This window comes from Stanieria cyanosphaera PCC 7437, assembly GCF_000317575.1.
GTDB classification, from domain to species: Bacteria; Cyanobacteriota; Cyanobacteriia; order Cyanobacteriales; family Xenococcaceae; genus Stanieria; species Stanieria cyanosphaera.
Map to the genome: position 1 here is coordinate 2,562,501 of NC_019748.1, position 57,671 is coordinate 2,620,171.

Genomic DNA, 57,671 nt, shown 5'->3' on the forward strand with positions numbered 1-57,671 from the left:
TCTGTTTCCAATCTTTGAGATGTTGATTTAATTTCATCTCATGATAACTATACTATTTACTTCTCTTAATACTTTTACCTTATTTCTGAGCTTTTACTCCTCCCTTTGTAAAAAACCTACCCTTGTAAGCGCCGTTCACCGGGGCTTCAGTCGCTAGCTTCACCCTTACGAGCTGACCAACTTCCTTAACCTTCCGGCACTGGGCAGGCGTCAGCCCCTATACGTCCTCTTTCGAGTTGGCAGAGACCTATGTTTTTGGTAAACAGTCGCCTGGGCCTCTTCACTGCGACCAGCTCTCGCTGGCACCCCTTCTTCCAAAGTTACGGGGTAATTTTGCCGAGTTCCTTAGAGAGAGTTATCTCGCGCCCCTTAGTATACTCAACTTGCCCACCTGTGTCGGTTTCGGGTACGGGTACTTGGTTTTCATCACATCATCAGCTTTTCTTGGCACTGCTCTTAACCACGCGCCCTCCGTAGAGGACTCCCAATCCATTCAGGGTGTGGCTATCCCTCATGCGTCCCTAATGATGCTCCCACCTAGTAGTCAGGGATTATTAACCCTGTTTCCATCGACTACGCCTTTCGGCCTCGCCTTAGGTCCCGACTAACTCTCCGCGGACGAGCCTTCCGGAGAAACCCTTGGGCTTTCGGGGTTAGGGATTCTCACCCTAATTTTCGCTACTTAAGCCGACATTCTCACTTCTGTGCCGTCCACACCTGCTTGCCGCTAGTGCTTCACCCTACACAGAACGCTCCCCTACCACTTGCATTGCAAGTCCACAGCTTCGGTAGAACGCTTAGCCCCGTTCATTTTCGGCGCAGGAGCGCTTGACCAGTGAGCTATTACGCACTCTTTTAAGGATTGCTGCTTCTAGGCAAACCTCCTGGTTGTCTATGCACTCCCACCTCCTTTCTCACTTAGCGTCCATTTGGGGACCTTAGCTGGTGGTCTGGGCTGTTTCCCTCTTGACGATGAAGCTTATCCCCCACCGTCTTACTGGTTGTCGACTCCGAAGTATTCTGAGTTTGCCTCACTTTGGTACCGCTCTCGCAGCCCGCAGCGAAACAGTGCTTTACCCCTTCGGAGTATTTTTCAACCGCTGCGCCTCAACGCATTTCGGGGAGAACCAGCTAGCTCCGAGTTCGATTGGCATTTCACCCCTAACCACACCTCATCCGCCGACTTTTCAACGTCGGTCGGTTCGGACCTCCACTTGGTATTACCCAAGCTTCATCCTGGACATGGTTAGATCACCCGGGTTCGGGTCTACAAACTGTGACTAAAAACGCCCTTGTCAGACTCGCTTTCACTTTGGCTTCGGGTTTTCCCCCTTAACCAGCCACAGCCTGTAAGTCGCCGGCTCATTCTTCAACAGGCACACGGTCAGACGTTCAATCGTCCTCCCATTGCTTGTAGGCTAACGGTTTCATGTTCTATTTCACTCCCCTCGCCGGGGTTCTTTTCACCTTTCCCTCGCGGTACTGTTTCGCTATCGGTTACACAGTAGTATTTAGCCTTACCGAGTGGTCTCGGCTGATTCACACGGAATTCCACGGGCTCCGTGCTACTCGGGATTCAGCCTGGTTGCTTGAGCTTTCGACTACAGGACTTTCACCTTCTCTGGTGCAGTATTCAGCTGCTTCGTCTAGCTTCTGCCTTCCCGTTGTGGCTGTCCCACTACCCCAGCAGACATGTCCGCTGGTTTAGGCTTCTCCCTCTTCGCTCGCCGCTACTAAGGGAATCGCTTTTGCTTTCTTTTCCTCCAGCTACTAAGATGTTTCAGTTCACTGGGTTGGCTCGTTTCTACCTATGTGTTCAGTAGATCGTACTTGGGGTTGCCCCATTCGGAAACCTCCGGCTCAATGCTTGCTTCCAACTCCCCGGAGCGTATCGTCGGTCACCACGTCCTTCTTCGCCTCTGTGTACCTAGGTATCCACCGTTAGCCCTTTCTAGCTTGACCTGCTAGGAGCTTGTCTTGTTTTTCACGAAATAGTTTTTCTGTTTCTATTTCTACCTGCTGGTAATCTCTATGTTTTATGCAGTTTTCAAGGTGCTGTACTGGACTCAAAGCCCAGCATTCCTAGCTTATGATGCTTCAGATGCTGGATTTTTTGATTCCTGATTCGGTTTGACTCTGGTGGAGGTAAGCGGACTTGAACCGCTGACATCCTGCTTGCAAAGCAGGCGCTCTACCAACTGAGCTATACCCCCTCTTTTGATTCACCAGCTTACCATTCCACAATTTTTGGCTTTTAATTAACTTAATTGCCGATTACTGTTTCTTGTTGGCTGATAGGTGGGCCATCCTGGACTTGAACCAGGGACCTCACCCTTATCAGGGGTGCGCTCTAACCACCTGAGCTAATAGCCCATGTTCTTTCAACCGAACCAGTTACTAGTTTGAAGGCTTTAATTTTTTTCCCTAGTCCGACCTTGGGATTATTTGAATCTCTACTTATTTGTGTATCTTTCAGTAGACTTCAACAGGTCTCCCTAAAAAGGAGGTGATCCAGCCACACCTTCCGGTACGGCTACCTTGTTACGACTTCACCCCAGTCACTAGCCCTGCCTTCGGCATCCCCCTCCCTTACGGGTTAGGGTAACGACTTCGGGCGTGGCCAGCTTCCATGGTGTGACGGGCGGTGTGTACAAGGCCCGGGAACGGATTCACCGCAGTATGCTGACCTGCGATTACTAGCGATTCCTCCTTCATGCAGGCGAGTTGCAGCCTGCAATCTGAACTGAGGCAGGGTTTGCTGAGATTCGCTTACTCTTGCGAGCTTGCTGCCCTTTGTCCCTACCATTGTAGTACGTGTGTAGCCCAGGACGTAAGGGGCATGCTGACTTGACGTCATCCCCACCTTCCTCCGGTTTGTCACCGGCAGTCTTCCTAGAGTGCCCAGCCTAACTGCTGGCAACTAAGAACGAGGGTTGCGCTCGTTGCGGGACTTAACCCAACATCTCACGACACGAGCTGACGACAGCCATGCACCACCTGTGTTCGCGCTCCCGAAGGCACTCTCTAGTTTCCTAGTGATTCGCGACATGTCAAGTCCTGGTAAGGTTCTTCGCGTTGCATCGAATTAAACCACATACTCCACCGCTTGTGCGGGCCCCCGTCAATTCCTTTGAGTTTCACACTTGCGTGCGTACTCCCCAGGCGGGATACTTAACGCGTTAGCTGCGGCACTGCTCGGGTCGATACAAGCAACGCCTAGTATCCATCGTTTACAGCTAGGACTACAGGGGTATCTAATCCCTTTCGCTCCCCTAGCTTTCGTCCCTGAGCGTCAGTTACGGCCCAGTAGAGCGCCTTCGCCACTGGTGTTCTTCCCAATCTCTACGCATTTCACCGCTACACTGGGAATTCCCTCTACCCCTACCGTACTCTAGTTTCACAGTTTCCACCGCCTGCCCGGAGTTAAGCTCCAGTCTTTGACAGCAGACTTGTGAAACCGCCTGCGGACGCTTTACGCCCAATAATTCCGGATAACGCTTGCATCCTCCGTATTACCGCGGCTGCTGGCACGGAGTTAGCCGATGCTGATTCCTCAAGTACCGTCAGAACTTCTTCCTTGAGAAAAGAGGTTTACAACCCAAAGGCCTTCCTCCCTCACGCGGTATTGCTCCGTCAGGCTTTCGCCCATTGCGGAAAATTCCCCACTGCTGCCTCCCGTAGGAGTCTGGGCCGTGTCTCAGTCCCAGTGTGGCTGCTCATCCTCTCAGACCAGCTACCGATCGTCGCCTTGGTGCGCTCTTACCACACCAACTAGCTAATCGGACGCGAGCTCCTCTTCAGGCGAATTACTTTTACCTTTCGGCACATCGGGTATTAGCAGTCGTTTCCAACTGTTATCCCCGTCCTGAAGGCAGATTCTCACGCGTTACTCACCCGTCCGCCACTAGAATCCCGAAGGATTCCCGTTCGACTTGCATGTGTTAGGCATACCGCCAGCGTTCATCCTGAGCCAGGATCAAACTCTCCATGGTGAACATTTTTCTCATCGCTGAGTTTTTGATGTTCTTTCCAGATTAATTTGGTTCAACTGAACTTCCTTAACCTGACTCATTGTTTAATTTAAGTGTTTATTTTAAACTAGGGCTGGTTTAATTATTTAGCCTTCAAACTATTGATTTGTCTAGGTTCGGAGCGTTGTCTCGGGACGTTTCCCTCAACCGCGCATTTACCAATATATCCACCTTCTCTTTAAAAGTCAACCCCTTTTTGCGGAAATTTTGAACTTTTTTAGGTTGATTATGCTTAAGTTAATCTGGACAAGGGTTACAAAGATTTAAAAATTTGAAGAGACGGGTGCGCGACCATAGATATAAACTACATGTTTTAGATAATCAATTAAATCTTGGTTTAAATAGTCGGCAGGAAAACGCCACTCCCAGTTACCTTCTGCTTGAGAAGGAGTATTCATTTTGGCTTCTGCTCCTAATCCAAAAGTATCTTGTAGAGGAATAATGGCAAGATTTACTACTGAGGCTAAAGCTTGACGAATTAAAGCCCAATGAATTCCTTCTGGACACAGACACCCTAAATAATCGATTACTCTAGCTTGCTCTTCGGGAGAACGTTTGTTAAACCAACCTACTGTAGTATCGTTATCGTGAGTGCCAGTGTAAACAATGCAGTTGCGATTAACATAGTTATAGGGAAGAAATTGATTATCCCGATCGCTGTCAAAAGCAAACTGGAGAATTTTCATGCCGGGAAAATTAAATTTATCCCTCAATTCTTCAACTTCTGGTGTAATTACGCCTAAATCTTCTGCGATGATTGGTAGTTCTCCTAATTTTTCTTTAAGAATAGTAAAAAATTTTTCTCCAGGTGCTTTGAGCCATTTGCCATTCATTGCTGTAGGTTCGCCTTGTTTAACAGCCCAAAATGCTTCAAAACCACGAAAATGATCGATCCGAATTAAATCGACATATTCTAAAATTCCTTCTACTCTTCTGATCCACCACTGAAAATCTGTTTTTTCTAACTCTTTCCAGTTGTAAACAGGATTGCCCCACAACTGTCCAGTTGCACTAAAGTAATCTGGAGGTACACCAGCCATTAAAGCTGGCTCGCCTGTTTTTTCATCAAGACAAAAAATTTCTGGATGCGCCCAGACATCGACGCTATCATGAGCAACATAGATAGGAATATCACCAAAAATTTTGATGTTTTTCTGGTTGGCGTATTTTTTTAAGAGTTGCCACTGGCGGAAAAATTCATATTGAATAAATTTATGATAGTAAACATCATCTTTTAAGCAAGTTGCCCAATCAATCAGGGCTTCTGGTTGACGAGAAGCAATATTTGACTCCCATTGATTCCAACTAGCACCATGATTAGCTTCTTTTAAAGCCATAAATAAAGCATAATCATCTAGCCAATCTGCATGGCGATCGCAAAATTCCTGAAATTGTTGTTGCTGTTTTGCTGATGCTAGAGATTGAAACTTGGCACTTGCCTTTTTTAATAAAGGCATTTTTGTAGCAATTACTAAATTATAATCGACTCGCTCTACTGGATATTCAGGCAATCTATTTAAGTCTTCTTCAGTTAATAATCCGTCTTCTTGTAATTGTTTCGGACTAATTAAAAGAGGATTTCCTGCTAAAGCTGAATAGGATAAATATGGAGAGTTACCATATCCAGTCGGGCCAATTGGCAGAATCTGCCATACTTGTTGATAGCTTGCTGACAAAAAATCTACAAATTGATAAGCATTGACACCCAGATCCCCGATACCATAAGGACTAGGTAAAGATGTAGGATGAAGTAAAATACCGCTAGCTCTTGAGTCAAACATTCATTTTAATTTGAGCGACATAATTTTTTTTAGCATAAAAGTTCTGATGGAAGACTAAAGGATTTGTTATATTTTGTTGATAGGAGTTCGTGAAAATAAATAAAAAATATATCTTTTGATAGAAGCAAAATAAATCTAGATTTAGCAATTTATTTAAATTAAAAATAGTTGTTTTTTTTAAGGTTGAGCTTTAGGTTTCAATAAACAGATTCAATTTATTTTTTAAAACCATTTTTTTGAATCAAATTAATTATAGATTTTTTAAATCAATAAAAATATCAAGCGATTGTAAATTCAAAATTTAAGTCACATTGTAAATAATTACTATTAACAAATTTAAAAATTAGTGGATATAAATTTAATTACTGACTATTCAAAATTAAGTGGTACATAAAAATGTCTTTTGCGCGTCTACTTACACTTTTTGTAGGTCTTAGTTTAATTTTAGGATTAGGAATTTGGTTAATCACATCACTTTATCGATTGTATTTGCAAATTTCTTTTACCTCACCATTTTTAGCTAATTTTCTTTTATTATTTCTGGTTATTTTACTTGGACTATTAATTTTTGCATTTATTTACTATTTTAATTTTTACAATAATAAAAAATCGAGAACCAAAGTTCGTAGAAATCGTTTAGTTAAAAAAATACCTGAAGAAAAAACTCAAGCAGCAGCAGAAAATCTTAAAGCATTAAAGAAACAGGTAGGACAGATACAAGATCGTATTGCTCAAGAAGCTTTTTTAAAACGTTCTGAAGAAATAGAAGCTAATTTAGCACGAGGAGAAATCAAAATAGTAGTTTTTGGTACAGGTTCGGCAGGAAAAACTTCTTTAGTAAATTCTTTAATGGGAGAAATTGTTGGGGAAGTTAATCCGACTATGGGAACTACCAAAGAAGGAGAAACCTATAGCTTAAAACTTAAGGGAATAGCAAGAGAAATTTTAATTACCGACACTCCTGGTATTTTAGAAGCAGGAATAGCTGGAACAGAACGAGGAGAATTAGCTAGACAACTAGCGACAGAAGCAGATTTACTTTTATTTGTAGTTGATAACGATTTACTACAATCAGAATACGAACCGTTAAAAACTTTAGCTGAAATTGGTAAACGTTCTTTATTGGTTTTCAATAAAATTGATCTTTACGCTGATGAAGATCAAGAGGTAATTTTAAAACAGTTAAAAGAGAGAGTGACTAAATTAATTCCTGCTGCTGATGTTATAGCGATCGCAGCTAATCCTCAACCAGTTCAGTTAGCTAGTGGAGAGATTATTGAACCAGAACCAGAAATAATTCCTTTAATTAAAAGATTAGTAGCGGTATTGAGAGCAGAAGGTGAAGATTTAATTGCTGACAATATTTTGTTACAATCCCAAAGATTAGGAGATCAAGCTAGAAAAATTATTGATCGTCAAAGAAAACGACAAGCAGAACGAGTAATTGATCGCTATCAATGGATTGGTGCAGGAGTAATTGCAATGACTCCTTTACCTGTAGTCGATTTGTTAGCAACCGCAGCAGTTAATGCTCAAATGGTAGTAGAAATTGGTCGTATTTATGGTTGTGAATTAAATTCGGATAGAGGTAGAGATTTAGCTTTATCTTTAGGTAAAACTTTAGTAAGCTTGGGTGTGGTTAAAGGTGCAGTAGAAATTTTAGCCAAAGCTCTACAATTTCACGTTGCTACTTATATAGTAGGAAAAGTCATTCAGGCAGTTTCTGCTGCTTATTTAACTCGGATTGCTGGGAAAAGTTTTATAGAATATTTTCGTCATGATCAAGATTGGGGTGATGGAGGAATTACGGAAGTAGTGCAGCGACAGTTTCAGTTGAGTCGTCGAGATGAATTTGTTAAATCTTTTGTCAAAGATGCGATCGCAAAAGTGGTTCAACCTCTTACTGGTAATTGGGAAGAACAAGAACCAGAAACATTAGAGTTAGAAGCTAGACTGGAAGATGATTGGTAAGTCTATTTTAATTAAATCGAGGTCATCGATCAAAGTTGAAAACTAATCAAATGTACTTTATGTAACAAAATGAGTAGTGCTTAACTTAAATTAATTTTAGGGAGTGAAAATTATTTTAATTTAACCTCTAGGCATTAATTTTTGTAAAGTATCATTGCAAATAATTTATGATTGTAGCTAAATTAAATCATCACAATATTTTGTTAAATCTTATTCTCATCAATTTAAAGAGAGTAAAAACTGACAAGGCATTTTAGATTTGAAGTTAGGAATAGTAAATGTATCTACATAGTTTGTAGGTAATAGCGTAATTGTTGATTTTTTTTATCTTTCTGGAGGAAAATAAAAATGTTAGAAAAGCTATTTGGTGGTAAATCGAAAAAGCAAAATGGATTTTATTTAGAATTAAAAGAAGATTTAACTGATTCGGTTAATAATATTGTTCCAGCAGTTAAAGAAACTGTAGGAGAAAAAGTATCTGCAGTTAAAGAAACTGTAGGAGAAAAAGTATCTGCAGTTAAAGAAACTGTAGATGAAAAAGTATCTGCAGTTAAGGAAACTGTAGATGAAAAAGTATCTACGGTTAAAGAAACTGTAGAAGACAAAATAGCTGAAACTAAATCAACTTCTACAAAGGTTGTAGAAGAGAAGAAAAACAAAACCAAAAATAAAAAGAAAGCAGATAAAAAGACTTCGGTTAAGAGTAACGAAAAGCAATCTAAAGAAACTAATAATGGTCAAGTTACTCCAACTACTTCTAGTACATCATCTTCGGAACAGCCATTTTGGGTCAAAGCGATGTACAACAATAATAGCAACAAGAAAACTGAGTCAGAAACAACTTTTGCTACCGATTATTTAATGCCTCTTTCTAATAGATCTCGTCGTCGTCCCGGTCCTAGTTTAAATATGTTTAAAGATATGGCGCGTCAAACAAAAACGCCTAGAGGTTAATTCTCATCACTAAAATAATTTATACTTACTCAGTTGAATCCAGGCAATAAGTCCTGGTTTTTTTCTGACTTTTTAATTGTAGCAAGCGAACTGTGGTGCGCGGACATTGTAATCTTAAACCAAGGGAACAACAAACAGGGAATAGTCAACAGTAAGTGTCTTAATTTTTGCTTCGACTGCTAAAAAATATCAAAAACTTATTTTTAATTAAAATTTATAGCCTTTAACAATACTAAATTGTGAATTTTATGTGTTATTTATCATGTTAAAAAAATTAAACTAAATTTTTAATTAAATTTGAGCAATAAAAATATTTTTATTGACCAAGAATTTTGATGAACTTGATCAAGTGTTTTATTTTAGATAAAATTTATAGCGTTTTTTATTCTCGTGAGTACATTAGCTCCCTGGTTTTTGTTGATTATTCATCCCTGGTCATTAGTAATTAGTAACTGATAGCTGGTGTATCTTATAACTTTGAGAATTGCTATATTTTTTTTAAATGTAACAGAAGAAGAGTAAAATATTAATTATAATTAAAAGGCAGAAAAACCCCTGTATTTATTTAAAAATTGTTTTAATCCATTTTGCTCAAACTCTTCTTGATTCCAGTCTTCTTTTTCTACTATGGTTTGGTCATGTGGGTTAATAATATAAGTGTAGCTTTCAATATAAGACTCATTACATAAAATACAATTTACTTTAACTCTAATATATTGATTTCCTTCAAAAAGATCTAATCTTTTTAAATCTTGAGTTGAGACATTAAAATAAACAGTTCCCTGTATGCTATCTTCTTGCTTAGAAGCAATAAGACCAGGATATTCTTCATTTTTTATTTTTTTTCTGCGGTAGCCAAATACCTTGGCCTGTTGTTGTTGATATTTATCTTTAACAATTAAATGCCATACTTCAGGATACATTAAAGAGCCATAACAAAATAAATTAATTGAATTGCTCATCGATATCCTCCTCAGACCATAACTAAAGTATTTTAATTATAATTGTGAACAGAAGTGGCAAAATTTTAAGGCTTTTTAAACTTAGCGAACACTTCTTTTGATAGAGGTTTTCACTCAATAAATTTGTTATAAATCAATAGATTAATCAATTTTTTTAAGATAAAACTTAATCTTGATACTAGACAAACTTTGGTTTTATTGTGTTGCCTTTATCCTTATTATTCTTGGCAGATATTTTCTCATTGCTGGGGGAACCTATCTACTTTTCTACTCGGTTTTAGGCAAATTTTTCGCTAATCAACGATTACGTCGGCAAACTCCCAAATGGGAATCAATTCAAAAAGATATTAAGTTATCCCTTATTTCAACTGTAGTGTTTGCTCTCTGTGCAGCATTGATCATGTCTGAGTATGATTTAGGATTAACTCTTTTATACAGTGATTTCAACAAGTATGGGTTGTGGTATTTAGGAGTCAGCTTTTTAGGAGTTTTGATTCTCCAAGATGCTTATTTTTACTTTATTCATCGACTATTTCACAATTCCTTATTTTTTAAATGGTTACATCAAGGTCATCATTGTTCAAGAGAACCTACACCTTGGACATCTTTTGCTTTTGATCCACCTGAAGCGATCGCACAAACATTTTTCTTTTTAGTTATAGTTTTTATTATGCCACTTCACTTCATTACTGTTATTGCTGCCTTAATCACGATGACTATTTGGGCAGTGTTTACCCATCTTGGTTTTGAAATATTTCCTGCATCGTTTCCTCGTCATTGGTTAGGAAAGTGGTTAATAGGTCCAACCCATCATTCAATCCATCATCGCAAATACACGGTGCATTATGGACTGTATTTTACTTGGTGGGATAAGTTGCTTAATACTCACGATCCTAATTATGATCATTGGGATTAAATCTTAGATTTTTTGATTGATTTTAAACTCCTGTTAAGTTAAGTTGATGAAAAAAATTAATTGTGTACTTTACTTGACAGAATTTTTGAAAACCTCGATATTGAACCACATGAAAGCCGGCATTATCGACTTTACCTTGATCGTCTAGGTAAATTGAAATTTTGGCATGACCTTCGATCCGAGTGACTAGTATCGATAACAATTGCTTTACCCATAGTTTTAATTTCATCTGTTCTCGATTGCAGATTGCTATAAAAATTAGGGAGATGCACTAATGACTTTGAGACTTGGTGCAGAATATACGGAGAGAAACACTGCGTCTTCAAATCCTTCATTGATTGCTCCATGAACCTGAAACGGTTCAGCAACATCTACTTGACCAGCAGAGATAATTTTTTTTTGTCCGTCACCAAGATAGTAAGTCAATTCTCCTCTAATAACAATCCAGGTGTCTTGACCATCGGGATGAGTATGTGCAGGCACTTGTTGACCTGGGCGCACGCCCCAGACAGCAATGCTGGAATGTTTTGTGATAGAAATTTCTGTAACAATAGCTTTTTCTTCGGAAAAGCAAACCAATTTTTCAACATCAAATGTGCGCTGGATAGAGAAAGGTAAAGTATTAGTCATCATTATTTTTGCTTAGGAACTACAGAAATTTACGTTCATTGAATACCCAAGTATTATTACAGATAGTTTTTTTAGATAGTTGTATTCTCTTTGCCATTTCTCAGCTAAACTTGATCATTTTTCTACCTTCGATCTTAGGTTTTTCTTCAGTAGTAGGAATAATTTTGCCGTTTTGATTATGATGGATCATGACAATCCTCCTCATGAGCTACCAACGCTGGTCAACTCTGCCCATAAATTAAGTTAATAAGTTGAAGAACTTGTGAGGAAAATCGGTTAATCCAATAAGTTTTTTTGAGAAAGACTGTCGATTGTTAATTCTTACTAGAAAAACGTAAATTTAAAATCGATAAACCCAAAATTCCTAAAAATAACACTAAACCAATCGTACAAGCGTAGCTAATATCCAAATCTTGAAACGCTCGCTCATAAAGATAATAAACCACAGTTTTAGAACTATTGCGCGGACCACCTTGAGTCATGATATAAATTTCTTCAAAGACTTTAGTGGCAGAAATGGCAGAAATAACTGCTACCAATAATAAATAAGGACGCATCAGTGGCAAAGTTATATCCCAATGTTTGCGCCAATTATCTGAACCATCAATCGCAGCAGCTTCATATAATTCTGGAGCGATCGCTTGTAAGCCAGCTAAATAGATTACCATGTAGTAACCTAGTCCTTTCCAAATTGTAACTACCATCACACTCCATAGAGCTAAATTAGGATCAGTTAACCAAGGAATGCCTTCTGCAATACCAAATTGTTTAAGAAATTGGTTAAGTAAACCATTTTGAGTATAAAGAGCTTTCCAAGCAATTCCTGCTACTATCATCGAAATCACGACAGGAGTATAAAAAGCCGTCCGAAACCAATTAATTCCTTTCAGTTTTTGATTAACTAAAATCGCCAGAAATAAAGGAGCAATCACTAAAATAGGAACGACTCCCACTAAATATAGCAAGGTATTTTTGATAGTTTGCCAAAAAACAACATCGGTTTTTAAACGCTCAAAGTTTTGCCAACCAATCCATTGAGGGGCTTGGGTTAGGTCAAATTCGTAACGAGTAAAACTTAAAGAAAAAGCTTGAATAGCAGGAAAAAATACAGTTAATCCCAGTAGCAATAAAGCTGGTAATAAAAATAAATAAGGAGTTAATTTGTATTGTTTCATTCTCTTAATTTTTTTAAAGGTTGAGAATTTACAGTTACTTTGATTCGCTTAGAAGAAATACTGCGATTTCAATTGATTGAAGTGTACTTGATGAATTTTCAAACTGCTATAGCAATTATTAATTTGGTGAGAAAAAAAACTGTTTGGGCAGAATGTAGAAGGCAAACGTCACTAAGCTGATAAAAAAATAAATTAACCAAATTCACTTAAGTTATAAATAACCTCGAACTATTAAAAAATACTCAAATTCAGCTAGTGAGTAAGCAAATATACTGTAAACAAAAAGAAGTTTCTTTTGATGGAGTTAGAGATGACTAGATTACGTAACTTATTAATTGGTGCTGGTATTGCTACTGTTGGTGCGATCGGCACTAAAAAAGCAGTAGACTATTTTCGTAACCGAGGTAAAGAAGAAGTTGTTGATGAAAATCAAGGTGATGCAGAAGCTATTGCATCTGATGAAGTAGCCTACGCTACCGTAGAAGCTAGTTCTGTTCAAGATTTTCTAAATAAAAGTTTTGGTGCGCCTGGTCGTTATGTTCCTTCTCGTCCACCTAAAATTTTTGAATATCAAGGCGAACAGTACATGGTAATTTGGGCAAAAGATAATCAAAAAAATAAAAATCAAATGATGGCTTTCAAATATACCGATGAAGGTCGTAAGATGGTTGCTAGTGTCGGCTATACTGGTAACGCTACTGATTACAATATCAATTTAGATGGAACTTCTTTTGCAGTCGATGTCAATGGAAAACAACTGACTTCTGGGCATGGAGAAACAAAGGGTGCTAATGAAGTTGATTTTGTTTTAGCTGCCTAAATTATTACTATTCTTTTAACAGCATTGCTGATTGTATGCTCCGTTATTCTGAGCGTAGTCCCGAGTCCTGAATGCAGTGAAGGAATTGAAGCGACGGGGCTTACAAGCATCGCCAGGTTCACTCAAATTCAATTCGAGTGCTTGCCTGGCGACGGATTCCCCGCCTGAATCCAATTCAGGTGACAGCGGGTCAAGAATCTCGATAGATACTTCATTTGGTTTCCTACATTGATCCTGAGCGGAACGAAGGATGACAAGAAAGGATTCATCCCTCAAATCAGCAACGCCCTTTTAACTACTAACTTGTAAAACCCTACTTTTTAATTGGAAGTTGATGGTTTTTTTTCATCAGCTTTCAACTAAGGTAAAATCGGCGAAAAGATTGGAATTTATCGAATTAAAGCAAACGTAAATGGTTGGTTATCTTGTTTTCCTGACAATCTCTATCGGTTTATTTGCAATTTTTGCTCTTGGATTAAACTTACAATGGGGTTTTACAGGCTTAATTAACTTTGGTCATGTGGCTTTTATGACTGTCGGGGCATATACCACAGTTTTATTAAGCTCTTTGGGTGTACCTTTAATCATTGCTGTTTTAATCGGGGCATTAGTAGCAGCATTATTGGGATTATTAATTGGAATGTCTACCTTGAGATTGCGAGAAGATTATTTAGCAATTGTAACAATTGGCGTTTCAGAATTGTTGAGGTTAATTGCTCTTAATGAGGAATGGTTGACTAAAGGCGCATTTGGAATTCAACGTTATCAATTGCCCTTGGAAAGATTTGATCCTAATGGCATCGGCAAAACGATCGCGATTGGGATTTTAACTATTTTAGCTATTTTTGCAGTTTGGCAATTGTGGCAAGGTTTAAAAAATCAATGGCGAGAAAGTCGAGAAATTCAAGGAAAAAGTTATCAACCCCGTAAAAAAATCGGTGCCATTATTTGGGGTGCGATCGCTTTTAGTTTAATTTTAACTGTTTATATTAATAGTTTTCTTGCTCTTTCTGATTACAATTACAAAGCAGGCTTGATGTTATTAGTGTTAATAACTTTAGCTATTATTTATTGGGGTTTGCAATTATTAGTAAATTCTCCTTGGGGTAGAGTACTAAAAGCGATTAGAGAAGATGAAGAAATTGCTCGGGCATTAGGTAAAAACGTTTTTTGGTATAAATTACAAGCTTTTATGTTGGGTGGTGCGATCGCAGGTGTAGCTGGGGCTTTTTATGCTTGGCAGTTGACTACGGTTTATCCAAGTAATTTTGAACCAATTGTTACTTTTAATGCTTGGACAATGGTAGTCTTGGGTGGTGCAGGAAGTAATGCAGGAACATTACTCGGAGTAATTATTTTCTGGGCGTATGATGCGTTGACACGTTTTTATTTGCCTCAATTAGGTTTAGTCGATAATTCTAGTGCAGGGGCATTACGAATTATGATTATTGGTTTAATTTTAATGGTTCTAATGATTTGGCGACCCCAAGGCATCCTTGGTAAGAAAGAAGAACTAACTTTAGGAAAATGAGCGAAATTCGTGGCATTTGGCTGGCAAATCGTCCCCATAGTCAAGTTTTAGCATCAAGACAAAATATTGCTGAAGCGATGGATTTTTTACAACAGCAGGGATTTAATCTGATTTTTCCTGTTGTCTGGAATCGAGGTTATACTTTGTTTCCCAGTCAAGTAATGGCAGATTATGGTTTTCCTATCATTGAACCATTTTATGAATCTCAATCAAGAGATCCTCTCTCAGAAATTATTACCGAGGCACATCAGCGCAACATTGAAGTAATTCCTTGGTTTGAATATGGTTTTGCAGCTTCCCATCTAGCTAATGGAGGACACATTTTACAATCGCAACCGCACTGGAAAGCGATCGCTTTTAATGGGGAAGTAGTTAAACATGGTGGTTTAATTTGGATGAATGCTTTTAATTTAGAAGTTCAACAGTTTATGTTGAATTTAATTTTAGAAGTAGTAACTAAATATAATATTGAAGGTATTCAAGGATGCGATCGCTTGCCTGCTCTTCCTGTTATCGGAGGATACAATCAAGAAACAATTAAACTCTATCAAGCTGAATTTTCTACTCCACCACCTCGTAATCCCCACAACCAACAGTGGCTACAATGGCGCGCTAATTTACTAACTGATTTTCTCGCTCAAGTTTATCAACAAGTCAAAGCAGTTAACCCTCAATTAATTATTTCTTTGTCTCCCGCCGTTTATCCTTTTTGTTTGAATAATCTGCTACAAGATACTAAAACTTGGCTTACCAGAGGCATAGTAGATTTAATTCATCCCCAAATTTATCGTTCTAGTTTTGGTAATTATCGCCAGGAAGTTAAACAAATTAAACGAATTTTTCCGACTAATTCACACTCTAAATTTGTGCCTGGAATTGCTTTTACTGCCAATAATCAAGAACTAAGCATTCACGACCTCCTTCAATGTGTTCAATTAAATCGCGCTAGTGGTTTTAGTGGGCAAGTATTTTTTCACTACGAAGGTTTACGCAAAAATAACGATGCGGTAGCAACTGCACTGTATCAATTAGGAGGTTACAATCAAATAGCTTCTTTACCTTTCTAAGCGCGACCGCTTCTGCGCCTCGCTCCTGGGCGAGATCGCCTTAATCTTGATCCAGAATTAAGCTTATTTCCTAATTCCCTCTTTCCTCATAAGAGAGTAAATTTGATTGTCAGATGGGATTGATTAAGATATTTTTGTATATAAAAGTTAAAAAAAACTAAAAAATGCTAAGAGTCATTACCGATTTCGACGGTCCGATTATGGATGTTTCGGAACGCTACTACCAAGTTTATCAATATTGTTTAGAACAAACTAAATACGAGCAACAATCAATTCACCAACTAAGCAAAGAAGAATTCTGGCAGCTTAAACGAGCGCGTGTACCTGAATATAAAATTGGGATCAAATCAGGTTTAGACGAAACTCAAGCCCAAAAATTTGCTCTCATCCGCAAAAACACGGTTCATACTCTACCTTACCTCAGTTACGATCAAGTTCTTCCTAATGCCATCTCCGTTTTAGAAAAACTACAGTATTTAGGAGTAGATCTGGTTGTCATGACAATGCGACGAGAAAAAGAGTTAGCAGAAGCATTTGAACGCTATAATTTAGCTCGTTTTTTTCCCCCCAACCGTCGTTATTGCCTAAGCAATGATTATCTTAAAACAACCGATATTGAAGATAAACCTTTACTGATGAAAAAAGCTGTAAGCGAATTACCTCCTGCTTCCGATCTGTGGATGATCGGAGATACAGAAGCAGACATCGTAGCAGCTAAACAACATCAAGTTAAAATTATTGGAGTTTTATCAGGCATTCGCGATCGCAAGCATTTAGAACAATATCAACCTAATTTTATTGCTAATGATTTAACAGAAGCGATTAATTTAGTGCTTCAACACACTAATCAAATTCAACTCCTCAGCGCAGAAAGCAACTAGCTATCCAAAACAAACAAAAAGTCAAAACTGAAGCAAATTGCTCAACATTTAACCCTATTCCACCAGTTTGGCTCAATAATAACTGAGCTAATCCATTACCCAATCCAATACCCACTAATAATACAACTAAACTAATTAACAAAGAACGAGGAAACTTATTTTCTTTGCGATTGAGAAAATAGATATTAGCCATAAAACCCAATGCCATTAGTAAAGGAAGTAAAGAAGCTTCCGTGCTTTGAGCAAAAACCGCGGTCGCAGCTAAAACTATATATATTCCCGTTGGCCAAAGAATCTCAGCTTGTGAAGGTCTATCAAGCAAGTTTTTGAGCCATTGAGGTGAATTCTTCTGAGTAACAGGAGTAAAATCAGAAGGAGTTTCTACTAGTCTTTCAGGAAAACGAATTCTTTCTGGAACTTTAATTTTACCTTCCTGACGTAATCTGAGACGATCCATAATAATCGCATCATAAGCAGCTTCAATACTTTCTAATACTTTTGTATCTTGGCTATATTGTTCCTTGAGCTTTCTCTTGGCATTTTGAATTTCTTCAAAAGACGCATTTTCTGTGACATTAAGTTGCTCATAAGGATTTTGTTCGTTCATTGGTTACCTCTTTAACTTGGTTTTTATCTAAATTGTTTTCTTAATATTTAAATAAATTTTTTTCTGAAAAAGCTGTCATGTAAAAACTTTTTTCATCAAAGGTAAAAACGAAAAACTCAAAAGCCAATTGATCAATCCCATCTCATCGTAGTTTTTAGTTCATTGAACTTAACAATAGTTAAACAGTGACTTATGGTTTTTGCTAATAATATTAGTAAATTTCCCACCAGCCAAAGGCAGGTCCAATAAATCTCACTGTAATCCAAATCGCTACCATCATACCAATACCAATCCAAGCTCCTCTAGTAGTCCATTGAATAAACTGTTCCGCTTGTGTTTTAGTTATAGGTAACCAAGATAAAATGGTTTGCTCTTGTCCATATTTTTCACCCAATGCAGTTTTACGGCGTTTTGCTTCACCCATAATGACAATTAACCATAAATTTACGCAACTATGGCTCGATCATAGCGTTTTCTGGCACCAGAAGGCAGCTAAATTTGGCTTCTAAATCAATTTAAAACATAAAATCCTACTGTTATAAAAATTAGCAGTAAAGATGGATTGAAAAGCTTTTGAATTTTTTGTTTTCTTTAATTATGACATCCAAATTTACTACTTTTAAAATCAAGTTATTCTACTAAATTGTTTATGTCACGTCCAATTTATTTTGATTGCCACGCTACTACCCCAGTAGATCAAAGAGTTTTAGATGCAATGTTGCCCTACTTTACCCAATGTTTTGGTAATCCTAGTAGCATTACTCATGTTTATGGTTGGGAAGCAGAAGCAGCAGTCAAATTAGCTCGTACAGCGATCGCTGAAGCAATCAATGGCACTCCTGAAGAAATTGTTTTTACTAGTGGTGCGACTGAGGCTAATAATTTAGCAATTAAAGGTGTAGCAGAAGCGTATTTTAATCAAGGCAAACACATTATTACCGTTCAAACAGAACATCGAGCGGTACTTGATCCTTGTAAATATTTGGAAAATCTTGGTTTTGAAGTCACTTACCTGCCTGTGCAACCAGACGGATTAATTGATCTACAACAATTGCAACAAGCAATTCGTCCCGATACTATTTTAGTTTCGGTAATGGCAGCTAATAATGAAATTGGAGTCTTACAACCTTTAGCTGAGATTGGCGAAATTTGTCACGCTCATCAAGTTTTATTTCATAGCGATGCAGCACAAGCGATCGCAAAAATTCCTCTTGATGTTCAACAGATGAAAATCGATCTGATGTCGTTAACCGCTCACAAAGTATATGGACCAAAAGGTATCGGCGCATTATATCTACGTCGTCGTCATCCTAGAGTCAAGATCGCTGCCCAAATTCAGGGAGGAGGACAAGAGCGCGGTATTCGTTCGGGTACTCTTGTAACACCCCAAATTGTTGGCTTTGCTAAAGCAGTGGAGTTAGGAATAGCTGAAATGGCATCAGAATCACAACGTCAGTTTCAACTGCGAGAACAACTTTGGTCTATTTTAAAAAAAATTGATAAAATTTATTTAAATGGACATCCTCTGCAACGTTTACCAGGAAATCTCAACGTTAGTTTTGAAGAAGTAGATGGTTCAGCTTTACTCTTAGCTTTGCAGCAAACGGTTGCTTTATCTTCTGGTTCAGCTTGTTCTGCTATTAATACTACTCCTTCTCATGTTTTAATGGCTCTAGGACATTCAGAGCAATTAGCTTATGCTTCTCTGAGGTTTGGGATTGGTAGATTTAATACCTTAGAAGAGATCGAACAAGTAGGCAAGCTTGTCATTTCCACTTGTCAGTCTCTGCGTCGTAGTAAACAATATTTTTAAACAATTCTTGTTGAATTACATACTTATGATTTTTTTGATCTAAAAACAATAAATTCCTTGTCAAAAGTTGATCTTTGAGGTTATATTCAGGTTAAAATTTGATTTATTAGAAGCACTATAATTTAGGTAGTGTACAATTCTTAATGCTAGAGCAATTTGCTTGCAAAAGCGATCGCGCTTAATTTAGCTCAGATTTATCAAGTCTAACACCCATAATTGAATCATAGCTCCAGCTATTTCTCAATTTACTTACGACCCTCAGGCTCTTGCGCCAAATGGTTTTTCTAGAAGAGAAGAACCCGCTTCTTCCACAGGCGAGCAACTCGCTAGTGAAAATATAATCGCATAACGAGGTAGTCAGGGCAAACGTAAGCACTTAGTTAAAAAGTGCAATCTGGCTTATTTTCAAACATAGATGAAGTTTAGTTTTTTATTGCATAAATTCTTTACATTAAGCAATGTTGCTGGACACAGCGTTTAGGTGTCTCAACCTGCTAAAAAAATTTTGAGGAAAATTAATGCCAAAACAAATTATTATTGCGGAACAGCATCATATCGCCGCCGTTTTTTGGGAAGATCAAATTCAGGAATTGATTGTTGCCACAGGCAATCAACAGGTGAGCGATATTTATCTTGGTGCAGTTGAAAACGTTATTCCTGGTATAGATGCTGCCTTTGTTAATATAGGCGATGCAGAACGCAACGGTTTTATCCATGTTACAGATTTAGGACCTCTACGTTTAAAAAAAACGGCCGGAGCAATTACTGAACTATTAACTCCACAACAAACAGTTTTAGTTCAGGTAATGAAAGAACCAACTGGTAACAAAGGACCAAGACTCACTGGTAATATCACCTTGCCTGGACGATATTTAGTCTTAATGCCTTACGGTAAAGGAGTCAAACTTTCACGAAGAATTCGAGATGACAATGAACGTAACCGTTTACGCGCTTTAGCCATTCTCATTAAACCTGCTGGCATGGGTTTACTTGTGAGAACCGAAGCTGAAGGTAAGGCTGAAGAAGCAATTATGGAAGATTTAGAATTTCTCCAAAAACAGTGGGAATCAATTCAATATCAAGCCTCTTCTACCAGACCTCCAGCGCTGCTTAATCGAGATGATGATTTTATTCAGCGTGTTTTGCGAGATATGTACTCCGCTGATGTTAATAGCATTGTGGTTGATTCACCAGCAGGAGTTAAACGAGTCAAACAACATTTAACCAATTGGGCTGGTGGTCGTTCTCCTCAAGGAGTTTTTATCGATCATCATCGAGAACGTCAACCAATCCTAGAGTATTATCGAGTCAATGCAGCAGTTCGTGAAGCACTTAAACCTAGAGTAGAATTACCATCAGGTGGTTATATTATCATTGAACCCACCGAAGCCTTAACGGTAATTGATGTAAACTCTGGCTCTTTTACTCGTTCTGCTACTGCTCGTGAAACTGTTTTATGGACTAACAGTGAAGCTGCAACCGAAATTGCTCGTCAATTGCGTCTACGTAATATTGGTGGTGTGATCATTGTCGATTTTATCGATATGGACTCACGACGAGATCAACTAAAACTGTTAGAACATTTTAATAAAGCTCTCAAAGCAGATAAAGCTAGACCCCAAATTGCCCAACTCTCGGAACTTGGTTTAGTAGAATTAACTCGTAAACGCCAAGGAAAAAATATTTATGAATTATTTGGTCAAACTTGTCCTACTTGTGGTGGTTTAGGACATTTAGTTCATTTACCAGGAAAATCTGAAGGAGAGTCTTTAGAAACTCCACCGGTTACACCACCAGCAGCGATTCCCAGTCTGCCTTATACTCAAGAAAATAACATTTCCGATTATTCGCTCGATTTAGGTTACGATCCTAGTCCTTCCCCTCCAGAATTACTCAATCATCCCAACTATCAAGAGCAAGGAAATAATAATCGTCGTCGTCGTCGTCGCCGTCTTAATGATATTTTGCTCAAAGACGAGCAAACTGAATTAAATCCTGTCGTTATAACTCGCGATTTTGAGGGAGATACTCCTAATTATGTACCTGAAGAACGTAAATCTAGGGTGCAATCAAATCGTCCTTCTCGGCGAGATGAAACTAATTTAGAAAAAGTTTCTGTAGAAATGAGTGATTTAGAACAAGAAGTTTATGCTTTGATGGGCATATCTCCTTTAGTTCGTTTAGAACGAGAGTTTAAAGATCCTAAATCAGTTTTAGTTTTGATTCAAAATCCTACTGATGGCAATCAAGCAACGGCAACAATTGAAACAGATTCTGGGATAGAGTCTGTTACTGATGTTGATGAACCAGTAGTGAGCGAGGAAACTGAAACGATAACTCCTCCTGAATTAAAAATAGAAGTGACAACAGAAGCAGAAGTAGAAGCAGACACGGAAGCAGAAGACAATAATAATGCACGCCGTCGTCGCCGTCGTCGTTCATCGGCACAAACAGAGTTATCAGTTTAAATAAAATTAGTTAGTTACAGTGAACTGTAATCAATTTTTGGATAATTCTTTTTTACCCAAGCTAATCGAGGAAAATGCTTTGATAGCTGGAGTAGATGAGGTAGGGCGAGGTGCTTTATTTGGCTCTGTCGTTGCAGCAGTAATCGTCCTACCAGCTTCATCTTTATTTAAATTGAGTGACATTGGAGTTAAAGACAGTAAGCAACTATCAGCAAAAAAAAGACAACAATTAAGTCAATTAATTCGAGCGATCGCTACTGATTGGCAAATTGCTAGTGCTAGCGTTGCAGAAATAGATCGACTTAATGTTTTCCACGCTTCTCTACTAGCGATGAAACGAGCAGTAATTGAATTAAAAGTAACGCCAGTTCTTTGTCTAGTAGACGGAAAATTTCCAATTCCCGAACTACCTATAGAACAAAAAACTCTTGTCCAAGGCGATCGCAATTCGGTTCTTATTGCTGCTGCTAGTATTCTGGCTAAGGTATGGCGAGATGAATTAATTGTTAATTTAGCTTCTGATTACCCAGAGTATGACCTGATTAATAATAAAGGTTATCCTACCAGCAAGCATCGTTTGGCTCTTAAACAGTATGGACTTTCTCCGCTTCATCGGACTTCTTTTCGTCCTTGTCAATTGGAAAACAAAGTTTAAGTTAAACCAAAATCTGTTGAAATTTTGTTACCAAGAGTCACTTCTTCTTGTTGAACTTCTTGAGTAACCCATTGATGATAATCTTTCAACAGTTGAGTCACCAATTTTTGTTTAATTCTGACTAAAACACTTTTCAATAATTGATGACCAGCCATTTCTAATAACGGCTTAGGAGTTAACATTAAAGGTGGTGGTAGTTCTACTTTGACTTCTAAATCAGCTTGACCTTTTAAACAGGTTTTATTTTGATTTATTTCTGGATATAAAATTCCTTTTAATTGCAGCGAAAAACGTCGATTAATATATTCAATACCTTTAATTTCACAAGCTTGAGATTTTAAATAAACGTTACCTTGAGTATCCGACCAAACCTTAAGAATAACAATAGGTTGAAAATGATAAATCTCCATAAAATTAAGGGAACGCATTTTTAATTCATACAAATTTTCCGCTAACTGTTTCATTAACTGAGGATTAGCGATCGCCTTAACTAATCGTTGTGGCTGACGTAAATAATGTTGAACGGGAACTTCTTGTTCTTCTATAAGTATTTCTACTGTTTCAGAAGCCTTAAAACAAACTTGCATATCTAAATAAAACTTAAGTATCGTATTTTTATTAATTTTAAGTTACATTTCTTCAAAAAAAACTTTTCCAGAGAAACTTTACATTTCTCGTCTTTAGAGACATTGTTGTTGTAAAACAAATAAAAAACTGCTCATTGAAACTTATGAAGCTTTCTCTTGCTTATTTAGGCCCTACGGGAACTAACTCCGAAACGGTAGCTTTAGCTTATGCTAATTGGTTAAGTCAAAATGATCAGCCTGAAGTTGTTTTATCTCCCTACCCAACCATTGCTTTAGCAGCAAAAGCTGTAGCAAATCAAGAAGTAGATTTAGCCGTTGTTCCTGTCGAAAATTCGATTGAAGGCAGTGTAGCGATTACTTTAGATACTCTTTGGCAATTAGAACAGTTAAAAATTATTCAAAGTTTAGTTTTACCAATTTCTCATGCTCTTCTATCTTGTAGCTTATCTTGGCAAGAGATTAAAACTGTTTATTCTCATCCTCAAGCTCTTGGTCAATGTCAACAATGGTTAGAGCAGTTTCTTCCTTCGGTGAAGCTTATTCCCACCAACTCAACTACTGAAGCTTTGCAATACCTTAGAGACGATCTTACCGCAGCAGCGATCGCTTCTCCTCGAGCAGCTAAACTTTATAATATTCCCATTCTTGCCGACCATATTAATGATTATCCTGATAACTGTACTCGTTTTTGGGTTTTAAGTCTAAATCCTACTACTAAAGGCAGCTATCTTTCCCTAGCATTTAGTTTGCCAGAAAATGCTCCTGGAGCATTAGTCAAACCGCTGCAAATTTTTGCTCGCCAAGGAATTAACCTAAGTAAAATTGAGTCTCGTCCTACTAAACGTTCTTTAGGTGAATATATCTTTTTTATTGATATTGAAAGAAATATTTGTAATGCTTCACTTCAAACTGTTTTATCAGAGTTGTCTGAATATACTGAAGTTTTAAAAATATTTGGTAACTACGATCTTCTTACTGTGCAATTGTAATTAAAGTTTTGGTTATTTATTTAAAACATCTTTAAGAGCCGTACGCGCAGCTAAATGATTGCGAGTCGAAGTAAGAATTTCTGCTTCTCGTTCTAGACGAACAGCAGTATCTTGCATTTCTAGTAGCGCTTGTTGTTCTGATGCTACTCCATAAAGATTACTAGCTACCCAATAAGACAATTCCACAGGCAAATCAGGTAAATCTTCTGGAAGCTCAATTTTTTGATCAGTCAACTTAGCTGATAAATGAACCACATCTTGCAGTAACTGAGCGACTTCTTGAGCTAATGGAGTCAAATTTTTGGTCGGTGGCTGATCCTCAATCCATTCTACTAAACCTACTCGATAAGGCTTTTCTCGGACATATTCTAAAACTCGAAATCTTTGTTGTCCCAAAGTCAATATTTTCATGCGATCATCGGGTAAACGCTGAAAATGTACTATCTCAGCACAACAACCAACTGAAGAGATTTCCCCTGTGGCAGGATCGATCATCAAAACTCCAAAACGACGATCATATTCCAAAATTGTATTCATCATAATCCTGTACCGAAATTCAAAAATATGTAACGGTAAAGGACGACCTGGAAATAAAACAACTTCAGGAAGTGGAAATAGGGGAAGTTCTCTAACAGCAGTAGAAGAAGAAAATGATGCCATATTTGACTGCTTGCTTGCGAAATTCTTACTTTTTTACTTTAACGAATTTTATCCAAATAAGATAGACAAAAACCCCTTATATTTCTGCTTAAGGGGTTCATACAATTGATTAGCTAAAGTATTTTAAAGTTTGACTTCAATATCTACTCCAGCAGGTAAATCTAATTTCATTAAAGCATCAATAGTTTTAGATGAAGGCTGATAAATATCAATAATTCGGCGATGAGTACGAGTTTCAAAATGTTCACGAGAATCTTTATCTACGTGAGGAGAACGCAAAACACAGTAAATTTTTCTTTTAGTTGGTAAAGGAATTGGTCCAATAGCTGTAGCGTTAGTTCTATTGGCCGTATCAACAATCTTTTCACAAGATGTGTCAAGTAAACGTCGGTCAAAAGCTTTTAAACGAATGCGAATTTTTTGCTGTTGAATAGTTGCCATAATCTTTAATTGTCAAGGTTCGGAAATTTGAGCTTTACGCAATAAATAAAAGATTTTTTTAGCGTTTGAGAATGAAAATAATCAGAATGTTTTTCTTTTTTCAAAACACTAAAAGAAGCAGATAAGTGCGAAGCCATAGCTTACCACCTATCTGCCCTGCTTCATTTGGTTGTCCTACTTAAGAATTTTAGAAACAACTCCAGCACCGATGGTGCGACCACCTTCTCGGATAGCGAAGCGCATTCCTTGTTCGATCGCAATTGGATTGATTAATTCTACAGTCATTTTAATGCGATCGCCAGGCATAACCATTTCTACTGCACTACCATCGTCAGCAGTGTAGTCTTTAATTGTGCCAGTTACATCAGTAGTACGAACGTAGAACTGAGGACGATAGTTTTTAAAGAAAGGAGTATGACGACCACCTTCTTCTTTGGTTAAAACGTAAACTTCGCCTTCAAATTGAGTATGAGGAGTGATTGAACCTGGTTTAGCTAATACCATTCCCCGCTCAATCTCTTCTTTTTTGATCCCACGAAGTAATACTCCGACATTATCTCCAGCCAAACCTTCATCTAAAGTTTTCTGGAACATTTCTACTCCAGTTACGGTAGTGCTGCGAGTGTTTTCAATACCGACGATTTCGATAGTTTCTCCAACTTTTACTTTACCGCGTTCAATCCGACCAGTAGCAACCGTACCACGACCAGAGATTGAGAACACATCTTCTACGGCCATCAAGAAAGGCTTATCAATTTCTCGCTCAGGAGTAGGAATATAAGAGTCTACGTTCTCCATAAGTGCATAGATCTTATCTACCCATTCATTCTCGCCTTGTTTGATGTTAGGATTTTCGGTTAAAGCTTCTAAAGCAAGTAATGCAGAACCAGAAACAATAGGAATATCGTCACCAGGGAAATCGTATTCACTTAAAAGCTCACGAATCTCTAGTTCTACCAATTCAAGTAGTTCTTCATCATCTACTTGGTCTTGTTTATTCATAAACACCACCAAGCTAGGAACCCCTACCTGTTTCGCTAACAAAATATGCTCGCGAGTTTGAGGCATTGGACCGTCGGCAGCAGATACAACTAGAATTGCTCCATCCATTTGTGCTGCACCAGTGATCATATTTTTCACGTAGTCAGCGTGTCCAGGACAATCTACGTGAGCATAGTGACGATTATCGGTTTCATACTCTACGTGAGCGGTATTAATTGTAATACCACGCTCTCTTTCTTCAGGTGCTGCGTCAATCTCATCGTACTTTCTGGCTTTTGCTTTACCAGAAGCAGCTAAAGTTAGAGTAATTGCTGCGGTTAAAGTAGTTTTACCGTGGTCAACGTGACCAATAGTACCGATATTGGCGTGGTCTTTTGTCCTTTCAAACTTTGCGCGTGCCATGAATTTATTCCTTTTCTAATTATGCGTTCCCTTTGTTTTTGTCAATAATTGCCTCTGCTACATTACGAGGCACTTCTTCGTAGTTACTGAACTCCATAGAGAAGATACCACGTCCTTGCGTTTTAGAACGAATATCTGTGGCATAACCAAACATTTCTGCTAATGGTACTTTAGCAGATACTTTTGATTGACCATCATCAGAGTTCATGCCTTCAATGTTGCCACGACGAGAGTTCAAATCTCCCATGACATCCCCAAGAAAATCTTCAGGAACTTCCACCTCAACTTTCATCACAGGCTCTAGCAATACGGGAGATGCTTTCATTACAGCTTCTCTAACTGCCATAGAACCAGCTAGCTTAAATGCCATTTCGTTGGAGTCTACATCATGGTAAGAACCATCAACCAGAGTTACCTTAACATCAATCAAAGGATAACCTGACAAAATTCCTGATTCACAGGACTCTTTAACTCCCTGTTCTACGGCTGGAATATACTCTTTAGGAATAGCCCCACCAACAATTTTAGAGACAAACTCAAAACCACTTGCAGGTTGTCCAGGCTCAATTTCGATCACAGCATGACCGTATTGACCTTTACCACCACTTTGCTTAATCCATTTGCCTTCCGCTCTGCTGTTTTTCCGAATAGTTTCACGGTAAGCAACCTGAGGTTTACCCACAGTAGCTTCTACGTTAAACTCTCGTAGCATTCGGTCAACCAGAATTTCTAGGTGCAACTCACCCATTCCAGCGATAACAGTTTGATTGGTTTCTGCATCGGTATTAACCCGAAAAGTTGGGTCTTCATCTGATAGAGCTTGTAAGGCTTTAGATAGTTTTTCCATATCGCCTTTTGTTTTAGGCTCTACTGCCACTGAAATAACTGGTTCGGGAATGTACAGTGACTCTAAAATGATTGGTTTATCTTCATCACAAAGAGTATCCCCAGTTGTCGCTAGTTTCAAACCAACAGCAGCACCTAAATCTCCTGCTCTTAGCTCGTCTACTTCAATCCGTTCATTGGATTTTAAAACAACTAAGCGAGCAATGCGCTCTTTTTTATCCTTAGTTGCATTGTAGACATAGCTACCTTTGGTAAGAACACCTGAGTAAACTCTGATAAAAGTTAGACGACCATATTTATCTGAGGTAATTTTAAAAGCAAGAGCAGAAAATGGCTCATTATCATCAGATTTTCTGACTGCTTCTGTACCATCAGGTAAAGTTCCTTTAATTGCAGGTACTTCTGTAGGAGCGGGTAAATAATCTACCACTGCATCTAATAAAAGCTGAACGCCCTTATTTTTAAAAGCAGAGCCACAAAGCATTGGCATGATTGACCCATCAATCGTTCCTTTACGTAAAGCAGTTCTGATTTCTTCTTCAGAAAACTCTTCTTCCATCATGAATTTTTCCAGAAGTGCTTCATCAGTTTCTGCAACTGCTTCAATCATCTTGGCGCGATATTCATTTGCCAATTCTTGTAGTTCTTCAGGAATTTCAACATCTTCAATCTGTTCGCCGAGATCATCTTTGTAAATTTTGGCACGCATTCTTACCAAATCAATAATTCCTTGGAATTCGTTTTCGCTACCAATCGGAATTTGAATCGGAACAGCGTTTGCTCTGAGACGATCTTTAATCTGTTCGTAAACTTTAAAAAAGTTTGCGCCAGTACGATCCATTTTGTTGACAAAAGCAATTCGAGGTACTTGATATCGGTCTGCTTGTCTCCAAACGGTTTCAGATTGGGGTTGTACCCCACCTACAGAACAAAATACAGCGATAACACCATCTAAGACCCGCATTGAACGTTCTACTTCAATGGTAAAGTCAACGTGTCCTGGTGTATCAATGATATTAATTTTACAATCTTTCCAACTGGTACTAATCGCAGCAGCAGTAATGGTGATTCCCCTTTCCTGCTCTTGCTGCATATGATCCATAGTTGCCGTACCTTCATGGACTTCACCCAACTTGTGAGCAATACCAGTGTAAAACAGGATACGTTCGGTAGTTGTTGTTTTGCCCGCGTCTATATGAGCCGCGATGCCTATATTTCGTACCCTTTCTAGTGGGATACTACGTGCCACAGATACCTCCTTAAATCTTGCCAGGCAAGTTATTAAATGTTTGTTATTTTTTTACACTATTTACAATTCTATACTTTTAGTAGCATAAGCTCCCAGCGACAGTGGAGGGAAATCCGTCGCGGTTTTTTTTGCCACTTTGTAGTATCATTATGTAAAACTTTTTAATACCGATAATGAGCAAAAGCTTTATTTGCTTCTGCCATACGATGAGTTTCTTCTCTTTTTTTGATTGCGCCTCCAGTTTCGTTGGCAGCATCCATAATTTCATTCGCTAATTTACTTGCCATAGTGCGACCTCCTCTCGCACGAGCAAAATGTACTAGCCAACGTAAAGCTAGAGTTGTTCCTCTTGAAGATTTTACTTCCATAGGAACTTGATAGGTTGCACCACCGACTCGACGCGCTTTAACTTCAACTAGAGGTGTAATATTTTTAATCGCTTGTTCAAATACTTCCAAAGGGTCATTACCAGTTCTTGAACCTATAGTTGTGAGGGCATCATAAACTATACGAGTAGCAAGTGACTGTTTGCCAGAACTCATTACACGTCTAACAGTCATATTCACCAGACGACTGTTGTAAACTGGATCTGGAGGAACTGGGCGTTTTCTTTTAATTGAACGACGAGACATAGTTTTTATTTACAATCAATATTTAAGGAACTATATATTTAGTAATTTTTGATACTATACAATTTGCCCTAGATTATTGGATACTTTATAGCAAAATATCCTTAAAATTGTCTCAGCTTGAAAGCTTGCCAGGACTAATTTAAGTCCCTAAACATCAAGACAAATTATTAAACATCACAAAACGCACGTTTAATCAATATAGCAATTCACTAAAAAGGGCATCCCTTCCTTGTTTAATTAGAGGATGCCTTGAGTCGCCCTAATTTTGATGAGATTAAGGACAAACTCAAGTTGTTTTAGGGCGTTTAGTGCCGTATTTGGATCGACCCTGCCTTCTATCTTTAACACCAGTAGCATCTAAAGTTCCACGAACTATATGATATCTTACTCCTGGCAAATCTTTAACTCTTCCACCACGAATAAGAACTACAGAGTGTTCTTGCAAATTATGTCCAATTCCTGGAATATAAGCTGTAACTTCAAATCCAGAGGTCAGTCGAACCCGAGCAACCTTTCTTAAAGCTGAGTTAGGTTTTTTGGGAGTTGTGGTATATACTCTTGTGCAAACTCCACGACGCTGAGGACATTCTTTGAGAGCGGGGGATTTAGTCTTTTTCTGAATTTTGGCGCGTTCGCTACGGATTAGTTGCTGGATGGTGGGCATGAGTCATGTATTAAGAACAAATTGCTGGTCTTCGAAATTACAATAGTCGACAAATCCTAATAATATACAAATAAGGTTGATGGTGTCAACCAATTATAAAATATAATAGCAAGTAAGAGCAAAACTAAACCTAGCTGAATTACTTAATTGTTTCATCTCTCTTACAAGTAAAAGATAGACCGCAACCACAGCTACTGATTGCATTGGGATTTTGGAAACGAAAACCACCGCCCATTAAATCTTCAGAGTAGTCTAATTGTAGACCTTCAACATAGCAAAAAGTTTCTTGATTGACAATGATTTTAATTCCATTAGATTCGTAAAGATGATCTGTTTGACTTGTTTGCTCTAAATTGTGTTGGTTATTTGGTTCTAGGTTCAAAACATAGAATAAACCAGAACAGCCACCCGATTTGATAGTTAATCTCAGTTGACTATCTGGTTGTTGACGACTTAGTTGTATTCTTTTAATTTCTTTTGCTGCAGTTTGACTAATAGAAATCATCACAAAACTAACTGCTACTTAAATTGATTTAATTTTATAGTCAATGCTACAGCAAAACTACTTCCAACACAAAAATATATTGAAAACTAAATTATTTAAACAACAAATTCACCTATTTTCAATTATTGACGAGAGTAATCGTCCTGGAAACGAACAATATCATCTTCTCCAAGATATTCTCCGTTTTGAACTTCTATTAAAACTAATTTAATTACTCCTGGATTTTCCAGACGATGAGCAGTACATTGAGGCACGTAAGTTGATTGATTGCTACTGAGGATCATTTCAGTATCGCCACAAATTACTTTAGCTGTACCAGAAACAACAATCCAGTGTTCACTACGATGATGATGCATCTGTAAACTAAGACGATGACCTGGATTTACTTCAATTCTTTTTATTTTATATCCTTTTCCTTCTTCTAAAGTTGTAAAAGAACCCCAAGGACGAATTTCTGTTGCAGCAATTCCTGATTGAACAAAAGATTCGGGTAAATCTAGAAGAGGTTTTTCTTGGATAGCTTTGGTAGACTGAGGCATTTTTTTACAAAGTTTGTAGGTCAAAAAAATTGAATTGAATTTGGTTGGCTCTAAGATAATTTATTTATATGAATGATATCTAGAACCTATGCAAAAGATAACAGATAATTTTTAGAAACGAGAAGAGCTACAATTCTAAATTGAAGCAGCTATATTAAATCTTCATGATATTTCCTCAAATTATTTACCAAGTTTACAATTTTGATATAATTTGATTTAGTAATTTTGTTTAAGTGTATTTACTTAGTTAAAATAATAACAACAAATAATTACTTGTCTGTAGATTTTGATGCAGACTTAAATTTAAATTACGGTTTTTAGCTTAGACTAAGTTATCAATTTCCAGAACGTGACGATCAAGTGGAGCGGAATTAATCCAAAAACAATATCTAGTGATAAATACTTAAAATATTCTAGTCAATAATAGACAGAATAGAAATTTTTTGGTACTAAAGAATTTTTTCGCTTGTTTAAAAAAGACTTACGGTAAGTTATGAAAGGATAATAAACTTGGGATAAATGGGTTTTAAGTATATAAGATTTAAAATTAAAATAAATAATTAAGACAATCTATAGTAACAATATTGTCAGAAGTTGATAAACCGTTAGTTTACTAAATGTTTTAAAGCCTGCTCGCGAGTTCAGCGTTAAAAATAGACAAACTAGATGTAACTGAGCTTAGTTACAACCACATAACCAACCAAAACAATCATTTGTTACTCGAACAAAATTCTGATAGCTTGGCGATAAAAAAACTATTTACTTATTTGAGACTAACAAAATAATAATCAAGCTTCAGACAAACTATCAAACTTGAAAATTTATCCAAGCTAGTTTGAGAACTAAACTAATTTAGTTCAGAAAACAAAAAGTTTGCGAAGATAAACAAATAATATATGAATACGGTACTATTCTATAACCCCTATTTATATCCTGTCTCATCTCTATTAATCTCTTTTACTCTTCAAGATTTATAAATCTTAATAGAGTCAGTCTTTCAATAGTTTAATACATTTGTATAACTAGGCAAAATATGAGCAACAAACAAACAATGACTAAGCTCGATGTAGCAACAAACAATGACCAACTCAAATCTAAAACTTTAACTCCTTTTGGGGGACAAAGATGGTTAGTTGAAGAAAGAGATGCTTGTGGTGTGGGTTTTATTGCTTATTGTGATAGTCGTGCTACTCACAAATTGATTGAACAGGCACTAAGAGCTTTGGGATGTATGGAACATCGAGGTGGTTGTAGTGCCGATCGCGATTCTGGTGATGGTTCGGGAATTATGACCGCTTTACCAGATGCGGTGATTAAATCTTGGTTCGATCAGCATGAAATTTCAAGGCCTGAGAGAGAGAAATATGGCGTTGGGATGGTTTTTTTGCCTCAAAATGAAGCAAAAACAACTGAATGTAAGCAATTTATTGAAGAGACAATTAAAGCAGAAAATTTAACTGTGCTTGGTTGGCGAGTAGTACCAGTCAAACCCGAGGTATTAGGAACTCAAGCCAGAGAAAACCAACCCCGCATCGAACAGGTGTTGGTAACTTCGCCTGAAGGATTAGCAGGAGATGATTTAGACCGCAAATTGTATGTAGCGCGATCGCGAATTGGTAAGAAATTATCAGATGATTTTTATATCTGTTCTTTTTCTTGTCGCACGATTGTTTACAAAGGCATGGTACGGGCAGAGGTATTGGGTGAATTTTACGAAGATTTGAAAAACCCAAATTATGAAAGTGCTTTTGCAGTTTATCACCGACGTTTTAGCACTAATACCATGCCTAAGTGGCCCTTTGCTCAACCGATGCGTTTATTGGGACACAACGGTGAGATTAATACCCTTTTGGGTAATATCAACTGGATGGCAACTAGAGAGCAAAATTTAAAAGTTCCTGGTTGGACGAGCGAAGAATTAGAAGGTTTGACTCCGATTGTTAATACGGATAACAGTGATTCTTATAATTTAGATAGTGTGATGGAGTTGTTGGTCAGAACTGGGCGTAGTTTACCAGAAGCTGCCATGATTTTAGTACCAGAAGCTTATCACAATCAACCTGAACTACAAAAATATCCTGAAATTACTGATTTTTACGAATACTATAGCGGTTTAAAGGAGCCTTGGGATGGCCCTGCACTATTAGTATTTAGCGATGGTAAAACTATCGGTGCTACCTTGGATCGTAACGGTTTACGTCCTGCTCGCTACACCATTACTAAAGATGGTTATATTGTGGTTGCTTCAGAAACTGGAGTCGTAGAGTTACCCGAAAGTGAGATTGTGGAAAAGGGAAGATTAGGTCCCGGACAAATGATTGTCGTTGATTTACAATCTCAAGAGATTTTAAAAAATTGGGAAGTTAAACAACGCATTGCCAAACAAAATCCTTATGGAGATTGGGTTAGACACAATCGACAGGAACTTCAGCTTCAAGAATTTGACAACCAATTGCAATTAACTGCTCAAGATTTAATAAGCTGGCAAACTGCGTTTGGTTACACTGCCGAAGATGTGGAAATGGTGATTCAATCGATGGCAGTTGATGGCAAAGAACCAACTTACTGTATGGGGGATGATATTCCTTTAGCTGTGCTATCGGATAAACCTCATGTGTTGTATGACTACTTTAAACAAAGATTTGCTCAAGTGACTAACCCTGCGATCGATCCTTTAAGGGAAAGTTTGGTTATGTCTTTGTCGATGAAGCTTGGTTCAAAAGGCAATCTGTTAAAAATCAAACCAGAAGATGCTCATTTGTTAAAGTTAAAAACTCCTGTTCTCAACGAAGCAGAGTTAGCCATTATTAAACAATCTGATTTAAAGGCAGTCGAATTATCAACCTTATATGAGGTAGCAACTGGTCCTGGAGGATTGAAAACAGCAGTTGAACGCCTTTGTCAGCAAGCAGTGGCAGCAGTTCAACAAGGAGCAAAAATATTAATCTTGAGCGATCGTGCGGAACAGGGAATTAATGCTGAATCGAGTTATATTCCTCCTCTACTCGCAGTTGGAGCGGTTCACCATCACTTAATTCGTCAAGGATTACGTTTAAAAGCTTCTTTGGTGGTAGATACTGCTCAATGCTGGAGTACTCATCATTTTGCTTGTTTGATTGGTTATGGAGCTTCAGCTATTTGTCCCTATTTAGCTTTAGAAACCGTAAGACAGTGGTGGAATGACCCCAAAACTCAGAATTTGATGCAAAACGAAAAAATTGCGCAAATTTCTGTAGAAACAGCGCAAAAAAATTATCGCAAAGCAGTAGAAGCAGGATTGTTAAAAATACTTTCCAAAATGGGTATTTCTCTACTTTCTTCCTACCACGGAGCGCAAATCTTTGAAGCATTGGGACTCGCACCAGACTTAATTAATTTAGGTTTTACTGGTACAACCTCCCGCATTGGTGGTTTAACTGTAGAAGAATTGGCACAAGAAGTAGTTACTTTTCATAGTCGTGCTTTTCCTGAATTACACAGCAAAAAATTAGAAAATTTCGGCTTTGTCAAATATAAAAAAGGTGGAGAGTATCACATGAACTCTCCCGAAGTAGCAAAAGCCTTGCATAAAGCAGTAGAAACCAAGCAATACGACCATTATGAACTTTATAAAAAACAGTTATCAGGTCGTCCTGCAACAGCTTTACGAGACTTGTTAGATTATCAACCTGACCGTACTTCGATTCCTTTAGAAGAAGTTGAACCAGTAGAAAACATCCTCAAACGCTTCTGTACTGGAGGAATGTCTTTGGGTGCGTTATCGAGAGAAGCCCATGAAACTCTAGCGATCGCTATGAATCGCATTGGTGGCAAGTCTAATTCTGGCGAAGGTGGCGAAGATGTGGTTCGCTTTAAGATTTTGAATGATGTCGATGTCAATGGTTTATCCCCTACTTTGCCTCACCTAAAAGGTTTAAGAAATGGAGATACAGCTTCTTCGGCAATTAAACAGGTGGCTTCGGGACGTTTTGGCGTAACTCCAGAATATTTAATGAATGCCAAACAATTAGAAATTAAAATTGCTCAAGGAGCAAAACCAGGCGAGGGAGGACAGTTACCAGGGAAAAAGGTTAGTCCTTATATTGCCATGTTGCGTCGTTCTAAACCTGGTGTACCCTTAATATCTCCACCACCTCATCACGATATTTATTCGATTGAAGATTTAGCTCAGTTAATTTTCGATCTGCATCAAATTAATCCCAAAGCTCAAGTTTCCGTCAAATTAGTCGCAGAAATTGGGATTGGGACCATCGCTGCTGGAGTAGCTAAAGCTAACGCGGATATCATTCAAATCTCTGGTCATGACGGTGGTACAGGTGCATCACCCTTGAGTTCGATCAAACACGCAGGAATTTCTTGGGAATTGGGTTTAACCGAAGTTCATCGAGTTTTACTACAAAATCAATTACGCGATCGCGTAATTTTAAGGGCTGATGGTGGCTTAAAAACTGGTTGGGATGTAGTCATGGCTGCCTTAATGGGAGCAGAGGAATACGGCTTCGGTTCGATCGCGATGATCGCCGAAGGCTGTATTATGGCAAGAGTTTGTCACCTCAATACCTGTCCAGTCGGAGTTGCAACTCAACAAGAAAAACTCAGAGAGCGTTTTAGTGGTGTTCCTGAAAATGTAGTTAATTTCTTCTACTTTATTGCCGAAGAAGTGCGTTCTCTGTTAGCAAAATTGGGTTACCGTAGTCTTGATGAAATTATTGGTCGTACAGATTTATTAACCCAAAGAACTGATGTTCAGTTAACCAAAACTGAAGGTTTAAACCTAGACTGCTTACTCAACTTACCCAATGTTAAAGAAGACCGCAGTTGGTTAAGTCATGAAGAAGTACACAGTAATGGTGCTGTTTTAGACGACGAATTATTAGCTGATCAAGAAATTGCTGCTGCTATTCATAATCAAAGTACTATTACCAAAGAAGTCAAAATAATTAATACCGACCGTTCCGTTGGTGCCAGAATAGCTGGTGCAATCGCTTCTCAGTACGGCAATAGTGGTTTTGGAGGAGAAATTACCTTCAAATTCAAAGGCTATGCTGGTCAAAGTTTTGGTGCATTTAACCTGCCAGGAATGAACATGATTTTGGTAGGAGAAGCTAACGATTATGTAGGCAAAGGAATGCACGGTGGAGAGATTGTCATTACTCCCCCTGATCATGCTACTTATAATACTGCCGAAAACGCGATCGTGGGTAACACTTGTCTTTATGGTGCAACTGGTGGCTTTCTCTATGCCAATGGCAAGGCTGGAGAAAGATTTGCTGTCCGTAATTCTCAAGCTGTAGCAGTAGTTGAAGGAACAGGCGACCACTGTTGTGAATATATGACTGGTGGAGTGGTTGTAGTTTTAGGCTCGGTAGGTCGCAATGTTGGGGCTGGAATGACTGGTGGAATTGGTTATTTCTTAGACGAAGAAGATAATTTTCCAGAAAAAGTTAATCCCGAAATTGTCAAAATTCAACGAGTAATTTCTTCAGTAGGAGAAAAACAACTAAAAGACTTGATTACCACTCATGCAGCTAAAACTGGTAGTCAAAAAGCGAAGATGATTTTAGATAATTGGAACATTTATCTGAACAAATTCTGGCAAGTTGTCCCACCCTCTGAATCTGATACTCCTGAAGCGAACCCTGAAGCAATGATTCAGTTAGAACAACAGTCTCTTACTTCGGTGTAGTTGATTAGTTAGATTTAATTAATTAAACTGGCAAGGAGATATTTTTTTCTTTGTCAGTTTTTTTTGAGTCTAAGTTTGACTAACGTTTAAAGATTTTGGACATACTTCAAATACCAGTTGTGAGCGATAGAAACAGACATCAAATTCCATAAAGAAATTGACTTGTCCCAAAATTAGAGGAACTTTTTCTGCTTTTGTCCATGCTAAAACAATGTTGTACAGGCTCAAATTTGCCGACGCTCGATTCCAGGATCACAGCACGTGCTTCAAATTGAGCAAGATTACCTAATCAAAGCCGTTGTGATTTTCCCAAATGTATCCTAATTCTAGTCCAACCTCAGATGGCATTACGTTTACTGTTGCTCCAGTATCTAACAACCCAATAACCGAGACTGACTGCTGCTGGTATGTTAGATTAATCGGCAAATATGGACCGAACCGTTCGAGAAAACCTACAAAAATCTACCAAAGTAGAAATACTTAGTTAACTCTTTATACTGGATTAACCAGTAGTGGGTTAACGGCTAACCTCACTAGCTCCTCTTGCTTAAAGGCATCTGGAGCATACTTTCTTACAATTTGGCATGAACCATTTATATCAGCATTCCAAACAATACCGCTAGCAGTTTTAAACAAACCACGTTTTACACGCTTACCTTTATAAGTTGTTTGCTTAACTGGTTGTTCTAAATCCAGCGCGCTTGTTTTACTCGTATAAGATTCATTGATTGTAATTACTTTAATCCCCTCTAACTGAGCTTTATATGTAATCTTCTCAATCAATTTAGCGTGTGGTATCTGTACAAATTGCTGGTTATTCTTCTTACCAATAGCTACATTGTGCTTCCAACCATCATTCTTACCAATTACTAAGATTCCAATCTCACAAGCCTTGAGAATATCTACAACTAATCTACTAGTAACGTGGATAAAGTTATCTACAACTCTATTACGCTTATCAGTTAGTCCTTTCAATCTTTTACTTGTCTTCTGGTTCCCTTTTAATTGCGATTGAAGTTGAGCTTTACGTTTATTAAAGAACTGATTTATGCTCTTTAGTTTCCTTCCGTTAATCAACAATGGTGTAAATCCAGGTTGATTTGATGTTAAAGCAATTAAATTTGATATACCTAAATCAATTCCAGCTAGATCAGAACTTTGGGATTGCTCTAACTCTGGCTTCTCGTAGATGATTTCTACTACATAAGCAGAGTTAGTCGGAACAATTCTTACTTGGTCAATAACTTTAACTTGAGTTTGGATTTTAATATTAGACATAGACAAATGGCAGATACCATCCTTTAGTGTCTTTTTGTAAATAGACTCATCTGGATAGATAACTAGATTTCTACCTTTTGTTTTATCTTTGTATTTGGGTATTCTTGGCTCGCCTAGATATTTATGTGGGTTCTTTTCCCAATCGTTATGAGCATTTACATATCCAGTCCAAACCTCTGTAAGGTTCTTAATGATTTGCTTAGAAACTTTAGTAGGTAAAGCTCGGTAAGCGTCAGCATTCTTTACTTTGTGATAAAGGCTAGGTAATCCCATAGTTTTACCTTCAGCAAAATAATACTGGCGATACTCATAATTAGCGAGATTAAATAGATTCTTAGACTTAAAAGCTAAGTCATCTATCTCTTGCCACCACTGATTTGATTTCTTAATTACGTGCTTTTCTACTTGTCTCATAAGTGCTATGATAACACTGTATTACCCAGTGTAACAATTCATGTCTAAGCATTTAACAGTAGACATTACAGAGAAAGAGGCGGAGATATTAAAAAACTTCTGTGAGCAAGAAAAGAGAACCCAGACTGATGTAATAAGAGCTTATATCCGTTCTCTTTCTAAAAAGGTAGATAAGTATAAAAATGTGTAGATTTGTTCAGGTATTATGTCAACAGTTTAGAACCCTGCTTCGTATGGATATTACTCAGAGTTACTCATGAGTTTTGGTTTTAGCTTTTTCTAAAACTTGCAACATAGTATCTGCTGCTTCAAAAGCATCATAAGGCGACCAAACAGGGTATTCTTGATCGGGTTGAATTAAGTTTGTCTTTGCTTGTGCAAGCTCAGACACCAAAACTTGCATAATATAAAGTTTATCAGCGCGATTGAAATTTCGTAGAGTGTTGAGTAGTTCGGCTGAAACCATTGCAAAAACTCCCAAATATTTAATTAAACTGACAAATATCATAGCGATAATACTTAAATATAATTCAAAAATTTGTTAAACTCGTCCCAATTTTGAACCTCATCAAGCTAGGGAAAATAATAACACAACTAATCGGCATAAATCCTGCCACGCCATTGAGTGGGAGTACGCCTAGAAGATAAGAAAATTCTGACCACAGCTAAAGGATCGGCAAGAGGAGAAAACCAAAACAACCAAGAAGCTGGAGAAAATTTAGACGGACGTTGATAGCAAGACGCGATCGCAACTAAAATAATCAGACGCAAGAATAACAAAAAAAGATTTAAACCAAGCAGTGCGATCAAAGTAGTTGAACCGTAACCTAAATTAAGTAAAAGCAAAGCAATAAGAGATAAAGGTAAAGGCAATCCTTGAACTAATAACAAAAACCACCAATCACTCCAAACTTGCAACACCGAAGCAGCATCTTTGAGATCGAGCGATCGCCCCCATTCTTGCCAAGTTTCTTTTGCCCCTTCGTACATCCTTACTTTAATTAACTTTGAGCCATCAATAAAACCAACTTGATAGCCTGCTGCTGCGATATTACGGGCAAGAGTTACATCGTCACAAAAGGAATCGGCTGCACTACTATAACCAGATATAGTTTGTAATACTTCACGACGGCAAAAAAAACATTGTCCATTTGCCATGACTCGTTCAGAATTATTTGTATCTACTCCTGCTGAATTAAAGCGATACAGTAAAGTTACGAGTAAAGCTGGTTGTAACCACCATTCGCCTGGAAATTGCAAAATAAATTGAGGTGCTAAAGAAATTAGATCGTATCCTTCTGTTTCGGCAGTAGTAATTAAACTATTAATTAATCCAGCCTGAGGCAAAGTATCAGCATCGATACCCAAAATCCATTCACTTTGATGAGAACTGTTTAAAAAACCATTATGTAATGCCCAAGGACGACCAACCCAACCTTTAGGTAAAGGAGGATCATTAATCAAACGAAAACGATGATCTTCTTCAGTTTTAGCTTTAACTATGGCTGGTGTTTCATCTTGAGAATAACTATCTACGACAATAATTTCCCGTAATTCATCACCTTGACTACTCAAACCCTGTAAACATGGTTTAATTCTCTCCGCTTCGTTTAGGGTAGGAATAATCGCACTGACTTTTCCTGAGTAGTGAGAATGAAATGGTTGAGGTTGAAGAGGTGAACGACGCATCGCCCCTGGTAACAAACGAGACAATAAAATTAAAGTTGCTACTCCCTGAAAGCTCAAAACTACCAGAGAAATAGCATTTATCAATTCTGAATTCACTACTCAATTACTCCCACAGAAGTAACTGGCACTTTTGTGATCGTCAATTCGGTTTGATTAACAGGAACAATAACTTGATTTTTTGCTATTTGGTAAAAAACCAAGACAGGCAAAACGCCAAACACAAGTCCTAAAAAGATTGGAGGATATATTCCTGCTGCCCAACTCAAAACTGTAGCAAAAGCAAAATTACTTAAATAAATTGCTAAAGGTAATCCTAAATCTCGATAAGGTAATAGCAAGGGTTTAATTCGCCACAATAAAGCTGCCACAGTCATAAAGACAATCCCAGTTCCTAGCCAACCAGCAAAGTTTTGATAAGGCATCCCAAAAAATGCACCTGGTTGATCCCAAACCCAAAACGGAATAGCAGCCTGACTCATAGCTGGATCGAGGACAAAATCCCAAGAAGTCAGACACAAAGAACCAAATGCGATCGCTAGTACTTGCCGTAACCAGGATTTCATCTTGAGAGCTTGTAAACCAGCACGAGCAATAATATAAGCGCTAAAACCAAGGTAAAACCACGACAAAGGAATCGTAAAAGGAACTAATCCCGCAATTTTGTAGCCTAAACCACTCAGATAACGATAATGACCAAAAGGAAATCCCGTGCTAGTACCTAATAATTCGCTACCTAAAGATAACGCGATCGCTGGTAACATAAAACTCAGCCAATGCCATTTACCTATCGTTCGATAAGCATAAAATGCTACTGCTAGTGTTCCGAGTAGCATATACATGACACCACCACTAGCCATCGACCAACCAAAAATAGTTTGCCCCCATTCAAATTGAGTTAATTTAGCTAGGAATTCGGAATTAGGTAAAACTAAAATAATTCCTGCTAACCCAAAAACCATCGATAAGATGTGACCGATTAACAAAGAATTTTCGGCATTATGCAGTTGTTTCATGAGGAAATCGAGATGTAATTAAGTATTAGCTACTTACATAGTTTACAAATATTCATGAAAAAATGTGTAGCAAACTCAATTGGCGATTATTTTGATGTCTTACATGACATTTAAGGTTTTACTTTTTGTTAATTGTTTGTCCACAGATGCACACGGATGAACGCAGATGAATTTATTTATCGATTGGGAGTGTTTTTTGTTAATGGTTAACTGGTCACTGATAACTGGTAACTGGTCACTGTTATGTTCCCCAAGCGATCAATTGAGAAGCCAGATAAGCTATAATTCATTTTGCTTGTCTGTGACTTAAAACCTCTGTCGATATTTAAGTATTGTCTTCGCTCAAAATAGCTAAATCCTTGCCAAGAAATTAAGCAATTCATTGTTGGTAGAATTTGACGACAAGTTTAATCAACTATAAATTTCACAGACTTTCCACTTAATTTATTCCTTATTATTATTAGTAATCATGGCAGACAATCAATCCCCCAATAAGCAGCAACCAAGCTCTACGTTAGAAGAAATTCGTGCTAATAGAATTGAAAAAGTTGAAGAACTTAAACAATTGGGATTGAATCCTTATGCTTATAAATGGGAAATAACTGATCACGCAGCCGAGTTACAAGAAAAATATCGCGATTTAGCTGACGGAGAAGAAATTGAAGAGGAAGTAGCGATCGCAGGAAGAATTGTTGCTCGTCGTGTTTTTGGTAAGCTAGCTTTTTTTGAAATTCAAGATGAAACTGGCAAAATTCAATTATATTTAGATAAGAAAAAAATTAATCAGAAAATGTCTGATTTGGAAGGAGCTTTTAATCACCTCAAAAAGCTTACTGACACAGGCGATATTTTAGGAGTAAAAGGAACAATCAAAAGAACAGAAAAAGGTGAACTTTCTGTTTATGTAGGCGAGTATGCCATTCTCACCAAATCTTTATTACCTCTACCAGATAAATGGCATGGTTTAACTGATACTGAAAAACGTTATCGTCAGCGTTACGTTGATTTAATAGTTAATCCACAAGTTAGACAAACCTTCCGTCGTCGCGCTCAAATCACGGCTGGAATTCGTCGTTATTTAGAACAGCGCGATTTTTTAGAAATAGAAACTCCTGTTTTACAAAGTCAAGCAGGTGGTGCAGATGCTCGTCCTTTTATTACTTATCACAACACTTTGGAGATGGATTTATATCTCCGCATCGCGACTGAATTACATCTCAAAAGATTAATTGTTGGTGGTTTTGAAAAAGTATTTGAATTAGGTAGAATCTTTCGCAACGAAGGAGTTTCTACTCGTCACAATCCTGAATTTACTTCGATAGAAGTTTATCAAGCATACGCCGATTATAACGATATGATGGCGTTAACAGAAGACTTAATTAGTAGCGTTACTCAAGAAGTTTTGGGTACAACTAAACTTACTTATCAAGGAGAAGAAATTGACTTAACTCCTCCTTGGCGAAGAGTAACTATGCATGAGTTAGTTCAAGAAGCAACTGGTTTAGATTTTAATTCATTTAATGATTTTGAATCAGCCAAAGTTGCAGCACAAAAAGCAGGAATAGAAGTACCAAATGACTGTCAAACTATTGGTAAACTTCTCAATGAAGCCTTTGAACAAAAAGTAGAAGAAACTTTAATTCAACCAACTTTTGTAGTTGATTATCCTGTGGAAATTTCTCCTCTTGCTAAACCTCATAGAAATAAAGCAGGATTAGTAGAAAGATTTGAATTATTTATTGTGGGTAGAGAAACTGCCAATAGTTTTTCTGAATTAACCGATCCCTTAGATCAAAGAGAAAGATTAGAAGCACAAGCAGAAAGGAAAGCAGCAGGAGACGTAGAAGCTCATGATGTTGATGAAGACTTTTTGGCAGCTTTAGAATATGGTATGCCTCCTACAGGTGGATTAGGAATTGGAATTGATCGCTTGGTAATGCTATTAACCGATTCTCCTAGCATTCGTGATGTAATTGCTTTTCCCCTATTAAAAAGTCAAAGTGTAGCTATTAAATCTTTTGACTATGATGCAGAAAAAAAAATCCTAAAAATTGAATTTAATCACGGTGGTATTTATAAATATTTAGATGTACCAAAATCTATTTACAAAGAATTAAAAGAAACTCCCTCTGTAGGTCAGTATTTTAATAGTAAGATTCGAGATAAATTTGGTTGCGATCGCGAACTTTAGGAGCGAACTTTACTTACTTAAAAAACAGATTGGTTAATCAATTCTTGCCACTCTTTAGTATTAGTAAGTTGATAAACATCGATCACATTTCCGTATTCTGAAGCGTAGCTTTTAAAAGCTTTAATCCATTCAAATACTGTTTCTGTGTGATGTTTATTTGTATATGACAAAGATTTGAGTAAGTATTGAGCCATTTCTACTAAATGTTCAGTTTCATAAAGTCGCCAAGCACTCCAAACTAAACTTTGATAACGAGATTGATTTTCTAAATCTTTAATCTCTGTTGATAAATTAGCTTGAGCGAAAAATCGTTCGAGAATAAAATCTAATTCTTGCGCCTGTAAAAGAGTCTTTTTAGAAGCATTAAGTTCGTGTTGACGATAACAAACAGTTGTGTCTTTAATCCAATCCGCTTGGCAACCCATTTGAGCTAGACGTAAGACTAAATCTACATCAGGAGTTTGTTCTAATTCAACATCAAAACCACCAGATTTTTTTAACCAAGAATGTCTAAACAACATTGCACCGAGAAATACAGGTTTCCAAACAATTAAACCAATCAGAGCTAATTGCGGTAGGGTTTGCCACGGTTGTACTGCTGCTAAGAATTCACCATCTTGATTAACAATTTGCCAACCGCTATTAACTATACCAAGACAAGATTTTTGTTCTAATAAAGCTACTTGTGAAGCGAGCTTATTAGGTAAAAAAAAATCATCTTGGTCTAAAAAAGCAATATATTCTCCCTGAGCTACTTCTAATCCTTGATTACGCGCTGCTGCTACTCCTTGATTCTGTTGAGATATATATCTAACTTTTGAACCATAGCTTTGCACAATCTGACTAGTGCGATCGCTTGAACCATCATCAACCACGATAATTTCATAATCACGATAGCTTTGCTGCAAAACACTATCAATCGCCTTGCCAATATAGCGATCGCCATTATAAGCAGGAATAATTACACTTATTTTAATCATGGCTCGCTCTTTCGAGTCGAAAAATAATTACCACTCTAACTCAAACGCGATCAAGATGAATTTGCACAATTAAGCAATTAGTGATTTTAATTTAAGATAAGCTAACCAAGGTAAATTGAAATGTTTAAGGGGCTGTGATCGGAAATAAATTCGGATGTTTTACAGCCCCATCTTAATAATTGACACTTCTGACTCGGTTTTATAATCAATCAAACTAATTTTAAATTAAATATTCATTTCCAACTGCTGAGATTCTAACTTGAGTAAGTTAAGCAAATAATCATCTTGATTTGCTTTAGCAGCTTGTAAACGACGTTCAAGATTTTGTCGCAGATTCTCTAAATGAAGTTGTCTAATTTCATCGTGATCGGATCGAGCCTGCCACAAATTAAAATCAGAATTCAATTCTTCACTGGTTTTGAGAGAAGAGATTGCTAGTTGACAACTAGTTGGTAAAGAATGACGTTGGTAAGCGATCGCACTTTGATGAGAGCGAGTGGGCAACTGAGGAATATGTCTAGGGTAACTATATTTCCAAGCTTTTGCTTGAAGTTGATTATTAATCTCACTTTCTGTGATTTCTAAAGATAAAGGGCGATCTCTTTGGGTTTTGCCAAAATTCAGCCCGCGACGAAGAGAAGAATGATGTAACATTTGCCTAAGTTTGATTATTAAAATGGTTTTTATTGAAAATGGTCATTAATTTACAGTTGCCACGAATGAAATTAAACTACTTAATAGCTACTTCTGACAACTGCGGGGAAGTTGTTAATTTGTTAGTAATCAGCAAAATTAACCAGGATTTTTAGTGTAATGAACACCCCTGTAAACCATCTCGTTAATCTGACGACGACAACGGTGTTTTTCAGTTAAGCGATGAAGTCGCCAAGGCGATCCGCGATAAGAGCCGCCAACTTCGCCTTCTGCTATTTCCCATTCGGTATGGGGACTATCGTATGTTAAGCCACGAAAATGTAGTTTCATTAATTACCTCCGATTGCTTAAGCTAGAAGAGAAACGTTCGTTTTATGCGGTAGTCTCTCTAACTTTAAGTTAAATACCCTAAATTTTTATCCATCAGGATAATGATTGCTTAATGTGATTGTGACCCCAGTGAAAACAATTCACTAAATTTTGAGTCTCTCTACAAATAATACCAAATTTCTTCTGTATATTATTTTACAATTTTTCTTTCAAGCCAGTAATTTTGATAAAACTTAATATTTCTGGCAACCGATATTGATTGACTTGTTCAACAATCTTTCAAAAAACAATCTCTAGGCTCGAAGTATATTTAGAGACAGAGGCAAAAAATTTTTTATTCAACTATGATCGCGCCTGTCATTCCTGCTTCAGCGTGTCCAGGAATAGAACAATGAAATTCATATTTTCCTGCTTTCATCGGAGTTAGAAACCATTCTGCTTCAGCTTCAGGTTTTAATTCAAGTTCGTGAATTGCTCCTTTGACTTCTACTTTGCCTGCTTGAACTTTTTTTGTCCAACTAGCGTCAGCAAAGTCTTTACCTGTAAAGTAGTGTTTTTCTGGACTAGGATTATCAAAAACTAGTTTGTAGGGTGTTCCTGCCTTAAATTGAAGATGATCAGGAAAAAACTTCAACTCTCCTGTGCTATTGCCTAAACTAATCTTAATTTCTGTTGGAGTTTGATTAGCTAAAGCAACTGGAGTCATAATTAAACAAAAACACCATCCAATTCCTACTAATATTAATAACTTGCTCAAAAAGACTTTCTGCTGTAACCAATTTAGGAATGAATACATAATTTTTTTTCTGAAATTAGTTTTTTAACTTAATTTTATTTGCCTTTGATTGTGGCGAAATTAGCTGTGACATCAATCGTAAAAAAGTTTCAGCAGAAGTATTTAAGATTGAATGGCAAAAGAAACCACCTAAATTAATTAAGTTCGGCAAACCTCCCAATTCTGGTAGTAAACTTTACTCTTCAAAATTTAAGGTAGACGCTACGATGAAACTGTATCAATAGTTCACCCAAATAAGTGCCTCAGGAGGGCAGATGCAAACCGACTCTAATTTAGACAAACAAAAATTACTCTCTGCAATTTCTCATGCTTCGATTTTCATTAGTGCTTTATTTGTGTCGATTGGAATTCCTATCGGTATATTTTTGGTTTCCGAAGATCCAATTGTCAAAGAAAACGCTAAAGAAGCAATTAATTTTCACCTCAATGTTTGGCTATATGGTAGCATCATTGCCTTTTTATCTTTTATTACCTTGGGTTTGCTAGGTTTTATTTTAGGACCAATTTGGTTTGTCTATCACTGGGGTTTCTCGATTTGGGCAATTATTCACTGTATTAATAATTCAAATCAGGCTTTTCGTTATCCCTTTATCTTTCGCGTGATCTAAAGGTTAAATTAACTGAGTAAATTTAATTTAATTAGCCTCGGTAAAGTTCGCCGAGGTTTTGATTATCAAAAATGTAGAGTTAATAATACCAATTAAAATAGTTAATTTTGACTATGACTACTACCGATTAAATAAAGTAGTGCCATGCGGACTGCGACTCCACTAGTTACTTGTTGAGGAATCAAACTTAACTTAGGGTCATCCATTAAATCAGAAGTAATTTCTACACCGCGGTTAGTAGGGCCAGGATGTAAAACTTTAACTTCTGGTCTACATAATTTTATGCGATCGCGAGTAATTCCATATAATCGATGATATTCTCTTAAACTAGGAATTAAATTTTCTGTCATGCGTTCTTTTTGCAAACGTAAAGTCATGACAAAATCTGCATTTTCTAAAGCTGGTTCTAAATGCCAATGCACAAATAATTTACCTGGATGTTCATTTTCAAGAAACTTTTCAAATAATCGCGGTAATAAGGTTGGTGGCCCTGCTAAATGAACTTCTGCGCCTGCTGCTGTTAGACTATAAATATTGGAACGAGCAACGCGAGAATGAAGAATATCCCCTACAATTGCCACTTTTTTGCCTGCTAAAAGTTCTAAACGTGGTTTTTCTGGGTCTAAAACCGAAGTAATCGTATAAATATCTAATAAGGCTTGAGAAGGATGTTGATGTTGTCCATCTCCAGCATTGAGAATACAAACTCCTGATTCGAGACGATCCATTTCTTGAGCAATCATAGTAGGAACTCCTGCATCTTCGTGGCGAATCACCATGATGGTTGTTCCCATAGCTAAATAGGTTTTCGCTGTATCTAAAATAGTTTCTCCTTTGCTGAGAGAAGAAATTCCAGGCGCAAAGTTGAGAATATCTGCGGAGAGTCGTTTAGCTGCTAATTCAAAACTACTACGAGTTCTAGTTGAAGCCTCAAAAAACATATTAGTTACTACCTGTCCCTGTAGGGCTGGTACTTTTTTAGTTCCTCGCGAAAGCACTTCTCGGAAACTAGCAGCAGTTTGTAAGACTGTTTCGTATTCAGCAGCAGTAAAATCGACTAAAGAAATGATATGCCGTCTTTTCCAGGTAGTTGTCGCCATTAATTTGAAACAATGAGAATTAGTCGAGGCAACAATAAGGGTAGCAGGTAAGAAGGCAAAAGGCAAAAGTAGGGGCGATTCGCGAATCGCTTGTACAAAAAGCAAAGGGCTTTTTTTTGTTCCCTATTTCCTAAAAGAATTAATGTAGTCTACCCAATTGAAAACTACTGTAAAAAATTTTGAATTTAGTTTGAAAAAAAATTTAATCGAGGATTAAAATTCAAAGCTTGTACGAATTGTACCAACCCAAAGAGGATCTCGTTCATTTTCGGGGTTGATGATTACAAAAGCACCAGGAGTTATTGAGATATTCTCGTTCAGTTTATGGACATAAAATAGTTCAACTAACCAAGGAGTATCTTCAGTTTCTACAGGTACGTTGGCAAGATTATTCTCATTTTCAATGTTATAGGCAGTAGGAGGACTTCCGACAGTAATTACTCCCAAATTATTTTCTTTGAATAAATCGGGAAAAGCCAGACTAACTTTCCAATTCCAAATGTCTGCGGTATCGCCATCGCGATTGCCTCCTTCTCCATAAGCTTTGGTGTACATCCCCCAACCTTCTAAACTTATTTTTTGATTGATCCGCCAAGTCCAAAGTAAGGCGAGGTTATCAGTAGCAGTAGCATTATCTCCAAAAGGTGCGTCGGAATTCGCCGTACCAGTAAAACCAAGTACAGAGAAATCTTCAGTAAAGTTTTGGGGAAAATAACCATGCAAATAAGCCAAACCAATACCTGTTTCTGGTGTGGGTGAATAGTTGAGTTGTGCGCCAGTAACGTATTGCCCATTAAATAAACCTTCGCCTGAATTAGGACTATTACCATTACCAGCCGAATAATAAACACTTAAATTTAAAGCATCGGTAAAGTTATAACTAGCACCAAAACCAGGACCACTATTATCGCTGAGTAAATAAATAGGAGCGATCGCACCAAAGAAAGAGATTGAACCTGTAGTAAAGGAGTTGGTAAAAGGAGCGAGCGGATCGGCAAGATCGTCTAAGGTAATATTGACTGGAGAAAACCAAACCGTAGCATTATCCCCTAGAGGAAAGAGATATTGAAGTTTATTGATAAAAACATCATTATCGGTAGCTGCACTAAAGTTAAAGTCAGTTAAATTACTACCAGCACGGGCAAACTCATAGTTAGCTGCCTGCAAACGAACTCTTAGTCTGTCTTCGCCACTAAAACTAGTATCAAAGACTAAACGAGAACGATAATTAAGGGTAGCTTGAGTATCATTTTCTGTACCATCATCCGCTCTTTCTTCCCCAAAAACTTGAGAAACAGTTGCGATCGCTTCCCCAAAGAATTTAGTTGTAGTTGAAAATTGATGATCTTCTAAAAAAGTAATTTTTTCTGCTAAATTATCGACTCTTGTGCCTAAAGTATTTAATTCTTTGGCAAATTCTTCGTTTAAGCGCTTTAATGTCTCTAAATCTTCCTGAGCTATAGTTGTATTTTGCTGAATTAATCTTTCAATACTATTGAGACAAGCATTCAAACCAGCAGCAAATTCATAACGAGAAATAGCTTGTTGACCACCAAAAGTTTGATTAGGATAACCTACAATACACCCATAGCGTTCTACTAAAGTTTGTAAAGCTTGATATGCCCAATCGGTAGGAGAAACATCTCTTAATTGAGAGACATTAGTTAATTGACTTAAAGAATGTTCTGATGAAGGAATGGGTTCGGCAACTACTTGAGTTGAACACAAACCAACTGTTACCCAAATCAAAAAACAACTTGGTTTTAAAAGTCGAAATTGATTATACATAATTTTCCTCACACCCCTTTTTCAGTTACCAGTTATCAGTTACCAGTTACCAGTTTTCAATTAACAATTAACCATCAACCATGAACAAAAACCATTCACGCTCGATTCTTTAAACTTTGACTTTATTTTTCTTCGACAAAGGATTTAAATAATTTTCTAGCCATCGAAAACTAGCAGCAGCAAGAGAAGTCAAAAGCAAATAAACTAAAGCTACAGCAGCATAAACTTCAAATGCTCGATAAGTAGTAGCAACAATTAACTGTCCCTGACGAAATAATTCTTCAAAACCAATAATGGCTACTAAACTGGTATCTTTCAGCAGGGTAATAAACTCATTACTTAAAGGCGGTAAAATCCTGCGTAAAGCTTGGGGAAAAATGACATAGCGCATCGTTTGAACCGACCCCATCCCCAAAGATTCTGAAGCTTCCCATTGCCCTTGTTCAATTGATTGAATGCCACCACGAATAATTTCTGCTAAATAAGCTCCCAAATTAAGACTTAACGCCGTTACTGCTGCGGGAAAACGTTCAAAGCTAAAGTTAATTCCCAACTCTTGCAGCAACGCTGGTAAACCAAAATAAATCATAAAAATTTGGACTAATAAAGGAGTACCGCGAAAAAACTCGACATAAGCCCGACAAAGCCAGCGTAAAGGAGAATAGGGAGAAATTAAAGCAATAGCGATTAAAATTCCGACAACTGAACCAAAGAAAACTGATACTGCTGTCAACATCAAAGTTACAACAGCACCTAAAAGCAAGTTAGAAAACAATCTGCCTAGCTCCAGAGGTGAACTAGTTTCTGCTTCAGTTTCTGCGATCGCAGCAGGAAGTTCGGGTGCTTCTCCTGCAAACCAAGTTTGATAAATTGAGTCGTAAGTACCGTTTTCTAGTAAAGTAGCTAGAGCAGTATTGATTTTGGCTACATTAGGGGAATTTTTGGGAAAAGCGATGCCATAATATTCTTCTGTTACTAATTCGCCTACTATTTTGATGCCTCGAAGATTAGCTTGTTTAATTGCATAGAGAGTTACAGGTGCATCGTTAACAACGGCATTGACTTTGCCATTGACTAATTCCTGTAATGCTAAGGACGCACTATCAAAAGTGCTAATCTCAACTCCTGGGATTTTAGCTGTTTCTCTAGCTCCCGTTGTGCCAATTTGAACAGCAATTTTTTGATTGGCTAAATCTTCAAAACTTTGAATCTCCTCTTCATTTTCTCTAACAGCGATCGCTAGACCAGCTTTAAAATAGGGACGAGAAAAATCAACTGTCTGTGCGCGTTCGGCAGTAATTGTCATCCCACTAATTGCTGCATCTACGGTTTGAGACTGTAAAGCTGGAATAATGCCATCAAAAGGCAAACTGATAAATTGAATATTTAAACCAGCTTCTTTACCAATTGCTCGCATCAAATCAACATCAAATCCTGTTAAACCTTCCCCCGATTCTGCTTTCATTTCAAAAGGAGGAAAAGTTGGTTCTGTCGCTACTCTTAAAGTTGTTGCTGCTTCTTGTGCTTGATTGGGTAACCATCCCAAACTAATAATCAACAAAAAACCTAGCAACCACAAGAACAATTGTCTGAGCCAAATTAATCTTTTGAGTTTAGCCATTATGCTGCCTTGCTCCTTCGTAAATAATTGATGGCTGTCGGAAATGGAATAATTGTTGGCTCTCCATTTCGATTAGTATTGATTTTTAGATTGACAGAAAAATGTATTATGTTTTACAATTTGCTTAAAAAAATTAGCATAAATTTTACGAAGTTGAAGCAGGCTACGTCTTCTCACGGCGGAGTACCTTCGACCAGTATCGTTACTAATTCGAGGTCTGACTATGACAAGCGAAACCCCTGCAATCGCTTTTGATAATCTGCATAAAAGTTATGGCGATCTCGAAGTTCTTAAAGGAGTAAGTGGCTGTCTTTATCGAGGCGATGTGGTTTCGATTATTGGACCTTCTGGTTGTGGTAAAAGTACGTTATTGCGTTGTTTTAATCGTTTAGAGATAATTAATCAGGGAAAATTGCAAGTTCTTGATGTAGATTTATCTCCAGCCAAAATTAACTCCAAAACGCTACGATTTTTAAGAACTAAAGTGGGAATGGTATTTCAACAGTTTAATTTGTTCCCTCATTTAACAGTATTGAAAAATTTGATGCTTGCTCCCCATCAAGTTTTAAATAAACCCGAATCTGAATGTAAGGAAATAGCATTACGTTATCTGGAAAAAGTGGGTTTAGCGAGTAAAGCTAATGTGTATCCAGAACAACTATCGGGTGGACAAAAACAAAGAGTTGCGATCGCTCGTAGTCTTTGTATGCAACCAGAAATTTTATTATTTGATGAACCAACTTCGGCTCTCGATCCTGAATTAGTTGGAGAGGTGTTATGTACCATGCAGCAACTGGCAGAAGAAGGAATGACGATGGTAGTAGTTACTCATGAAATGCAGTTTGCTCGTGATGTGGCTAATCGAGCGATTTTTTTAGATCGAGGTAAAATTGAAGAACAGGGTAATGCTGCGGAGATGATTAGAAATCCCAAGAGCGATCGCCTTAAAAGTTTCTTGAGCAGAATGATGCAAGGATAATTATCAACAGACGCGACATGGGTAGAGACGTAACATGTTACGCCTCTACAAGCTCTATTTGCTATCTTTCGCTACACTAAACTTCTGAATAAAATCAAACTGGGTATAGTAAATAATTTCTTTATAAATGCTATTAGGTCTAAGAATTAGTAATTTTGCTTTAATTGACCGCTTAGAATTAGATTTTAACCGAGGTTTAAATGTTCTGACGGGGGAAACTGGAGCAGGAAAATCAATTATTCTCGATGCTATTGATGTGGCGTTGGGTGGTAAGGTTAATCATCGGATGATTCGTGCTGGTTGTCAGCGTGCAATTATTGAAGCAACTTTCCAGGTAGACTCTCATCTGATCGAGTGGCTACAACTAAAAGAACTAGAGCCTCTGGATGAAGATAGTGTCGTTTGTAGTCGAGAAATTAGCAATAATAATGGTAATCTTCGTTCTCGTTGTCGGGTTAATGGTGTAGTTGCTAATCGTCAGGTAATTAGCGAATTGCGCGATCGCTTGGTGGAAATTACCGCTCAAGGACAAACTGTTAATCTCCTGATTCCTGAAATGCAAAGGGAATTGTTGGATTTATATGGTGGTAAATCTTTATTGCAACAGCGCGAACAAGTAACTGCTAGTTATGCAATTTGTCTCCAAACCAAGCAAGCTTTAGAAAAACGTCGTCAATCGGAGCAAGAGCGATTACAAAGGCAAGATATCTTATCCTATCAAATTAAAGAATTACAAGAAGCTCAATTGAGCGAAGAAGACGAATTAGAACAACTCGAACAAGAACGAGATCGCTTATCCCATGTGGTAGATTTACAACAGCTTAGTTATCGTACTTATCAAATCCTTTATCAGAACGATACAGAAGAACCAGCAGCAGCCGATTTATTAGCTCAAGCAGAATCTACTTTACTAGAAATGGTCGATTATGACCGCGATTTGGACGCTATTTTAGAAATGGTTCGCTCAGGCATCAATCAAATCGTTGAGGCAGGACAACAAATTAATAGTTATGGGGAAGGATTAGAAGCAGATCCAGAGCGTCTGACAGAGGTAGAAGAAAGAATTAGAGTATTAAAACGTATTTGCCGTAAATATGGCCCCAATTTAGCCGATGCGATCGCTTATTACCAACAGCTTCAACAAGAATTAGCTGAACTGACTGATAGCGGTCAATCTATAGAAGTTTTAGAAGCAGAATATCAAACCGCCCAGGCTAATTATAATCAACTTGCTACTCAATTAACTCAATTACGCAAAACGGCTGCCAAGAAACTTGAAAAACAGTTAGTTAAAGAACTGAAACCCTTGGCAATGGCTAAAGTTGTCTTTGAATGTCGTTTAATTCCAATCCCAGCTACAGCTAAAGGTATAGACAAAGTTGTGTTTTATTTTAGCCCCAATCCTGGTGAAGAAGTTCAACCCCTTTCCATTATTGCTTCTGGTGGAGAGATGAGTCGTTTTCTCTTGGCATTAAAAGCCTGTTTCTCCGATGCAGAAAATCATTCTAGTACCCTAATTTTTGATGAAATCGATGCAGGAGTATCAGGAAAAGTAGCTCAAGCGATCGCCGAAAAACTACACCAATTAAGTCAACAACATCAGGTTTTATGCGTTACCCATCAACCTTTGATTGCTGCTATGGCAGATGTTCATTTTAAAGTAGAAAAACAGATTATTGAAGAATCTCTGGCAAGTTATTCTTTACAAAATGGCGATTCTTCTTTGCCAGATCTGCGTACTGTAATCAGAATTCAAACTTTAGAAAATCATCTCATGCGTCGAGAGGAATTAGCTCAATTAACTGGTGGACATTCTGCCGATGAAGCTGTTTCTTTTGCTGATTCTCTTCTCAATAAAGCTGCTAATTACCGTCAGCAACAAACCCAAACTAGTTAATACCAGTTACCAGTTATCAGTTACCAGTTATCAGTTACCAGTTATCAGTTATCAGTTATCAGTTATCAGTTTATTCTGGCTCAATACTAACAACTTTGCCTCGAAACACAATATAGTTATAAATGTTGTAAGCCAGCATAATAGGAATTAAAAAACCGATAAAAATAATCATAAACACTAGAGAACTAGGACTGGCAGCAGCTTGATAAATTGTAATTTGAGTCGGAATGATATAGGGAAAAATAACTAACCCCAAACCAATAAATGACACCAAAAACAACAATAAAGTCCACACAAAAGGTCTTTTTTCTTGCTGTAAATAAAGACTTCTGAGCAGCAAAAAGATTAACAAAGCTCCCAATAAAGGAATTAAAGCAAAGATATAAACAAGGGGAGGATCAAACAATCTGGCTCGCGCGCTTTCAGAAAAGATCGGAGTGGTAATAGTTAGATAAACCGCACCGATAAACGTGGTTACCGCCGAAATTCTAGCAGTCCAATAATGAGTAGCTTGTAAATCTCCCTCTGTTTTTGTAATCAAATAAGTCGAACCAATCAAAACATAACCCTGAATCAAAGTTAAAGCAGTTAAGAGCGATCGCAAACTTAACCAATCCCAAGTTCCACCAATAAAGTGTCCAGCATCATCTACCGCAATACCTTGTAAAATTGCTCCCAAAGCAAAACCCTGTCCCAGTGCAGCTAAAAAACTACCACCACCAAAAGCAATATTCCAAAATACCTTAGTTCTAGCATTTTCACGAAATTCAAAAGCGACGGCGCGAAAAATTAAACCAAAAATCATCACCATTACGGGAATGTATAAAGCCTGAAGAATTGTGCCATAAGCCAAAGGAAACGCACCAAATAAAGCACCACCCATCAAAACCAACCAAGTTTCATTGGCATCCCAAACATTGCCTAAACTGGTCATTAACATTCCGCGACGTTCTTCTGTAGATGCGGTAATTGAGAGAATTCCTACACCCAAATCGAATCCATCCAACATCACATAAAGAAATAAAAACAGTGCCAAAACGAAAAACCAAACCTGGGGTAAAAAATATTGAAGAGATTCCATGATTCTAAATAACTATTGTTGTGCTTCTACAGGACGACTATCAGGACGATGTTCGGCTGGCGTAGTATCTAATTCTTCAGCAATTTCCTCTCCAGGTACGGGTAAATTGAAGTTAGGGCCAATCCGAATAATGCGACTACCAAAATAAAGCGCGAAAACAAACAAAATACTGTAGACAATCGCAAAAGCAGTCAGAGAGGTAAGTACATTAGCAGCAGGTAGATTAGAAGCAGCATCAACCGTGCGAATTTCTCCATAAACCGTCCAAGGTTGTCTACCCACACAACGTACAATCCAGCCAGATTCAACGGCAATATAGCCTAACGGTGCAGCTAACATCCAAATTCTAAGTAACCAGCGTTGTTGGGTGATCTTGTCTGGTGAAAGCTTTCCTCGTAACCATTGTAAAGTTGTTAGTGCCATCAAACCAGCTAAAAAAAAGCCGATCGCGATCATGATTCTAAAGGCATAATAAATCAACCCAATTTGATGGGGTCGATCTTCTGGAGCATATTCTTTTAAACCTAAAACGGGTTCGGAGAGTTGGGGTTTGATTTCGAGGATGTAGCTTAGTAAACCAGGAATAGAGATTTCCCAGTCATTTTTTTCTGCTCGATCATTAGGTATAGCGATCGCACTCCAAGCAGGAGATTCTCCCGCAGGAATTGTCTCCCATTGAGCTTCCATCGCTGCTAATTTAGTTGGTTGGTGATGATAAACTTGTTCACCACTTAAATGTCCAATGTAAATTTGTAGAGGAGTAACAGCGATCGCGATCGCCAAGACAATTTTTAGAGAAAGAGCAAAAAATTCGGAATTCTTTTGATTCAGAATATACCAAGCACTAATTCCACCAATGACAAATAACGAAGTCTCCAAAGTTGCAAAGAACATATGAAGAACACTATTGAGCATAAAAGGATTAAAAATTGCCTGGAAGTAATCGCTTACTACAAAGTGACCATCAATGAATTGTCCTCCAGCAGGAGTTTGTAACCAAGAATTTGCACTTAAAATCCAGAAAATAGATAAATTTGCTCCCAAAGCCACCATGATTGTGGCAAAATAATGCACCACAGGCGGGACTCGTTCCCAACCAAACAGCATAATGCCTAAAAAACCAGCTTCAAGCATAAACGCCATCGAAGCTTCAAAGCCTAAAACAGAGCCAAAAAAATCTCCTACAGCCTGAGAAAAAGGAGTCCAGTTTGTACCAAATTGAAATTCCATGGGAATTCCCGATGCTACCCCAATGCCAAAATTGAGTACGTAGAGTTTTGACCAAAAACGAGCATGATAGTAATAGTTTTTATTCCTAGTTTTGAGCCATAAACCCTCGACCACAATTAAATAAATTGCCATACCAGTAGTTAAAACTGGCCAGAGCATATGAAAAATAGCTGTTAAGGCAAATTGTAGGCGTGAGAGTATTACTGTGTCAGCTAAAAACTCCATGCTTTTATTTCCTCTGTCTGTGATAAAAAGCTAATCCTAATCAGCCCAATGACTTTAATCTTAGATAACAAAATCAATCTTCTTAGTATTTCTTCACAATGATTTTGTAGTTATATACTTAAATAAACAAATTACGCAAAAGAAGTAAAGATATTCCGTAGTTACTTTTACAAAAGTGATTGATAAAAAAAATTTTGGATGATTTGAGCAGCATTTGTCTGACTTAAACTGATTGCCTAAATCCTAGTAATATCTAATTTTGATTAACGCGGGCGAAATAAATGAGAATGCTGAGGATGATATAAACGGGAACGACTTGTACCAGCTTTCTGTAAAGCAGGACTAATCAAATATAAAGTTGTACGAATCAAATTATTAGCTTGGGATACAATTACCATTTTTTCTAAAGGTACAACCCACATTTGTTCATCTTCCCATCCCAAACGATAACAAATTGCTACAGAAGTATCAGAAGGATAATGTTGTAATAATTTTTGTTGGGCAATTTCAACGTGACGAGCAGCTAAATAAAGACATAAACTAGCTTGATGAGCAGCTAAAGAAGCTAATTCTTCGGTTTCAGGAACGGCAGAGGCAGCACCACTGACTCTCGTTAAAATAATAGTCTGAACTAATTCAGGTATAGTTAATTCTGTACTAAGTTTAGCAGCAGCAACTTGAAAGGCACTGATTCCTGGAATTAATTCAAAAGGAATTTCCGCAGCAGCTAGAGCTTGTATTTGTTCGTTAATAGCACTATAAAGACTCAAATCACCCGAATGGAGTCTAACTACAACTAAATTTGCCTTAACTCGCTCGATCATCAGAGGAACTATTTCCTCTAAAGTTTTATTACCTGTCGGAATTAATTCAGCATCAGGACGAACATCCTGTAACATTTGCTTTGGTACTAAGGAATTAGCATAAAGAATTACATCAGCTTGTCGAAGAATTTTGTAAGCTTTAATAGTTAGTAATTCAGGATCGCCAGGGCCCGCACCAATAATATAAACTCCAGGTTTGAGAGAACTTTGAGAATTAGAAGAAAAATTTAAATTAGCCATTAGTCCTACGCGAAGAAGAAACTACATCAGGAAGAGGACGTTTCCACAAATAGAGCCAAACTAAGCCTAACAAACTCAGAGCGATCGCGCTTAAACTAACAATTTGAGCAATTCTTAACGGGCCAAGCATCAAACTATCAGTCCGTAACCCTTCAATCCAAACTCGACCGAGACTATAGCTAAAAAGATAAATACAAGCTAATGCCCCAACAGGTAACTTGCCTTTATTTTTTAATCCCCAAAAAAACAGCGACAACAGCAAGACAAAA

General features: G+C 37.6%; 47 protein-coding genes, 2 tRNA genes, 2 rRNA genes and 1 pseudogene (2 of these 52 cut by a window edge). 16 read left to right on the forward strand and 36 right to left on the reverse strand.

The genetic code is table 11. The annotated features are described in order from the left end of the window. The 5 genes from STA7437_RS26885 to malQ all read right to left on the reverse strand — a co-directional run. Positions 1–1,962: ribosomal RNA gene (locus tag STA7437_RS26885) — 23S ribosomal RNA — on the reverse strand; it reaches 2,168 nt to the left of the window's first position. 175 nt (positions 1,963–2,137) lie between these two features. Next, positions 2,138–2,213: transfer RNA gene (locus STA7437_RS11080), tRNA-Ala, on the reverse strand. Between the two features lie 86 nt (positions 2,214–2,299). Then, positions 2,300–2,373: transfer RNA gene (locus STA7437_RS11085), tRNA-Ile, on the reverse strand. Between the two features lie 126 nt (positions 2,374–2,499). Then, positions 2,500–3,992: ribosomal RNA gene (locus STA7437_RS11090) — 16S ribosomal RNA — on the reverse strand. The 16S and 23S rRNA genes sit together here with 2 tRNA genes alongside, the layout of an rRNA operon. A 302-nt stretch (positions 3,993–4,294) precedes the next feature. Continuing rightward, positions 4,295–5,812, reverse strand: a complete 1,518-nt coding sequence (gene malQ, locus STA7437_RS11095) for a 4-alpha-glucanotransferase (RefSeq protein WP_015193475.1) — start codon at positions 5,810–5,812, stop codon at positions 4,295–4,297. Positions 5,813–6,208: 396 nt separating this feature from the next. On the opposite strand from malQ, the gene STA7437_RS11100 reads away from it, so the two are divergent. Both STA7437_RS11100 and STA7437_RS11105 read left to right on the forward strand, forming a co-directional pair. Next, positions 6,209–7,783, forward strand: coding sequence for a YcjF family protein (locus STA7437_RS11100; protein ID WP_015193476.1), 1,575 nt, complete (start codon positions 6,209–6,211; stop codon positions 7,781–7,783). Between the two features lie 348 nt (positions 7,784–8,131). Continuing rightward, positions 8,132–8,737 carry a hypothetical protein gene (locus STA7437_RS11105; RefSeq protein WP_015193477.1) on the forward strand — a complete coding sequence of 202 codons (606 nt, stop codon included), beginning with the start codon at positions 8,132–8,134 and terminating at the stop codon, positions 8,735–8,737. Between the two features lie 536 nt (positions 8,738–9,273). On the opposite strand, the gene STA7437_RS11110 is transcribed toward STA7437_RS11105, so the two are convergent. Further along, complete coding sequence (locus tag STA7437_RS11110) at positions 9,274–9,699, reverse strand: gamma-glutamylcyclotransferase family protein (RefSeq protein ID WP_015193478.1); 426 nt, start codon at positions 9,697–9,699, stop codon at positions 9,274–9,276. Between the two features lie 172 nt (positions 9,700–9,871). Between STA7437_RS11110 and STA7437_RS11115 the strand changes: the two genes are divergently transcribed. Further along, positions 9,872–10,615, forward strand: a complete 744-nt coding sequence (locus STA7437_RS11115; protein ID WP_015193479.1) for a sterol desaturase family protein — start codon at positions 9,872–9,874, stop codon at positions 10,613–10,615. A gap of 22 nt (positions 10,616–10,637) precedes the next feature. Here STA7437_RS11115 and STA7437_RS26150 read toward each other — a convergent pair whose 3' ends face one another. The 3 genes from STA7437_RS26150 to STA7437_RS11130 form a co-directional block, all read right to left on the reverse strand. Then, positions 10,638–10,844 carry a hypothetical protein gene (locus tag STA7437_RS26150; RefSeq protein ID WP_015193480.1) on the reverse strand — a complete coding sequence of 69 codons (207 nt, stop codon included), beginning with the start codon at positions 10,842–10,844 and terminating at the stop codon, positions 10,638–10,640. A gap of 29 nt (positions 10,845–10,873) precedes the next feature. Continuing rightward, the gene (locus STA7437_RS11125; RefSeq protein WP_015193481.1) at positions 10,874–11,248 is read right to left on the reverse strand and encodes a cupin domain-containing protein; all 375 of its coding nucleotides are present in this window, start codon (positions 11,246–11,248) and stop codon (positions 10,874–10,876) included. A 311-nt stretch (positions 11,249–11,559) separates the two neighbouring features. Next, positions 11,560–12,420, reverse strand: a complete 861-nt coding sequence (locus tag STA7437_RS11130) for a carbohydrate ABC transporter permease (RefSeq protein WP_015193482.1) — start codon at positions 12,418–12,420, stop codon at positions 11,560–11,562. A 310-nt stretch (positions 12,421–12,730) separates the two neighbouring features. On the opposite strand from STA7437_RS11130, the gene STA7437_RS11135 reads away from it, so the two are divergent. The 4 genes from STA7437_RS11135 (at position 12,731) to STA7437_RS11150 (ending at position 16,719) form a co-directional block, all read left to right on the forward strand. Further along, entirely contained in the window at positions 12,731–13,240 is a 510-nt protein-coding gene (locus STA7437_RS11135) for a hypothetical protein (RefSeq protein ID WP_015193483.1), read from the forward strand. Between the two features lie 412 nt (positions 13,241–13,652). Then, positions 13,653–14,771, forward strand: coding sequence for a branched-chain amino acid ABC transporter permease (locus tag STA7437_RS11140; protein WP_015193484.1), 1,119 nt, complete (start codon positions 13,653–13,655; stop codon positions 14,769–14,771). Next, positions 14,768–15,838: a glycoside hydrolase family 10 protein gene (locus tag STA7437_RS11145; RefSeq protein ID WP_015193485.1), complete on the forward strand. Its 1,071-nt coding sequence runs from the start codon at positions 14,768–14,770 to the stop codon at positions 15,836–15,838. Before STA7437_RS11140 ends, STA7437_RS11145 begins: the two co-directional genes overlap by 4 nt. A 164-nt stretch (positions 15,839–16,002) precedes the next feature. Further along, entirely contained in the window at positions 16,003–16,719 is a 717-nt protein-coding gene (locus STA7437_RS11150) for an HAD family hydrolase (RefSeq protein WP_015193486.1), read from the forward strand. Here the strand turns inward: STA7437_RS11150 and STA7437_RS11155 are convergent. Both STA7437_RS11155 and STA7437_RS11160 read right to left on the reverse strand, forming a co-directional pair. Continuing rightward, the gene (locus tag STA7437_RS11155; RefSeq protein ID WP_015193487.1) at positions 16,700–17,326 is read right to left on the reverse strand and encodes a CPP1-like family protein; all 627 of its coding nucleotides are present in this window, start codon (positions 17,324–17,326) and stop codon (positions 16,700–16,702) included. The genes STA7437_RS11150 and STA7437_RS11155 overlap by 20 nt on opposite strands. A gap of 211 nt (positions 17,327–17,537) precedes the next feature. After that, positions 17,538–17,750 (reverse strand): DUF2839 domain-containing protein, encoded by a 213-nt coding sequence (locus STA7437_RS11160; protein ID WP_015193488.1) that lies wholly within the window; start codon positions 17,748–17,750, stop codon positions 17,538–17,540. 225 nt (positions 17,751–17,975) lie between these two features. Between STA7437_RS11160 and STA7437_RS11165 the strand changes: the two genes are divergently transcribed. From STA7437_RS11165 to STA7437_RS11175, 3 genes are all read left to right on the forward strand, one after another. Further along, complete coding sequence (locus STA7437_RS11165) at positions 17,976–19,139, forward strand: cysteine desulfurase family protein (protein WP_015193489.1); 1,164 nt, start codon at positions 17,976–17,978, stop codon at positions 19,137–19,139. A gap of 518 nt (positions 19,140–19,657) precedes the next feature. Continuing rightward, positions 19,658–21,607 carry an Rne/Rng family ribonuclease gene (locus tag STA7437_RS11170; protein WP_015193490.1) on the forward strand — a complete coding sequence of 650 codons (1,950 nt, stop codon included), beginning with the start codon at positions 19,658–19,660 and terminating at the stop codon, positions 21,605–21,607. A 19-nt stretch (positions 21,608–21,626) separates the two neighbouring features. Continuing rightward, positions 21,627–22,262, forward strand: a complete 636-nt coding sequence (locus STA7437_RS11175) for a ribonuclease HII (RefSeq protein WP_015193491.1) — start codon at positions 21,627–21,629, stop codon at positions 22,260–22,262. Here the strand turns inward: STA7437_RS11175 and STA7437_RS11180 are convergent. Further along, positions 22,259–22,849 (reverse strand): DUF1997 domain-containing protein, encoded by a 591-nt coding sequence (locus STA7437_RS11180; RefSeq protein WP_015193492.1) that lies wholly within the window; start codon positions 22,847–22,849, stop codon positions 22,259–22,261. The genes STA7437_RS11175 and STA7437_RS11180 overlap by 4 nt on opposite strands. Positions 22,850–22,992: 143 nt before the next feature. Between STA7437_RS11180 and pheA the strand changes: the two genes are divergently transcribed. Then, positions 22,993–23,838, forward strand: coding sequence for a prephenate dehydratase (gene pheA, locus STA7437_RS11185; RefSeq protein WP_015193493.1), 846 nt, complete (start codon positions 22,993–22,995; stop codon positions 23,836–23,838). A gap of 12 nt (positions 23,839–23,850) precedes the next feature. Here pheA and STA7437_RS11190 read toward each other — a convergent pair whose 3' ends face one another. The 8 genes from STA7437_RS11190 to STA7437_RS11225 form a co-directional block, all read right to left on the reverse strand. After that, entirely contained in the window at positions 23,851–24,498 is a 648-nt protein-coding gene (locus tag STA7437_RS11190; RefSeq protein WP_015193494.1) for an LON peptidase substrate-binding domain-containing protein, read from the reverse strand. 123 nt (positions 24,499–24,621) lie between these two features. Further along, a complete protein-coding gene (rpsJ, locus tag STA7437_RS11195) occupies positions 24,622–24,939 on the reverse strand; it encodes a 30S ribosomal protein S10 (protein ID WP_015193495.1) in 318 nt (105 codons plus the stop codon). 174 nt (positions 24,940–25,113) lie between these two features. Continuing rightward, positions 25,114–26,343 carry an elongation factor Tu gene (tuf, locus tag STA7437_RS11200; protein ID WP_015193496.1) on the reverse strand — a complete coding sequence of 410 codons (1,230 nt, stop codon included), beginning with the start codon at positions 26,341–26,343 and terminating at the stop codon, positions 25,114–25,116. 19 nt (positions 26,344–26,362) lie between these two features. Next, positions 26,363–28,438, reverse strand: a complete 2,076-nt coding sequence (gene fusA, locus STA7437_RS11205) for an elongation factor G (RefSeq protein ID WP_015193497.1) — start codon at positions 28,436–28,438, stop codon at positions 26,363–26,365. A gap of 161 nt (positions 28,439–28,599) precedes the next feature. Continuing rightward, a complete protein-coding gene (rpsG, locus tag STA7437_RS11210) occupies positions 28,600–29,070 on the reverse strand; it encodes a 30S ribosomal protein S7 (protein ID WP_015193498.1) in 471 nt (156 codons plus the stop codon). Positions 29,071–29,356: 286 nt separating this feature from the next. Continuing rightward, positions 29,357–29,734, reverse strand: coding sequence for a 30S ribosomal protein S12 (rpsL, locus tag STA7437_RS11215; protein WP_015193499.1), 378 nt, complete (start codon positions 29,732–29,734; stop codon positions 29,357–29,359). 139 nt (positions 29,735–29,873) lie between these two features. Beyond that, positions 29,874–30,239: a HesB/IscA family protein gene (locus STA7437_RS11220; protein WP_015193500.1), complete on the reverse strand. Its 366-nt coding sequence runs from the start codon at positions 30,237–30,239 to the stop codon at positions 29,874–29,876. Positions 30,240–30,361: 122 nt separating this feature from the next. Then, the gene (locus STA7437_RS11225; protein WP_015193501.1) at positions 30,362–30,778 is read right to left on the reverse strand and encodes a phosphomannose isomerase type II C-terminal cupin domain; all 417 of its coding nucleotides are present in this window, start codon (positions 30,776–30,778) and stop codon (positions 30,362–30,364) included. 1,051 nt (positions 30,779–31,829) lie between these two features. On the opposite strand from STA7437_RS11225, the gene STA7437_RS11230 reads away from it, so the two are divergent. After that, a complete protein-coding gene (locus STA7437_RS11230; protein WP_041619963.1) occupies positions 31,830–36,464 on the forward strand; it encodes a glutamate synthase-related protein in 4,635 nt (1,544 codons plus the stop codon). A gap of 69 nt (positions 36,465–36,533) precedes the next feature. Here STA7437_RS11230 and STA7437_RS27675 read toward each other — a convergent pair. The 5 genes and pseudogenes from STA7437_RS27675 to cruF all read right to left on the reverse strand — a co-directional run bounded on the left by STA7437_RS27675 (position 36,534) and on the right by cruF (position 40,858). Continuing rightward, positions 36,534–36,926 (reverse strand): annotated as a pseudogene (locus STA7437_RS27675) (hypothetical protein). 30 nt (positions 36,927–36,956) lie between these two features. After that, complete coding sequence (locus STA7437_RS11235; protein ID WP_015193503.1) at positions 36,957–38,156, reverse strand: RNA-guided endonuclease InsQ/TnpB family protein; 1,200 nt, start codon at positions 38,154–38,156, stop codon at positions 36,957–36,959. Between the two features lie 250 nt (positions 38,157–38,406). Further along, positions 38,407–38,622 (reverse strand): hypothetical protein, encoded by a 216-nt coding sequence (locus STA7437_RS11240; protein ID WP_041619964.1) that lies wholly within the window; start codon positions 38,620–38,622, stop codon positions 38,407–38,409. Between the two features lie 128 nt (positions 38,623–38,750). Beyond that, complete coding sequence (gene cruG / locus STA7437_RS11245; protein ID WP_015193505.1) at positions 38,751–39,941, reverse strand: 2'-O-glycosyltransferase CruG; 1,191 nt, start codon at positions 39,939–39,941, stop codon at positions 38,751–38,753. Next, positions 39,941–40,858 carry a gamma-carotene 1'-hydroxylase CruF gene (gene cruF / locus STA7437_RS11250; protein WP_015193506.1) on the reverse strand — a complete coding sequence of 306 codons (918 nt, stop codon included), beginning with the start codon at positions 40,856–40,858 and terminating at the stop codon, positions 39,941–39,943. The genes cruG and cruF overlap by 1 nt, the downstream gene beginning before the upstream one ends. A gap of 469 nt (positions 40,859–41,327) precedes the next feature. On the opposite strand from cruF, the gene lysS reads away from it, so the two are divergent. Beyond that, the gene (gene lysS, locus STA7437_RS11255; RefSeq protein WP_015193507.1) at positions 41,328–43,049 is read left to right on the forward strand and encodes a lysine--tRNA ligase; all 1,722 of its coding nucleotides are present in this window, start codon (positions 41,328–41,330) and stop codon (positions 43,047–43,049) included. A gap of 17 nt (positions 43,050–43,066) precedes the next feature. Here lysS and STA7437_RS11260 read toward each other — a convergent pair whose 3' ends face one another. From STA7437_RS11260 to STA7437_RS11275, 4 genes are all read right to left on the reverse strand, one after another. Continuing rightward, entirely contained in the window at positions 43,067–44,029 is a 963-nt protein-coding gene (locus STA7437_RS11260; RefSeq protein ID WP_015193508.1) for a glycosyltransferase family 2 protein, read from the reverse strand. A 225-nt stretch (positions 44,030–44,254) separates the two neighbouring features. Next, the gene (locus STA7437_RS11265; protein ID WP_015193509.1) at positions 44,255–44,683 is read right to left on the reverse strand and encodes a hypothetical protein; all 429 of its coding nucleotides are present in this window, start codon (positions 44,681–44,683) and stop codon (positions 44,255–44,257) included. 138 nt (positions 44,684–44,821) lie between these two features. Beyond that, positions 44,822–45,013: a DUF4278 domain-containing protein gene (locus STA7437_RS11270; protein ID WP_015193510.1), complete on the reverse strand. Its 192-nt coding sequence runs from the start codon at positions 45,011–45,013 to the stop codon at positions 44,822–44,824. A 334-nt stretch (positions 45,014–45,347) separates the two neighbouring features. Further along, on the reverse strand, positions 45,348–45,809 hold the full coding sequence (locus STA7437_RS11275; protein WP_015193511.1) for a cupredoxin domain-containing protein: 462 nt from the start codon (positions 45,807–45,809) through the stop codon (positions 45,348–45,350). 254 nt (positions 45,810–46,063) lie between these two features. Between STA7437_RS11275 and STA7437_RS11280 the strand changes: the two genes are divergently transcribed. Continuing rightward, positions 46,064–46,417: a DUF4870 domain-containing protein gene (locus STA7437_RS11280; protein WP_015193512.1), complete on the forward strand. Its 354-nt coding sequence runs from the start codon at positions 46,064–46,066 to the stop codon at positions 46,415–46,417. A gap of 101 nt (positions 46,418–46,518) precedes the next feature. On the opposite strand, the gene STA7437_RS11285 is transcribed toward STA7437_RS11280, so the two are convergent. From STA7437_RS11285 to STA7437_RS11295, 3 genes are all read right to left on the reverse strand, one after another. Continuing rightward, the gene (locus STA7437_RS11285; protein WP_015193513.1) at positions 46,519–47,517 is read right to left on the reverse strand and encodes an aspartate carbamoyltransferase catalytic subunit; all 999 of its coding nucleotides are present in this window, start codon (positions 47,515–47,517) and stop codon (positions 46,519–46,521) included. 213 nt (positions 47,518–47,730) lie between these two features. Further along, the gene (locus tag STA7437_RS11290; protein WP_015193514.1) at positions 47,731–49,305 is read right to left on the reverse strand and encodes an iron uptake porin; all 1,575 of its coding nucleotides are present in this window, start codon (positions 49,303–49,305) and stop codon (positions 47,731–47,733) included. 109 nt (positions 49,306–49,414) lie between these two features. Beyond that, positions 49,415–50,926: an ABC transporter permease subunit gene (locus STA7437_RS11295; protein WP_015193515.1), complete on the reverse strand. Its 1,512-nt coding sequence runs from the start codon at positions 50,924–50,926 to the stop codon at positions 49,415–49,417. 223 nt (positions 50,927–51,149) lie between these two features. On the opposite strand from STA7437_RS11295, the gene STA7437_RS11300 reads away from it, so the two are divergent. Continuing rightward, positions 51,150–51,905, forward strand: a complete 756-nt coding sequence (locus tag STA7437_RS11300) for an amino acid ABC transporter ATP-binding protein (RefSeq protein WP_015193516.1) — start codon at positions 51,150–51,152, stop codon at positions 51,903–51,905. Between the two features lie 127 nt (positions 51,906–52,032). Then, on the forward strand, positions 52,033–53,802 hold the full coding sequence (gene recN / locus STA7437_RS11305; protein ID WP_015193517.1) for a DNA repair protein RecN: 1,770 nt from the start codon (positions 52,033–52,035) through the stop codon (positions 53,800–53,802). Between the two features lie 70 nt (positions 53,803–53,872). Here recN and STA7437_RS11310 read toward each other — a convergent pair whose 3' ends face one another. The 4 genes from STA7437_RS11310 to lgt all read right to left on the reverse strand — a co-directional run. Continuing rightward, positions 53,873–54,883, reverse strand: coding sequence for a cytochrome d ubiquinol oxidase subunit II (locus tag STA7437_RS11310; RefSeq protein ID WP_015193518.1), 1,011 nt, complete (start codon positions 54,881–54,883; stop codon positions 53,873–53,875). 12 nt (positions 54,884–54,895) lie between these two features. Then, entirely contained in the window at positions 54,896–56,338 is a 1,443-nt protein-coding gene (locus STA7437_RS11315) for a cytochrome ubiquinol oxidase subunit I (RefSeq protein ID WP_015193519.1), read from the reverse strand. 263 nt (positions 56,339–56,601) lie between these two features. Continuing rightward, the gene (cobM, locus tag STA7437_RS11320) at positions 56,602–57,402 is read right to left on the reverse strand and encodes a precorrin-4 C(11)-methyltransferase (RefSeq protein ID WP_015193520.1); all 801 of its coding nucleotides are present in this window, start codon (positions 57,400–57,402) and stop codon (positions 56,602–56,604) included. Beyond that, positions 57,395–57,671, reverse strand: partial view of a prolipoprotein diacylglyceryl transferase gene (lgt, locus tag STA7437_RS11325; protein ID WP_041619966.1) — the 3' portion only. The gene runs 569 nt beyond the window's last position; the window shows 277 of its 846 coding nt (coding positions 570–846); its start codon lies beyond the right edge, outside the window — the gene reads right to left on this strand; it ends in the stop codon at positions 57,395–57,397. Before lgt ends, cobM begins: the two co-directional genes overlap by 8 nt.

Coding starts and splice junctions, on each gene's coding strand:
- STA7437_RS11285 (WP_015193513.1), bottom strand. CDS start 47,517: ATGGCGACAACTACCTGGAAAAGACGGCATATCATTTCTTTAGTCGAT.
- STA7437_RS11295 (WP_015193515.1), bottom strand. CDS start 50,926: ATGGCTAAACTCAAAAGATTAATTTGGCTCAGACAATTGTTCTTGTGG.
- STA7437_RS11260 (WP_015193508.1), bottom strand. CDS start 44,029: ATGATTAAAATAAGTGTAATTATTCCTGCTTATAATGGCGATCGCTAT.
- STA7437_RS11155 (WP_015193487.1), bottom strand. CDS start 17,326: ATGAACGAACAAAATCCTTATGAGCAACTTAATGTCACAGAAAATGCG.
- rpsL (WP_015193499.1), bottom strand. CDS start 29,734: ATGCCCACCATCCAGCAACTAATCCGTAGCGAACGCGCCAAAATTCAG.
- STA7437_RS11310 (WP_015193518.1), bottom strand. CDS start 54,883: ATGGAATCTCTTCAATATTTTTTACCCCAGGTTTGGTTTTTCGTTTTG.
- malQ (WP_015193475.1), bottom strand. CDS start 5,812: ATGTTTGACTCAAGAGCTAGCGGTATTTTACTTCATCCTACATCTTTA.
- lysS (WP_015193507.1), top strand. CDS start 41,328: ATGGCAGACAATCAATCCCCCAATAAGCAGCAACCAAGCTCTACGTTA.
- STA7437_RS11165 (WP_015193489.1), top strand. CDS start 17,976: ATGTCACGTCCAATTTATTTTGATTGCCACGCTACTACCCCAGTAGAT.
- rpsJ (WP_015193495.1), bottom strand. CDS start 24,939: ATGGCAACTATTCAACAGCAAAAAATTCGCATTCGTTTAAAAGCTTTT.
- tuf (WP_015193496.1), bottom strand. CDS start 26,343: ATGGCACGCGCAAAGTTTGAAAGGACAAAAGACCACGCCAATATCGGT.
- STA7437_RS11180 (WP_015193492.1), bottom strand. CDS start 22,849: ATGCAAGTTTGTTTTAAGGCTTCTGAAACAGTAGAAATACTTATAGAA.
- STA7437_RS11140 (WP_015193484.1), top strand. CDS start 13,653: ATGGTTGGTTATCTTGTTTTCCTGACAATCTCTATCGGTTTATTTGCA.
- STA7437_RS11220 (WP_015193500.1), bottom strand. CDS start 30,239: ATGATTTCTATTAGTCAAACTGCAGCAAAAGAAATTAAAAGAATACAA.
- STA7437_RS11275 (WP_015193511.1), bottom strand. CDS start 45,809: ATGTATTCATTCCTAAATTGGTTACAGCAGAAAGTCTTTTTGAGCAAG.
- recN (WP_015193517.1), top strand. CDS start 52,033: ATGCTATTAGGTCTAAGAATTAGTAATTTTGCTTTAATTGACCGCTTA.
- STA7437_RS11235 (WP_015193503.1), bottom strand. CDS start 38,156: ATGAGACAAGTAGAAAAGCACGTAATTAAGAAATCAAATCAGTGGTGG.
- STA7437_RS11125 (WP_015193481.1), bottom strand. CDS start 11,248: ATGATGACTAATACTTTACCTTTCTCTATCCAGCGCACATTTGATGTT.
- STA7437_RS11105 (WP_015193477.1), top strand. CDS start 8,132: ATGTTAGAAAAGCTATTTGGTGGTAAATCGAAAAAGCAAAATGGATTT.
- STA7437_RS11160 (WP_015193488.1), bottom strand. CDS start 17,750: ATGGGTGAAGCAAAACGCCGTAAAACTGCATTGGGTGAAAAATATGGA.
- STA7437_RS11290 (WP_015193514.1), bottom strand. CDS start 49,305: ATGTATAATCAATTTCGACTTTTAAAACCAAGTTGTTTTTTGATTTGG.
- cruF (WP_015193506.1), bottom strand. CDS start 40,858: ATGAAACAACTGCATAATGCCGAAAATTCTTTGTTAATCGGTCACATC.
- STA7437_RS11170 (WP_015193490.1), top strand. CDS start 19,658: ATGCCAAAACAAATTATTATTGCGGAACAGCATCATATCGCCGCCGTT.
- pheA (WP_015193493.1), top strand. CDS start 22,993: ATGAAGCTTTCTCTTGCTTATTTAGGCCCTACGGGAACTAACTCCGAA.
- STA7437_RS11190 (WP_015193494.1), bottom strand. CDS start 24,498: ATGGCATCATTTTCTTCTTCTACTGCTGTTAGAGAACTTCCCCTATTT.
- STA7437_RS11230 (WP_041619963.1), top strand. CDS start 31,830: ATGACTAAGCTCGATGTAGCAACAAACAATGACCAACTCAAATCTAAA.
- STA7437_RS11265 (WP_015193509.1), bottom strand. CDS start 44,683: ATGTTACATCATTCTTCTCTTCGTCGCGGGCTGAATTTTGGCAAAACC.
- STA7437_RS11270 (WP_015193510.1), bottom strand. CDS start 45,013: ATGAAACTACATTTTCGTGGCTTAACATACGATAGTCCCCATACCGAA.
- STA7437_RS11135 (WP_015193483.1), top strand. CDS start 12,731: ATGACTAGATTACGTAACTTATTAATTGGTGCTGGTATTGCTACTGTT.
- STA7437_RS11280 (WP_015193512.1), top strand. CDS start 46,064: ATGCAAACCGACTCTAATTTAGACAAACAAAAATTACTCTCTGCAATT.
- STA7437_RS11130 (WP_015193482.1), bottom strand. CDS start 12,420: ATGAAACAATACAAATTAACTCCTTATTTATTTTTATTACCAGCTTTA.
- STA7437_RS11300 (WP_015193516.1), top strand. CDS start 51,150: ATGACAAGCGAAACCCCTGCAATCGCTTTTGATAATCTGCATAAAAGT.
- STA7437_RS11150 (WP_015193486.1), top strand. CDS start 16,003: ATGCTAAGAGTCATTACCGATTTCGACGGTCCGATTATGGATGTTTCG.
- rpsG (WP_015193498.1), bottom strand. CDS start 29,070: ATGTCTCGTCGTTCAATTAAAAGAAAACGCCCAGTTCCTCCAGATCCA.
- STA7437_RS11110 (WP_015193478.1), bottom strand. CDS start 9,699: ATGAGCAATTCAATTAATTTATTTTGTTATGGCTCTTTAATGTATCCT.
- STA7437_RS11145 (WP_015193485.1), top strand. CDS start 14,768: ATGAGCGAAATTCGTGGCATTTGGCTGGCAAATCGTCCCCATAGTCAA.
- STA7437_RS11315 (WP_015193519.1), bottom strand. CDS start 56,338: ATGGAGTTTTTAGCTGACACAGTAATACTCTCACGCCTACAATTTGCC.
- cobM (WP_015193520.1), bottom strand. CDS start 57,402: ATGGCTAATTTAAATTTTTCTTCTAATTCTCAAAGTTCTCTCAAACCT.
- STA7437_RS11225 (WP_015193501.1), bottom strand. CDS start 30,778: ATGCCTCAGTCTACCAAAGCTATCCAAGAAAAACCTCTTCTAGATTTA.
- STA7437_RS26150 (WP_015193480.1), bottom strand. CDS start 10,844: ATGAAATTAAAACTATGGGTAAAGCAATTGTTATCGATACTAGTCACT.
- STA7437_RS11100 (WP_015193476.1), top strand. CDS start 6,209: ATGTCTTTTGCGCGTCTACTTACACTTTTTGTAGGTCTTAGTTTAATT.
- STA7437_RS11240 (WP_041619964.1), bottom strand. CDS start 38,622: ATGGTTTCAGCCGAACTACTCAACACTCTACGAAATTTCAATCGCGCT.